General features: G+C 73.6%; 43 protein-coding genes and 1 tRNA gene (2 of these 44 running past the window's edge). 33 read left to right on the top strand and 11 right to left on the bottom strand.

From position 1 onward, the window contains the following. The 5 genes in view from ACA511_RS26345 to ACA511_RS26325 are tightly spaced (each overlapping or abutting the next) and all read left to right on the top strand, a layout consistent with a single transcriptional unit that may run on beyond the window. Window positions 1-755: the 3' portion of a carbohydrate ABC transporter permease gene (locus ACA511_RS26345; protein WP_375027284.1), read on the top strand. 175 nt of this gene lie to the left of the window's left edge; 755 of the gene's 930 nt are visible here — the last part of the coding sequence; its start codon lies beyond the left edge, outside the window; the stop codon is at window positions 753-755. Next, window positions 752-1,579 carry a carbohydrate ABC transporter permease gene (locus tag ACA511_RS26340; RefSeq protein ID WP_375027283.1) on the top strand — a complete coding sequence of 276 codons (828 nt, stop codon included), beginning with the start codon at window positions 752-754 and terminating at the stop codon, window positions 1,577-1,579. Before ACA511_RS26345 ends, ACA511_RS26340 begins: the two co-directional genes overlap by 4 nt. After that, a complete protein-coding gene (locus ACA511_RS26335) occupies window positions 1,579-2,694 on the top strand; it encodes an ABC transporter ATP-binding protein (RefSeq protein ID WP_375027282.1) in 1,116 nt (371 codons plus the stop codon). Before ACA511_RS26340 ends, ACA511_RS26335 begins: the two co-directional genes overlap by 1 nt. Beyond that, window positions 2,691-3,887: a CehA/McbA family metallohydrolase gene (locus tag ACA511_RS26330; protein WP_375027281.1), complete on the top strand. Its 1,197-nt coding sequence runs from the start codon at window positions 2,691-2,693 to the stop codon at window positions 3,885-3,887. Before ACA511_RS26335 ends, ACA511_RS26330 begins: the two co-directional genes overlap by 4 nt. Then, window positions 3,878-6,607 (top strand): alpha-mannosidase, encoded by a 2,730-nt coding sequence (locus ACA511_RS26325; protein WP_375027280.1) that lies wholly within the window; start codon window positions 3,878-3,880, stop codon window positions 6,605-6,607. The genes ACA511_RS26330 and ACA511_RS26325 overlap by 10 nt, the downstream gene beginning before the upstream one ends. A gap of 29 nt (window positions 6,608-6,636) precedes the next feature. Here ACA511_RS26325 and ppgK read toward each other — a convergent pair whose 3' ends face one another. Together ppgK and ACA511_RS26315 are read right to left on the bottom strand one after the other, a co-directional pair. Continuing rightward, window positions 6,637-7,479, bottom strand: a complete 843-nt coding sequence (gene ppgK, locus ACA511_RS26320; RefSeq protein WP_375027279.1) for a polyphosphate--glucose phosphotransferase — start codon at window positions 7,477-7,479, stop codon at window positions 6,637-6,639. Window positions 7,480-7,508: 29 nt separating this feature from the next. Continuing rightward, complete coding sequence (locus ACA511_RS26315) at window positions 7,509-7,829, bottom strand: DMT family transporter (protein WP_375027278.1); 321 nt, start codon at window positions 7,827-7,829, stop codon at window positions 7,509-7,511. A gap of 101 nt (window positions 7,830-7,930) precedes the next feature. Here ACA511_RS26315 and ACA511_RS26310 point away from each other — a divergent pair, with 101 nt between their 5' ends. Continuing rightward, entirely contained in the window at window positions 7,931-8,551 is a 621-nt protein-coding gene (locus ACA511_RS26310) for a TetR/AcrR family transcriptional regulator (protein ID WP_375027277.1), read from the top strand. Window positions 8,552-8,621: 70 nt separating this feature from the next. After that, a complete protein-coding gene (gene sthA / locus ACA511_RS26305; RefSeq protein ID WP_375027276.1) occupies window positions 8,622-10,025 on the top strand; it encodes a Si-specific NAD(P)(+) transhydrogenase in 1,404 nt (467 codons plus the stop codon). On the opposite strand, the gene ACA511_RS26300 is transcribed toward sthA, so the two are convergent. Continuing rightward, window positions 10,022-10,435: an SsgA family sporulation/cell division regulator gene (locus ACA511_RS26300; RefSeq protein WP_067640416.1), complete on the bottom strand. Its 414-nt coding sequence runs from the start codon at window positions 10,433-10,435 to the stop codon at window positions 10,022-10,024. The genes sthA and ACA511_RS26300 overlap by 4 nt on opposite strands. Before the next feature lie 284 nt (window positions 10,436-10,719). Here ACA511_RS26300 and ACA511_RS26295 point away from each other — a divergent pair, with 284 nt between their 5' ends. The 3 genes from ACA511_RS26295 (at window position 10,720) to ACA511_RS26285 (ending at window position 12,290) form a co-directional block, all read left to right on the top strand. Continuing rightward, a complete protein-coding gene (locus ACA511_RS26295; protein ID WP_375027495.1) occupies window positions 10,720-11,142 on the top strand; it encodes a TIGR02611 family protein in 423 nt (140 codons plus the stop codon). 26 nt (window positions 11,143-11,168) lie between these two features. Continuing rightward, a complete protein-coding gene (locus ACA511_RS26290; protein ID WP_375027275.1) occupies window positions 11,169-12,155 on the top strand; it encodes an ABC transporter permease in 987 nt (328 codons plus the stop codon). A 60-nt stretch (window positions 12,156-12,215) separates the two neighbouring features. Beyond that, window positions 12,216-12,290, top strand: a tRNA-Val gene (locus tag ACA511_RS26285). A gap of 454 nt (window positions 12,291-12,744) precedes the next feature. On the opposite strand, the gene ACA511_RS26280 is transcribed toward ACA511_RS26285, so the two are convergent. Beyond that, on the bottom strand, window positions 12,745-13,188 hold the full coding sequence (locus ACA511_RS26280; protein ID WP_375027274.1) for an ATP-binding protein: 444 nt from the start codon (window positions 13,186-13,188) through the stop codon (window positions 12,745-12,747). 419 nt (window positions 13,189-13,607) lie between these two features. On the opposite strand from ACA511_RS26280, the gene ACA511_RS26275 reads away from it, so the two are divergent. The 4 genes from ACA511_RS26275 (at window position 13,608) to ACA511_RS26260 (ending at window position 16,273) form a co-directional block, all read left to right on the top strand. Next, window positions 13,608-14,498, top strand: a complete 891-nt coding sequence (locus tag ACA511_RS26275; RefSeq protein ID WP_375027273.1) for a helix-turn-helix domain-containing protein — start codon at window positions 13,608-13,610, stop codon at window positions 14,496-14,498. Between the two features lie 24 nt (window positions 14,499-14,522). Further along, window positions 14,523-14,744, top strand: coding sequence for a DUF397 domain-containing protein (locus ACA511_RS26270; protein WP_375027272.1), 222 nt, complete (start codon window positions 14,523-14,525; stop codon window positions 14,742-14,744). Between the two features lie 151 nt (window positions 14,745-14,895). Continuing rightward, window positions 14,896-15,768 carry a hypothetical protein gene (locus tag ACA511_RS26265; protein WP_375027271.1) on the top strand — a complete coding sequence of 291 codons (873 nt, stop codon included), beginning with the start codon at window positions 14,896-14,898 and terminating at the stop codon, window positions 15,766-15,768. Beyond that, window positions 15,761-16,273, top strand: coding sequence for an SLATT domain-containing protein (locus tag ACA511_RS26260; protein ID WP_375027270.1), 513 nt, complete (start codon window positions 15,761-15,763; stop codon window positions 16,271-16,273). Before ACA511_RS26265 ends, ACA511_RS26260 begins: the two co-directional genes overlap by 8 nt. A gap of 40 nt (window positions 16,274-16,313) precedes the next feature. On the opposite strand, the gene ACA511_RS26255 is transcribed toward ACA511_RS26260, so the two are convergent. The 4 genes from ACA511_RS26255 to ACA511_RS26240 all read right to left on the bottom strand — a co-directional run bounded on the left by ACA511_RS26255 (window position 16,314) and on the right by ACA511_RS26240 (window position 18,624). Further along, on the bottom strand, window positions 16,314-17,228 hold the full coding sequence (locus ACA511_RS26255) for a restriction endonuclease (RefSeq protein ID WP_375027269.1): 915 nt from the start codon (window positions 17,226-17,228) through the stop codon (window positions 16,314-16,316). Window positions 17,229-17,320: 92 nt separating this feature from the next. Then, window positions 17,321-17,674, bottom strand: coding sequence for a helix-turn-helix domain-containing protein (locus tag ACA511_RS26250; protein WP_375027268.1), 354 nt, complete (start codon window positions 17,672-17,674; stop codon window positions 17,321-17,323). Between the two features lie 65 nt (window positions 17,675-17,739). Next, on the bottom strand, window positions 17,740-17,922 hold the full coding sequence (locus tag ACA511_RS26245) for a hypothetical protein (RefSeq protein ID WP_375027267.1): 183 nt from the start codon (window positions 17,920-17,922) through the stop codon (window positions 17,740-17,742). Between the two features lie 324 nt (window positions 17,923-18,246). Further along, window positions 18,247-18,624, bottom strand: a complete 378-nt coding sequence (locus ACA511_RS26240; RefSeq protein ID WP_375027266.1) for a VOC family protein — start codon at window positions 18,622-18,624, stop codon at window positions 18,247-18,249. A 130-nt stretch (window positions 18,625-18,754) separates the two neighbouring features. On the opposite strand from ACA511_RS26240, the gene ACA511_RS26235 reads away from it, so the two are divergent. The 15 genes from ACA511_RS26235 to ACA511_RS26165 all read left to right on the top strand — a co-directional run bounded on the left by ACA511_RS26235 (window position 18,755) and on the right by ACA511_RS26165 (window position 46,382). Beyond that, window positions 18,755-20,062 carry an MFS transporter gene (locus ACA511_RS26235; protein WP_375027265.1) on the top strand — a complete coding sequence of 436 codons (1,308 nt, stop codon included), beginning with the start codon at window positions 18,755-18,757 and terminating at the stop codon, window positions 20,060-20,062. Window positions 20,063-20,111: 49 nt separating this feature from the next. Next, on the top strand, window positions 20,112-20,879 hold the full coding sequence (locus ACA511_RS26230; protein ID WP_375027264.1) for a thioesterase II family protein: 768 nt from the start codon (window positions 20,112-20,114) through the stop codon (window positions 20,877-20,879). Next, window positions 20,872-24,324, top strand: coding sequence for an amino acid adenylation domain-containing protein (locus ACA511_RS26225; protein WP_375027263.1), 3,453 nt, complete (start codon window positions 20,872-20,874; stop codon window positions 24,322-24,324). Before ACA511_RS26230 ends, ACA511_RS26225 begins: the two co-directional genes overlap by 8 nt. Beyond that, a complete protein-coding gene (locus ACA511_RS26220) occupies window positions 24,321-28,898 on the top strand; it encodes an amino acid adenylation domain-containing protein (protein WP_375027262.1) in 4,578 nt (1,525 codons plus the stop codon). The genes ACA511_RS26225 and ACA511_RS26220 overlap by 4 nt, the downstream gene beginning before the upstream one ends. Continuing rightward, entirely contained in the window at window positions 28,895-34,183 is a 5,289-nt protein-coding gene (locus ACA511_RS26215; protein WP_375027261.1) for an amino acid adenylation domain-containing protein, read from the top strand. Before ACA511_RS26220 ends, ACA511_RS26215 begins: the two co-directional genes overlap by 4 nt. A gap of 101 nt (window positions 34,184-34,284) precedes the next feature. Beyond that, a complete protein-coding gene (locus tag ACA511_RS26210) occupies window positions 34,285-36,849 on the top strand; it encodes a penicillin acylase family protein (protein ID WP_375027260.1) in 2,565 nt (854 codons plus the stop codon). A gap of 1 nt (window position 36,850) precedes the next feature. After that, a complete protein-coding gene (locus ACA511_RS26205) occupies window positions 36,851-37,384 on the top strand; it encodes a hypothetical protein (protein ID WP_375027259.1) in 534 nt (177 codons plus the stop codon). 25 nt (window positions 37,385-37,409) lie between these two features. Next, entirely contained in the window at window positions 37,410-37,610 is a 201-nt protein-coding gene (locus tag ACA511_RS26200) for an MbtH family protein (protein ID WP_375027258.1), read from the top strand. A 58-nt stretch (window positions 37,611-37,668) separates the two neighbouring features. Beyond that, on the top strand, window positions 37,669-38,964 hold the full coding sequence (locus ACA511_RS26195) for a cation:proton antiporter (protein WP_375027257.1): 1,296 nt from the start codon (window positions 37,669-37,671) through the stop codon (window positions 38,962-38,964). A 15-nt stretch (window positions 38,965-38,979) separates the two neighbouring features. Next, on the top strand, window positions 38,980-40,824 hold the full coding sequence (locus ACA511_RS26190; protein ID WP_375027256.1) for an amino acid adenylation domain-containing protein: 1,845 nt from the start codon (window positions 38,980-38,982) through the stop codon (window positions 40,822-40,824). 67 nt (window positions 40,825-40,891) lie between these two features. Further along, window positions 40,892-41,848 carry a chlorinating enzyme gene (locus ACA511_RS26185; RefSeq protein ID WP_375027255.1) on the top strand — a complete coding sequence of 319 codons (957 nt, stop codon included), beginning with the start codon at window positions 40,892-40,894 and terminating at the stop codon, window positions 41,846-41,848. A gap of 2 nt (window positions 41,849-41,850) precedes the next feature. Next, window positions 41,851-43,005, top strand: coding sequence for an alpha/beta fold hydrolase (locus tag ACA511_RS26180; protein WP_375027254.1), 1,155 nt, complete (start codon window positions 41,851-41,853; stop codon window positions 43,003-43,005). Continuing rightward, window positions 43,002-44,435, top strand: a complete 1,434-nt coding sequence (locus tag ACA511_RS26175) for an FkbM family methyltransferase (RefSeq protein WP_375027253.1) — start codon at window positions 43,002-43,004, stop codon at window positions 44,433-44,435. Before ACA511_RS26180 ends, ACA511_RS26175 begins: the two co-directional genes overlap by 4 nt. Beyond that, window positions 44,432-45,178: a thioesterase II family protein gene (locus tag ACA511_RS26170; protein WP_375027252.1), complete on the top strand. Its 747-nt coding sequence runs from the start codon at window positions 44,432-44,434 to the stop codon at window positions 45,176-45,178. The genes ACA511_RS26175 and ACA511_RS26170 overlap by 4 nt, the downstream gene beginning before the upstream one ends. A gap of 25 nt (window positions 45,179-45,203) precedes the next feature. Beyond that, entirely contained in the window at window positions 45,204-46,382 is a 1,179-nt protein-coding gene (locus ACA511_RS26165; protein WP_375027251.1) for an acyl-CoA dehydrogenase family protein, read from the top strand. Here ACA511_RS26165 and ACA511_RS26160 read toward each other — a convergent pair. Both ACA511_RS26160 and ACA511_RS26155 read right to left on the bottom strand, forming a co-directional pair. Beyond that, window positions 46,379-48,826, bottom strand: coding sequence for an AAA family ATPase (locus tag ACA511_RS26160; protein WP_375027250.1), 2,448 nt, complete (start codon window positions 48,824-48,826; stop codon window positions 46,379-46,381). The two genes, ACA511_RS26165 and ACA511_RS26160, sit on opposite strands and share 4 nt — an antisense overlap. 305 nt (window positions 48,827-49,131) lie before the next feature. Further along, on the bottom strand, window positions 49,132-52,200 hold the full coding sequence (locus ACA511_RS26155) for an amino acid adenylation domain-containing protein (RefSeq protein ID WP_375027249.1): 3,069 nt from the start codon (window positions 52,198-52,200) through the stop codon (window positions 49,132-49,134). Between the two features lie 206 nt (window positions 52,201-52,406). Between ACA511_RS26155 and ACA511_RS26150 the strand changes: the two genes are divergently transcribed. From ACA511_RS26150 to ACA511_RS26135, 4 genes are read left to right on the top strand one after another with little or no spacing between them, the layout of a single operon-like run. After that, complete coding sequence (locus ACA511_RS26150) at window positions 52,407-53,810, top strand: condensation domain-containing protein (RefSeq protein WP_375027248.1); 1,404 nt, start codon at window positions 52,407-52,409, stop codon at window positions 53,808-53,810. After that, window positions 53,807-54,832: a 3-oxoacyl-[acyl-carrier-protein] synthase III C-terminal domain-containing protein gene (locus ACA511_RS26145; protein WP_375027247.1), complete on the top strand. Its 1,026-nt coding sequence runs from the start codon at window positions 53,807-53,809 to the stop codon at window positions 54,830-54,832. The genes ACA511_RS26150 and ACA511_RS26145 overlap by 4 nt, the downstream gene beginning before the upstream one ends. An 8-nt stretch (window positions 54,833-54,840) precedes the next feature. Beyond that, the gene (locus ACA511_RS26140; RefSeq protein WP_375027246.1) at window positions 54,841-56,730 is read left to right on the top strand and encodes an HAD-IIIC family phosphatase; all 1,890 of its coding nucleotides are present in this window, start codon (window positions 54,841-54,843) and stop codon (window positions 56,728-56,730) included. After that, the gene (locus ACA511_RS26135) at window positions 56,727-57,002 is read left to right on the top strand and encodes an acyl carrier protein (RefSeq protein WP_375027245.1); all 276 of its coding nucleotides are present in this window, start codon (window positions 56,727-56,729) and stop codon (window positions 57,000-57,002) included. The genes ACA511_RS26140 and ACA511_RS26135 overlap by 4 nt, the downstream gene beginning before the upstream one ends. A 98-nt stretch (window positions 57,003-57,100) precedes the next feature. Here ACA511_RS26135 and ACA511_RS26130 read toward each other — a convergent pair whose 3' ends face one another. Next, window positions 57,101-57,671, bottom strand: the 3' portion of a protein-coding gene (locus ACA511_RS26130) for a BtrH N-terminal domain-containing protein (RefSeq protein WP_375027244.1). The gene runs 461 nt beyond the window's last position; the window shows 571 of its 1,032 coding nt (coding positions 462-1,032); its start codon lies beyond the right edge, outside the window; it ends in the stop codon at window positions 57,101-57,103.

The raw sequence follows: 57,671 nt of genomic DNA, 5'->3' as shown, positions 1-57,671 counted from the left end.
GCCTCACCGGCGTCGCGGCGAGCGAGCCGCGGTTCGTCGGCGCGGACAACTACCGGGACGTGCTCGGCGACGGGGACTTCCACCGGTCGCTGTGGCTGACGCTGCAGTTCGTCGCCGGGTCGGCGGTGATCGGGCAGACCGTCCTCGGGTTCGCGATCGCGTGGGTGATGCGCGACCGCTCCGGGCCGGTGCGGCGCCTGGTCGAGGGCCTGGTCCTGCTCGCGTGGATCCTGCCGTCGTCGGTCATCGCGTTCCTGTGGATCGCGCTGCTCGACCGCGACGGCGGCACCCTCAACGCGCTGCTCGGCACCCCCGGCACGGCCTGGCTGCTCGACCATCCGATGGCCTGCGTCATCGTGTTCAACGTCTGGCGCGGCACGGCGTTCTCGATGATGCTCTACGGAGCCGCGCTCGGGAACGTTCCACCGTCGCACCTGGAGACGGCCCGGCTCGCCGGCGCCTCGACCCGGCAGACGCTGCGGGACGCGGTGTTCCCGCGCATCCGCGGCCACGTCCTGACCAGCCTGCTGCTGATCAGCCTGTGGACGTTCAACGACTTCACGCCGTTCCTGATCACGGCGGGCGGCCCGGACGGACGCTCGGAGATCATGTCGGTCTACGTGTACCGGACGGCGCTCGGCGACGGCCGGCTCGGCTTCGGCGCCGCCGTCTCGCTGCTCATGATCCTGATCAACCTGGTGATCGCCCTGGTGTACCTGCGCGCCCTGCGGGCCCGGAAGGAGGCGGCCGCGTGAACGAGACCGTCCGCGAGGTGCTGCGCAGGCTCGGCCTGGCCGTGTTCGTCTCGGCCGTCCTCGGCTTCTTCGCGCTGCCGCTGCTCTGGCTGGCGTTCGCGCCGTTCGACGCGAATCCGGGCATCGCGGCGTCCCTGCCGGAGTTCACGCTGCGCAACTTCGAGATCCTGCTGGACAACCCGTACGCGCTGGCGTCGCTGCGCAACTCGGCTCTGCTCGCCGCGGGGACGGCCGCGCTCGTCGTCACGTCGGCGGCGCTGGCGGCGTACGCGCTGAGCCGCGTCCGGGTGCCCGGACGGGACGCGCTGCTGTACGTCCTGCTCCTGCTGTCGTCCATCATCACCGGGACGGCGGCGATGGTGCCGGTCTTCCTGCTGGCGTTCAACCTGCACCTGATCGACTCGCGGCTCGGGGTGGTCCTGGTGCTGACCGGCGGGCTGCTGCCGGCGGCGATCTTCCTGCTGAAGGACTTCACCGACGCGACGCCCACGTCCTACGAGGAGGCCGCGCGCGTGTTCGGCGCGTCGCCGCCGCAGATCCTGCGGCACGTGGTCGTCCCGGTGATCCGGCCCGGCCTCGCCACGGTCGCGGTGTGGACGGTCGCGCAGGTCTGGGGCGACTTCCTGATGCCGTTCCTGCTGCTCCGCGACCCGGACAAGGCCCCCGCCTCGGTGATCATGTACACGTTCTACACCGAGGGCGGCCAGCCCGACCTGCCCCTGATCTCCACGTTCTCGCTGCTGTACTCCCTGCCGGTCGTCGTCATGTACCTGTTCGTGAGCCGCCGGTACGGCTTCCGCTTCCACGGAGGGATCAAGCGCTGATGGCGGCCATCACCATTCGGGAGCTGACGAAGGTCTATCCGGGCGGCGTGCGGGCCCTGGACGCGCTCGACGTCGACGTCGCGGACGGCGAGTTCTTCGCGCTGCTCGGCCCGTCCGGCTGCGGGAAGACGACGCTGCTGCGCACCGTCGCGGGCCTGGAGACGGCGACGGGCGGGACGGTCCGCCTCGGCGACACCGACGTGACGCGGCTGCCGCCGGGGCGCCGCGGCGTCGGCATGGTGTTCCAGGACTACGCGCTCTTCCCGCACATGACCGTCCTGGACAACATCGCCTACCCGCTGCGGATCAAGAAGCGGAGCCGCGCGTCCCGGCACGGGCGCGCCGCGGAGGCCGGGAGCTACCTGGGCCTGGACGGCCTGGAGCGGCGGCGTCCGGGGGAGCTGTCGGGCGGTCAGCAGCAGCGGGTCGCGCTGGCCCGCGCGCTGGTCGCCGAGCCGCGGATCTTCCTGCTGGACGAGCCGCTGTCCAACCTCGACGCCCGGCTCCGCCTGGAGGCCCGCACGTTCCTGAAGCGGCTGCAGAAGGAACTCGCCGTCACCACCGTGTTCGTCACGCACGACCAGGCGGAGGCGCTCGCGCTCGCCGACCGGATCGCCGTCATGGAGAACGGGCGGATCAGGCAGCTCGGGACGCCCGTGGAGGTGTTCCGGCGCCCCGCCAACCTGTTCGTCGCGTCGTTCATCGGCTCCACGCCCATGAACCTCCTGCCCGGACGCGTCCGGGACGGCGCCGTCGCGGTGGCCGGCGCCGTCCTGCCGGTTCCCGGCGGACTGCGCGTCGCGGACGGGGAGCCGGTCGTGTGCGGGGTACGACCGGAGTACCTGGACTACGGCGACGGCCCGCTGGACGGGGCGTTCGGCGGCCGGGTCTCCGTGGTCGAGCATCTCGGCGGGAGCTCGCTGGTGACGCTCGACGTCGCGGGGGAGCCGCTGCACGTCGTGGTGGGCGAGGGCCGGGAACCCGAGCCGGGGGACCGGGGCTGGGCCCTGCCGCGTCCCGGACGCGTCCTGCTGTACCGCGACGGGGAACTGGTGACGGAGGACGGCCGGCCGACGGCCCCGCAGGCCGAGGCCGAGGACGGAGGGCGCGGATGACGGCGCACCGGGGGCGGTGGAGCCTGGAGGACCGCTTGGAGCAGGGGCTCCGCGAACTGCCCTTCGACGTCCCGCCGGGTACGGCGTCGGTCATGGTCGAGCTCTCCTACGAGGGAGGCGTCATCGACCTGGGCTGCCATGGAGCAGACGGGTTCCGCGGCTGGTCGGGCGGGGCGCGCGGCCAGTACACGGTGAGCGCCGACTGGGCGACCCCCGGGTACCTGCCAGGGGAACTTGAACCGGGCACATGGCACGTCTGGCTCGGGCTCCACCGGATACCGCCGGACGGTGTCCCGTACGAGGTCACGGTGACCACATCGACGTCGACCCCGCCCCGACCGGACGAGACCCTGCCTCCACGGCCGGAACGTCCACCACGCCGGGAACTGCCCGCCCCGGCAGGGATGCGTTGGCTCGCCGGTGACCTGCACTCCCACACCGTCCACAGCGACGGGGCGCTCACCGTCCACGAACTGGCGTGCCTCGCCGCGTCCCAGGGCCTGGACTACCTCGCGGTGACCGACCACAACACCGTCAGCCACCACCCCGGACTGGCCGCCGCCGGGGCGCGCGCCGGCGTCCTGCTGCTGCCCGGCCAGGAGGTCACCACCGACCTCGGGCACGCGAACGTGCTCGGTGACACCGGCTGGGTCGACTTCCGGCGGCCGAGCGCCGACTGGGCCGCGTTCGCCGCCGCGCGCGGCGGGCTCATGTCGATCAACCATCCGCTGAGCGGCGACTGCGCCTGGCGCCGCCCGCTGCCCGCCGGCGCCCGTCCGGCGTTCGCCGAGATCTGGCATTCGTCCTGGTGGGACCGGCGCTGGGGCGCGCCGCTCGCCTGGGCGGACGTGTGGCGCCCCGGCGGCGTCGTCCCGCTCGGGGGCAGCGACTTCCACGACCCGGCCCAGCACAAGTCCCTCGGCGAGCCCGTCACCTGGGTCCTCGCCGAGGACGGGGACGTGCTCGGCGGCCTGCTGGCCGGGCGGACGGCCGTGTCCGCCGGGCGGGACGCCCCCGTCCTGCTCCGCGTCGAGGACGGGCTGATCGCGCTCGGCGCCGCCGGGACCGTGCTGGTCCGGCCGGACGGGAGCCGCGCGGCCGTCCGCGGCGACCGCGTCCGGATACCGGCGGACCGCCTGGGAACGCACCGACTGGAAACCCACGAGAACGAGGTGATCGCACTGTGCGGGTAGCGGGCTCGGAGATCGTCGTCGTCCCCCACACCCACTGGGACCGCGAGTGGTACCTGCCGTTCCAGCGCTTCCGGCTGCGGCTGGTGTCGCTGCTCGACGGCGTCATCGACCGGATGGAGGCCGACCCGCGCTGGCACTTCACGCTGGACGGGCAGATGGCGGCCGTCGACGACTACCTGGAGATCCGTCCCGAGCGGCGCGACCGGCTGGCCGCGCTCGTCCGGGAGGGACGGCTCGCCGTCGGGCCCTGGCAGATCCTCCACGACGAGTTCCTGTGCTCGGGGGAGAACATCGTCCGGAACCTGGAGCTCGGGACGCGGCGCGCGGAGGAGCTGGGCGCCGCGATGATGGTCGGCTACCTGCCCGACCAGTTCGGGCACTGCGCGCAGACGCCGCAGATCCTGAAGCTGGCGGGGATCGAGCACGCCTGCGTGTGGCGCGGCGTCCCGGACCGGGTGCGGGCCGCCGCGTTCGCCTGGGAGGCGCCGGACGGGACGGCCGTCCGCACCCAGTACCTCCCCGAGGGCGGCTACGGCAACGCCGCGTCGATGTTCGAGGAGTTCGAGGAGTTCGGCGAGTTCGAGGACGGCGCGTCGCCGCTGCCCGGCCGCGCCGCCGGGTTCGCCGAGGCGATGGGCCGCTGGTACCCGCGCGGCGGCCCGCTGCTCGCCATGTACGGCGCCGACCACACCGCGCCCGCCGCCGACCTCGCCGACCGGATCGCCGCCGCCGGGCCCGGCATGCGGCTGGACACCCTCGCCGGCTACTTCGCGGAGCGGGCGCCGTCCGTCGACGGGCTGCCGCGCGTGCGCGGCGAGCTGCGGTCGCACGCCCGCGCCAACATCCTGCCCGGGGTGATCTCCGCCCGCGTCCGGCTCAAGCAGCTGATGGGACGCGCCGAGCGGCGCGTCGAGCGGTACGCCGAGCCGCTGACGGCGCTCTGGTACACGGGCGACGCGCAGCGGTTCCTCGACCTGGCGTGGCGCCGGCTCATCGAGGCGAGCTGCCACGACTCGGTGACCGGCTGCGGCTGCGACGAGACCGCCGAGCAGGTCGCGGCGCACATGGCCGAGGCGGAGCAGCTGGGACGCGCCGTCTGCGACCTCGTCACCGCCGAGCTGGCCGCGTCCGTGCCGCTCGGCTCGCACCTGGTGTTCAACCCGTCCCCCGTCCCGCGCACGGGCCTGGTCACGCTCGACGTCCCGTGCGAGGGGGAGCCGGGGCTGGTCACGGGGGAGGGGCGGCCGGTGCCCGTGCAGACGCTCGACATCGCGCCGACCGTGCTGGACGACGCCGTCCATCCCGCGTCCGAGCTGCCCGTCCTGCTGGAGCGCGTGTACGGGCGCGTGCTGTTCGGGCAGGAGATCCGCGACTGGTCGGTCTCCCGGGAGGAGCGCACGCTCACCTTCCGCGTGACGGCCCGCGCCGGCGTCCCGTTCGACATCGGCGACGTGCGGGAGGCGCTGCGGGACGCGGAGGGCGAGTGGCGCGTCCGCATTCTGGCCGACCCGCGCCGCACGGTCGCCGCGCTCGTCGACATGCCGCCGCTGGGGCTGGCCGCCGTGCGGCCCGCGCCCGCCTCGCGGGCGGCGGAAGGCCCGGTGGCGCTGGAGGGGAACAGTCTCGACAACGGGCTGCTGCGCGCCGAGGTGCACGCCGACGGCACGCTCGGCCTGCGCACCCCGTCCGGCCGGGTCGTGGAGGGGGTCGGGCGCATCGTGGACGGCGGCGACCTGGGCGACTCCTACAACTACGCGCCGCCCGCCCGCGACCGCGTCGTCGGCGACCCGCTGAGTGTGGACGTGCGACCCGTGGCGGACGGGCCGCTCGTCGCCGCGGTCGACATCGTCCGGACCTACCGGTGGCCGGCCTCGGGCGACGCGCCGTCCGGCGCGCGCTCCGCCGCCGAGGAGGACGTGACCGTCACCACCCGCGCCGAACTGCGCGCCGGCGAGCCGTTCCTGCGGCTGCGCGTCGCCTTCGACAACCGCTGCGACGACCACCGGGTCCGGCTGCACCTCTCCCTGCCGCGCCAGGCGGACTCGTCCTTCGCCGAGGGCCAGTTCGCGATCACCGAGCGTGGGCTCGCCGCCGAGGGCGGCTTCGGGGAGCGCCCCGTGCCGACCTTTCCCGCGTCCGGGTTCGTCGCGGCGGGCGGCCTCGCCGTCCTGCTGGAGCACGTCACCGAGTACGAGGTCACCGGCGGCGGACGCGAGATGGCCCTCACCCTGCTGCGCGCGGTCGGCTACCTGTCCCGGGACCGCAACGCCTACCGGGACCAGCCCGCCGGACCGCAGCTCCCGACCCCGGGCGCGCAGTGCCGCGGCGAGCGGACGGCCGACATGGCCGTCATGCCCTACGACGGCGAACGGCCCGGAGCCGAGGTGCTCGTGGCCGCCGAGGCGTACCGGCACGACCTGCTCGCCGCCGCCGGGTACGGGCACGCGTCCGCGCCGCTCCCGCCGTCCAGGGAGGGCCTCGCGATCACCGGGGACGGCGTGGTCATGACCTCGCTCCGCGCCCGCGACGGCTGGACCGAGGCCCGGATGGCCGCCCAGTGCGCCGAGCCGGCCACGGCCGTCCTGCGCGGGGACTTCACCGAGGCCGTCCGCGTCGACCTGCGCGGACGCCCCGGCATCCCGCTCGACGTGCACGACGGGACGGCCGCGCTGGCGCTGCGCCCCTGGGAGATCGCGACCGTCCGGCTCCGCGGAGGCTGACGGGCGGGGCGGCCGGCGGGCGGCCTGGGTCAGCGGGCGGCCTCGGCGGTGCCGGGCTCGCGCTGCTGCCCGCCGGTCGCCCCGGACGCGCGGACCTCGGGCGCCGCCGGCCGGGCGGTCTCCGCCGGATGCGCGGCGGCCGCCGCCATGGCCGCGCCCACGATGCCCGCGTTGTTCACCAGCCGCGCCGGGACGATCTCCGCCCGCACGCCCTCGATCAGCGGCAGGAAGTGCTCGGACTTCCGGCTCACCCCGCCGCCCACGATGATCAGCGACGGGGAGATCAGCGCCTCCAGGTGCGCCATGTACTCGCTGAGCCGCCGCGCCCACTTCGCCCAGCCGAGGTCGTGCTCGGTGCGCGCCTTCGCGGACGCGCGCAGCTCGGCGTCCTTCCCGCCGATCTGGATGTGCCCGAACTCGGTGTTCGGGACGAGGACGCCGTCGGTGAACAGCGCGCTGCCGATGCCCGTCCCCAGCGTGAGCAGGACGACGGTGCCGGGCCGGTCGCGTCCGGCCCCGAGCCGCATCTCCGCGATCCCGGCCGCGTCCGCGTCGTTGAGCAGCGTGACCGGCCGGCCGGTCACGTCCGCGAACAGGGCCGCGGCGTCCACCCCGAGCCAGTGCCTGGACACGTTCGCCGCCGACATCGCCACGCCGTCGATCACCACGCCGGGGTAGGTGACGCCGACCGGCCCGTCCCAGCCGAAATGGTCCACGATCTCGGCGATGACCTTCGCGACCGCCTTGGGCTTGGCGGGGCGCGGCGTGTCGATCCGGAACCGCTCCCGCGCGAACGCGCCGCCGGACAGGTCGACCGGCGCCCCCTTGATCCCCGAACCGCCGATGTCGATGCCCAGCATCTCCCGTGCCATGCCCTCACTCTGCCCGATCTCCGCCGGGACTAAGAATTCTCCGCGAACTGCAGGCCGACCACGCCGATGACGATGAGCGCGAGGAACGCCACCCGGGCCGGCGACGCGCTCTCGCCGAACGCGACCATGCCGACCAGCGCCACGCCGACCGCGCCGAGGCCGGTGAAGACCGCGTAGGCGGTGCCGACCGGCAGGGTCCGCAGCGACAGCGACAGGACGACGACGCTGAGCAGCGCGACCGTGAGGCCGATGGCGGTCGGCCACGGTTTCGCGAGGCCGTCCGACTCCTTGAGCGCCGTCGCCCACACCAGCTCCATCAGCGACGCGATCAGCAGGAAGACCCAGGCCACGACGCACCCCCCTTAACCGGAAAATTCTCCGCTTGACGTTAACCGGAGAACCTTCCGGATACAACCCGGATGTGCAGCCCGCTCCGGTAGCCTGCCGGAACGTGATCCCCGGGACGGAGGCGCGCATGCGGGAACTGCCGGTCGCGGGCCGCCCGCCCGCCGAACGCGCGGACGCCGCCCGCAACCGCCGCCGCATCCTGCGCGCCGCCGCCGAGGTGATCGCCGCCCGGGGGCCCGCGGCGGTCTCCATGGACGAGGTGGCCCGCGCCGCCGGCGTCGGCGTCGGCACCGTCTACCGGCGGTTCGGCGACCGCGCCCGGCTCGTCTACGCGGTGATCGACGACCGCGAGCGCGACTTCCAGGACGCGTTCATCCACGGCCCGCCGCCCCTCGGCCCCGGCGCGTCCCCGCGCGAGCGCCTCCGCGCGTTCCTGCACGCCCTCGCCGACCGCACCGAGGCGCAGGCCGAACTGCTGCTCGCCGCCGAGTCCGACCCGCCGGGCGCCCGCTTCCGGGACGGCTCGTACGCGCTCTACCACCTGCACCTGGCCATGCTCCTCGGCCGGATCCGCCCCGGCGCCGACACCGCCTACCTCGCCGACGCGCTCCTCGCCCCGCTGGCCGCCAACCTCTTCCTCTACCAGCGCCGCACCCGCGGCATGCCGCTCGACCGCGTCAAGGCGGGCCTGGACGCCCTGATCGAGGGCCTGCCGGCGTCCTGAACCGGACGGATCATGATCCGTCCGGCGAAAGCCTTTATCGGCACGCGGGCGTGCCGTCAGACTGGGGGGCGTGAACGACTTCGATCTCCTCGTGCTCGGATCCGGGCCCGGCGGGCAGCGCGCGGCCATCGCCGCCGCCAAGCTCGGCCGCAAGGTCGGCATCGTCGACCGCCGCGACATGATCGGCGGTGTCTGCATCAACACCGGGACGATCCCGTCCAAGACGATGCGCGAGGCGGTGCTGTACCTGACCGGCCTCAACCAGCGCGAGCTGTACGGGCAGAGCTACCGGGTCAAGGACGACATCACCGTCGCCGACCTCGGGATACGCACCCAGCACGTCATCGGCCGGGAGACCGACGTCATCCGCAGCCAGCTCGCCCGCAACCACGTCACCGTGATGGCGGGCATGGGACGGTTCCTGGAGCCCAACACGATCGGCATCGCCGGCGCCGGCGACCGCGAGCAGAAGGTCACCGCCGACCGGATCGTGATCGCGACCGGCACGCGCCCGGCCCGTCCCGGCACCGTCGACTTCGACGACCGGACGATCATCGACTCCGACGGCATCATCAACATGGACCGCATCCCGGAGACCATGGTCGTCGTCGGCGCCGGGGTCATCGGCATCGAGTACGCCTCGATGTTCGCCGCGCTCGGCACCAAGGTCACCGTCGTCGAACGCCGCGAGCGCATGCTCGACTTCTGCGACCTGGAGATCGTCGAGGCGCTGAAGTACCACCTGCGCGACCTCGCCGTGACGTTCCGGTTCCGGGAGTCGGTCGCGTCCGTCGAGCGGATGCCGGACGGGGCGATCACCGTCCTGGAGAGCGGCAAGCGCATCCCCGCCGACACCGTCATGTACTCGGCCGGGCGGCACGGCATGACCGGCGACCTCTGCCTGGACGCCGCCGGCCTCGCCGCCGACTCCCGCGGCCGGATCAAGGTCGACGACGACTACCGCACCGAGGTCCCGCACATCTACGCGGTCGGGGACGTGATCGGCTTCCCGTCACTCGCCGCCACCTCCATGGAGCAGGGCCGCCTCGCCGCCCACCACGCGTGCGGCGAGCCCGTCTCGGAGATCCACGAGACGCAGCCCATCGGCATCTACACGATTCCCGAGATCAGCTTCGTGGGCCGCACCGAGGACGCCCTGACCGAGGCCAAGGTTCCGTTCGAGGTGGGCGTCTCCCGCTACCGCGAGCTGGCCCGCGGCCAGATCATCGGGGACTCCTACGGAATGCTGAAACTGCTCGTCTCGCCGGACGACCGGCGGCTCCTCGGCGTCCACGTGTTCGGCACCGGGGCCACGGAGCTCGTCCACATCGGCCAGACGGTCATGGGCTGCGGCGGCACCGTCGACTACCTGGTCAACGCCGTGTTCAACTACCCGACGCTCGCCGAGTCCTACAAGGTGGCCGCGCTGGACGCGACGAACAAGATGCGCCACATAGCCCGTCTCTCCGGCTAGGACGGCCAGAGCAGGTTCTCCAGCTCCGCGTCGATGTCGATGAACTCGGTCTCCTCCCCGGCGGGGACCGCCTGGTAGGTCCGGTGCAGGAAGTCGGCCAGCGGCGACAGCGGCACCTCGAACAGCGCGTCCCCGAACGGGGACGACAGCGCGATGTTGAGCGAGCCGTCGTCGTCGGCGGGCCAGACCTCGACGTCCCCGTCCCCGACCCTGCGCACGATGCCGACCGTGAGGAGCTCCCGAGCGAAGATCCACTCCACCGGTTCGTCGTCGCCCACGTAGAAGGCCATCCGGATCGCGTACGGATCGTCGGCCGCGTACTCGAGCCCGGCGAGCAGGGGGACGGTCGTGCGGTCGGGGACGACGAGACGAAGGCCCAGCTGTGCTGAGACGGTGGTACTGCTGTTCATGGCCATTCCCTCTTACGTCGGTCCCGCTGGCTCGCGGGGTGCTCCGGTGGGGTGGTTCTCCCACTCACGGACATCCCCGCGATCTATGACGCCTAACTGCCTGATCTCGGCCGAACATTCCGGCGTCCCCGGCCTTTGTGATCCATCTCACGATGGCAAAACCTGCGTCTGACCTGCGCAAAAGCGGATCTTGTGGACGCCCCGGCGCCCACAATGCGGGACGTACCGCGCACTCCTCGGGGTCCCCGCACCATCGTCGCCTGGCTTAAGGTAAATCCGTGGCAATGAATGAGGAAAAGGTCGCCCCGTCCCCGGAGGAACCCGGACCGTTCCACCGCTTCCGCGACCGGGTACGGCGCAACCCGCTGCTGAACACCGCCTGGCGCGCCGCCGTCTTCGCCGTCGGCGCGACCGTCCTCATCGGCGGACTGATCATGATGGTCACCCCGGGCCCCGGCCTCGTCGGCATCGTCGTCGGCCTCGCGATCCTCGCCACGGAGTTCGCCTGGGCCCAGCGCGCCCTCCACCGCGCCAAGAGCGCCGCGGACCGCGCCAAGGAGAAGGCCTTCGACCCCCGCAAACGCCGCCGCAACGCCGTCCTCGGCACCCTGGCCGCCGTCGTCCTGGCCGCCGCCGTGGCCGCCTACCTGGTCTTCTACGGCCTCACGCTGCCCTGGGACATCGAAGACCCCACCTTCTGGACCTGATCCACCCGCTCACATAGCGTTACCATGTGAACCGCATAAGTGAACGGGTGGCCGATATCCGCGCCTCCCCGTACCTCCCGGCCGTCGTCCTGCTGCTGATCCTCTCCACCGCCGCGGGCCTGTTCGCCGGCTCCTACTGCTTCGCCATGGCCAACCCGGCCCCGCGCTACCTCCCCGTCGCCATGACCGGCCAGGGCGACTCCGCCGCCTTCGTCCAGGCCCTGGACGAGCACCTGGACTCCTCCCTCCGCGTCCGCCACTACCCGACCTACGCCAAGGCCGACGACGCCATCGACGAGCAGCGCGTCTTCGCGATCATCACCCTCGGCGGAGGCCGGGCGACCTTCGACACCAGCCCCGCGTCCGGCGCCTCCGTGGCCCGCCTCCTCGCCGCCGCGGCCCCGGCCGCCGGCCGGTCGGCCGGAGTCCCCGTCACCGTCCGCGACATCAGGCCCCTGCAGCCCACCGACCCGCAGGGCCTCGCGATCTTCTACATCTCGCTGGCCGCCGTCATCATCGGCTTCGTCGGCGCAATCCACCTCAACGTGCACGCGAAAGGACTGAACCCCGTCGAGCGGATCGTCTTCACCGCCGCCTACGCCGTCCTCGGCGGCTTCACCATCTGCTCCGTCGTCGACCCCCTGCTGGGCGTCCTCGACCTCCCCTTCGCGGAGTCCTGGGCCATCTCCTCGCTCACCATGTTCACCACCGGCATCGTCTTCACGATGTTCAACGCCCTCATCGGCCGCTGGGCCATGATCCCCACCTGGGGCCTCATGGTCGTGATCGGCAACCCGTCCTCCGGCGGCGCCGTCTCCTGGCCGCTCCTCCCGTCCCCCCTCGGCCTCGTCGGCCGCTGGCTCCCGCCCGGCGCCTCCGTGGAGGCCCAGCACACCGCCATCTACTTCCGCGACCACCAGCACGCCCAGCCCTTCGTCACCCTGGCCGTCTGGGCCCTGGTCTGCACGGCCGTCTACCTCGTCTGGCGACACCGCCACCCGTCGGCCGCCTGACCGCAACGGACGCGCGACCACCCCCCGACATACGCTAGAGTTTCCGACGTCAGAACACCCGGGCGATTAGCTCAGTGGGAGAGCGCTTCGTTCACACCGAAGAGGCCACTGGTTCGAACCCAGTATCGCCCACCATGACCGTCTTACTTGCACCGCGACCAAGATCGCGGCCAAGTCGGACGATCAAGGAATCAAGATCACTAGGGCCGGACCCCTTCGGGAGTTCGGCCCTAGTGATGTCTGGAGCTGTTTCGTCTCCGCCCTGCTTGACGACGTGAACTTGCGCTTGGTCGCGGTAGGCCTCATAAAGCCGGTAGAGCACATCGGATGGCTCGCGGCAAACCCCTTGTGATGCAAGCACTCCGGCAAGACGTTGACGGCCAGGCTGACCCCAGGCCTCGCATCCTGAAGCCGGGCGATCTCCCGGCAAGCAATCAGCCGCATCATGCGGTCATGCTCCTGGAGTTGGGCGCGGGATAAGCAGCCCAGCATGCTCGAATTGGCGGCGAGGGCTTCAAGCCGCAACTGCCCGGCCGGGCCAAGGATCGGCATAAGGGCGACTTCGGGAGGTGGACGCCCTTGCGACGGCTCACCGTGAGGCGTGAGCACCCACGGCCCCTTCCGCCGGACGCACCGCCAGTTCGGCCCACACCACCTTGCCGCCGTCCGATGGGTAGTAACCCCACCGCGAGGCGCATGCCGCCACCAGCATGAGGCCCCGTCCGCCGAGCGCGTCGAGACTGGGAACCTGCGGCACGGGCGGGTTGGGGTTGGCGTCCCAGACCTCGATGTAGGCCACCGGCAGCGATGAGCGGAAGCGCACCCGCACCCCGGCACCTTTCATCCGAAGGCCGTTCGTGACGAGTTCACTGGCCACCAGTTCCCCGGTCTCTATGACTCCCTCCGGCAGCCCCCAATGGCGGTACCACTCCCGGAGAAACCGCCGGGCCAGCGGTACGGACGACGAGTCCTTAACCAGCGCCGTCTCAAAGGACTGCTGTGCGCTAGGTGGCGAGAAGACTGACATGACCATGCTCGAACCTCGGTGTGGTGGTTGGAGGCAGGACCGGCGCCGGAGCTCCCGGCTCGTGGAGGCGCGCGCCCCTGGGGGTGGGCGGCGAAGCCTCACCACGGCGCCGGTCCTGCGTCTGGGGTGCGACTGACGAAGCTCCCCTCTGCCCATCACTGGCCGCGCGCTCGGCCAGTCCAACGGTTGCGAAACCGTCGGACCGCCACGTGTTGGCTGGCTTGCGCATGCGGGGAGATCAGCCGCCTTCTGGTTTGACCTGGTACGGCGTTGCGTTGTGTCACCGAACAAACCACCGCCGTGCGATGCGTAGGCGTATGATGCGTCGCGGTACGGTCCCCAGAATGACCCCGACCGATGATCCATGCAAGATACGTCCACGTATCATTCCAAGATCTTTTGGAGAATGACCGAATTGGGCAGGAATGCCCACCCAGAAAGGCGAGGCAATGGCCGGTACTCCGAACCCCACCGTCAAACGCAAGCGTCTCGGCATCGAGCTGCGCCGCCTGCGCGAAGAGGTGGGCTTGACCTGTGAACAGGTCGGCGATCGCCTGGGCTACTCCGGTACTCGCATCAGCCGCATCGAGACCGGCAAGATTTCGGCCAAGCCCGGCGACGTCCACGAGCTCCTGGAGGTTTACGGCGTCACCGGGCCGGCCGCGGATGCCCTCGTGCAGCTGGCCCGCGACGCCCGCAAGAAGGGCTGGTGGCACACCTACGGCATGAACCTGCCCGAGTGGTTCTCCGCCTACGTGGGCTTTGAAGCCGAAGCCGTCACCTTCCGCGACTTCCAACCGCTCTACATCCCCGGCCTGCTCCAGACCGAGGACTACGCTCGCGCCGTCCTCCAGGTCGCCCCGGTACCGGGCACGCCCGAGGAGATTGATCGCCAAGTGGCTGTGCGCATGGAGCGACAGACCATCCTCGGGCGCGACAACCCGCCGGAGCTATGGTTCGCCATCTCGGAGACCGCCCTGCGGGTCCGCGTCGGAAGTCCCCAGGTCATGCGCACCCAGCTTGAACACTTGGCCCAGCTCGCCGAGCGCGCCAACATCACCATCCAGATCCTGCCGTTCGCCACGGCCGCGCACGTCAATCCCATCACCGGCTTCCGCATCCTCGGGTTCCCCGACCCCAAGGACCCAACCGTGGTGTACGTGGAGCACCTCACCGGCGCCCTGTTCCTGGAGCGCGAGGACGAAATCCGCCGTTATACAGTGGTCTTTGACCATCTTCGGGCGGAAGCGCTCGGCAAGAGCGCTTCCGTGGAGCTCATCCGCCGCATCGCCGACGAGATGGGCGCAAGCCTGTAGCACATGGAGAGAAGGAGGTGCGGGATGACACACCAGAGGCACCTCGTAGACCTGTCCCGCGCCCGGTGGCACAAGAGCACTCACAGCAACGGCGGCGAAGGCGGCTGCGTTGAGGTCGCCGACAACCTGCCGGGCGTCGTAGCCGTACGGGACTCCAAGGACCCGGACGGACCGGTGCTGACGTTCGTGCCGGCCGAGTGGCGGAGCTTCGTTGAGAGTGTGCAGGAAGAGCAGTTCGGGCTGTAGTCCGGTTCTATACGCCTCGTACCGGAATACCTCGGTTTGGCCTTTATTTCCCTCGGCTCGCTGGCTTGGCTTACGTAGGCTGGTCGGCCACGGAGGCGCTAAGCTGCATGCCAACCTGTCGGGCTCCCACCATTTACTTAAAGGGTCGAAAGTGGCAACGACGATCAATGGTGGGTTCACTACCCTCACATCCTGGCTCATCCCGACCACCGCCCAAAAAGACGCGCTGTCGACTCACCGCAACACCGTGAAGGCCAAACTCAACAGCGCGCTGGCCGTGACCAACTTCTTTGGGACCGGCTCTTCCAGTAACGGCACCGACGTGAGAAGCCGCAGCGACGTGGACTTCTTTGCCGGCATCCCGTCTCAAAACCAACGCGATAGCTCCGACCGCATGCTGGTCGTCGTCAAGGAAGTCCTGCAACAGCGCTTCTCCAGTACGAACATCTTCGTCCGGAGCCCCGCCGTAGTCTGCGCCTTCGGCACCGATGCCTCCGAAAAGCTTGAGGTAGTCCCGGCCTACTACACGGGGCAAAGCTCTGACGGCTTTAACATCTACAAGATCCCCAACGGCAGCGGCGGCTGGATGAGGTCCAGCCCCAAGGTCCACAACTCCTACGTCACCGAAGTCAACGACGACCTGAGTAAGAAGGTCAAGCCGCTCATCCGGCTCATGAAGGCGATTAAGTACTACAACAACATTCCCATCTCGTCCTTCTACCTTGAGCTTCGCGTCACCAAGTGGATATCAGAAGATACTTCTGTCCACTATGCCTATGATGTCCACGCCATGCTCAAGAATCTCGTTGACTGTGAGCTTGCGCAGATGGTAGACCCCAAGGGTATTTCGGGCTATGTCGCCGCTGCGAGCACCGAGACCTACCGCCAGGACGCCTTGTCCAAGCTCACCACAGCCCGGAACCGGTCCGCCTGGGCCCGCCACTATGAAGGCGAAGATAAGATCGAGAAGGCCTTCGAGTACTGGGACAAGGTATTTAACGGTGGGTTCCCAGCGTATGGATGAAGCCGACAACAAGCGCCTCCTGGCTGAAGGCCGACGAGTCGAGGAGTCGGCTAAATACAGCGCGCAAAACCAGTTTGAACAGGCCAAGATCTGGCGCGGGCTAAACTACATTATTGGCGTGCCCGCCACCGGTCTCGCGGCGGTAGCGGGTGCGGTAGCTCTTATGACGGCGGTTGGCCGCATCTGGGCGGCACTGGCGGCGTTGACTGCGGCCAGCCTCAGCGCCGTGTTGACACTGCTGAACTTGTCCCGCCGGACCGATGAGGCTCACACGTCCGCCAACGCTTACCTAGCCGTCCAGCAGGATGCCCGCGTATTCTGCGAGATTGACCTGCACAAGTTTGAATATGATGAAGCCCGGCAGGCGCTCAGCCAACTGATTGCCCGGCTTCAAGAGGTCCACAAATCTGCTCCGCTTGTCTCAAAACGAGCCTACCGGCGCGGCAAGAAGAGTGTTGGGACTGGTGGCCAAACCTACGAGGTCGACAGGCAAGCCGGTTCCTGACCAACCCGGTATTAGCTTCCTCGTCAGTTGACAGCCCGCATTAGTCGAGCAGTCGGTATGCCCCGATGAATACCTCCCCAGTACGCGCTGCGTGTTGCCGCTTGCGGCGTAACAACTCAGGCAATTCGATGCGTCCATCCATGACGGCGTTCAAGTCGGCCCCATCCATCAGGATCATCGTTGGTCGACCGCGCGAGTGAACCTCAATAGCGCTATCCTGAAAGCCGTTCATAGAAATAAACAGGCCCAAGGTATTGTCGAGTTTTCGGCTAACCTTGCCTCCGAACGAATCTAGGTCGGCTACCGGCGTTCTCTCGTCCTTCCATTTCGCCTCCAAGAGGAACTCTCCTTCGAAGGTGAATGCCCCGTCGATCTGTTCGCCGACGATACGGAAGGGGGCCTTCGCATCAATATCGTAGAGCGCAAATAGGCCGTTGAGAAACTTTTCCAGCGCATAGCCGCGTGGCTGCGGTGGCATAGCGACGATCTCATGGAAGAGCTTCTTAAGTTCTTCAAGTTTCTCGCTCATCGCTCGCTGCATCTCGGCCTCGATGCGGGTAGCCTCACGTCTCCGTTCCGCTTCCTGCTCCTCGCTGCGCAGGCGGCGGTATGGCTCGACCTGGCTCCTCAGGGTGTCGAGTGCCTCCACGGCATTTCGGTACTTACTTTCTCCGTCGTCCAGCCTCTTGAGATGCCGAGGATCAGTGATGTCTGCTGTTGCCAGGATAAGAGTTAGCAGCTCATCGAAATAGCGATGTTGGTTCGCGGCCAAGCTGTCCACCAGCTGCGCAACGATCGGGCGCTTATAGTTTGTCCAATCCAATTGCGCGACGAGCTCACCACGACCAAGGCACGAGGTAAGGAATGCGCGAAGATCGCTCTTGTACCAATAGGCAAGAGTTAGTGCTTCTTTGAGCGGATGAAGAATGGCCGGACTGACACGCTTGGTACTCATAGCGGTCATTATACGCAATCAGGACATTACTGTCGCTCGAATCACGTGTGGTCTGGCTTGACCACCTCGGGACAGGGCTACCGGGTCCGGCTTCAACGTCGATCACAGCGGCGAGCGCTCCGTTCGCGCAAGATGCGCTTGACGCTGCCGCGACTGATGCCGTACTCCGCCGCCAACCTCGCGGCTGGCTCGCCCCCGTCCCTGTAGCGCCTGATCAACTGGATGATGTCTCCTTCGGTGAGCCGGTCGCAAACACGAACCCGAGTCGGTCTAGCGTCCGGGTTGGGTTGATTCTGAACGCTGAAGCCAGCCCCGACCGGATCTTGCAGGCTCTTCCTTAGGATTGGGGCGGAGTGTTCAAGATCAATAGGATGCCTGTCCGGTTGGAGTAGTACCGGACAAGGCCCACCCCGCTCATGCAGGTCAGCGAAGGTCTCGGAGATCACACTCCGGGACCTTTTCGACGTTGAAGGTCCTCGGGGAGCCAAACGGGGGGCCACCACTCCCAGACTTACTCGGACTCCGCGGGACGGCCCTGGCCGAAGACCGCGTTCATGGTCTCGGCGCCTCGGGTGATGACCGGCCGAAGCTGATGCCCGTACACCTTCTCGGTCACCGCCGTCCCGGCGTGGCCCACGAGATCGGCGATCGTCTCAAGAGGGACGCCGCTGTCGCTCATGATCGAGACGGGCACTCCAGCATCGTCCTGACCGCCGACACCTACACCAGCGTGCTCCCCGAGCTCGCGCGCACCGCCGCCGAAATGACCGCGGCGCATGTGCTGCGGGCGGGGTGGCGGGTGCCCGGGGTGAGACGGCGCCGAAGAGCCCCGGCGGTCAAGTGACGTCCCGCCGCGCCCGCGGGCGGCAGGTCCGTTGCGACGCCGGCTGCGTGATCAAGAGCGTTCGCTCCGCGTCCTGTGTCGTCCTGCCGCGAAAGGGCTGACTGAACTTCAGACCACGTCCGGCGTCGAGGAAGGGACGCCCGGATCGGGACGTGGCCGCCCGGGACGGGCGTGTCAGGGGGTGGTGGGGAGTGCGCGCAGTACGCAGAACTCGTTGTCCTCGGGGTCGGCTAGGACGACCCAGGTCACCTCGGACGACTGTCCGACGTCCACCCGGCGGGCACCGAGCGTGATGAGGCGCTTGACCTCCTGTTCCTGGTCGTCGGGACGCAGGTCCAGGTGGAGGCGGTTCTTGCCGGGGGTCGGGTCGGGCACCCGCAGGAACACCAGGTCGGCGGCGACGCCGTCTTCGGGGCTGCCCGCCGGGGGCTCCAGGACGATCTCCTCGTCCGTTTCGTGGGTGCGCCGCCAGCCGAGCGCCTCCTGCCAGAAGCCGGCCACCGCGCGGGGGTCCCGGCAGTCGATGTCGAAGGACTGGATCCGCAGAGTCATGGTCCAACCCTGCCATGGTCGCGCGTCATCGGGAGTTCTCCCGACTGGCCGCGCCCGCGCGGGCGGCCGAGCATGAGCCCGACCCGCGCCCGCGCCAGGTGTGCGCGGGGACGATAGGGGAGGGCGCCTCATGCTGGGCCGACCGGCGCGGTCCGAGGGCACGCGGTCCGAGGACGAGCGCGACTTCCTCCGGCTGTGGGCGAGCGACGCGGTGTCGCAGATCGGCTCGCAGATCACGCTCTTCGCGCTGCCGTTCACCGCGGTGGCCGTCCTGCACGCCTCCGGGGACCAGGTCGGTGTGCTCCAGGCGCTGTACACCCTGCCGTTCCTGCTGGTGCCGCTGCCCGCGGGGCTGTGGCTGGACAACCGGTCCCTGCGGCCGGTGCTGATCGCGATGAACCTGGTGTGCGCGGTCCTGGTGACGTCGGTGCCGGTGGCCGCCGCCGCCGGGGCGCTCGGGCTCGCGCAGCTCTACGTGATCGCCGTCCTGGGCGGCGCCGCCACGGTGACCTCGGACATCGCGAAGCTGGCGCTGCTGCCGAGACTGGTCCCCACGGACCGGCTGGCCTCGGCGAACAGCAGGCTCAACGCCAACCTCGCGGTCGGGAGCACGTCGGGGCCGGGGATCGCCGGCTGGCTGTCGGCCCTGGTGGGCGCGCCGAACGCGCTGATCGCGGACGGCCTCTCCTACCTGTTCAGCGCGGGCACGCTGTCGCGGATGCGCTACCGGGACGAGACCCGTCCCGAGCGGGGCGAGGAGGGGCGGAACCTGCGCGCCGAGGTGACGGCCGGGCTCCGGGTGGTGTTCGGGTACGCGCCGCTGCGGAACATCGCGGTCCACGCGGCCCTGTTCAACGCGTGCGCCCAGTTCGTGAACGTCGCCCTGGTGGTTCTTCTCGTGCGCGACCGAGGGTACGGGGGCGGCGCCTACGGTCTGGTGCTGGTGTGCGGCGGGATCGGCGGCGTCACCGGCACGGTGTCGGCCCCGCTGCTCATCCGCCTGCTCGGGCCCGGGTCAACGATCTTCATGGTGGTCACGGCCGGGGTGAACGCCTTCTGGATCCTGCCGGCCGCGGGCGGTTCGCGGGCCGCGGTGGTGGCGCTGTGCGCGGCGGGGCTGTTCATCGGGTCGGCGAGCGCCGGGGTCGGCAGCGTGGTGAGCGCCACGCTGCGGCACCTGGTCAGCCCGCCGGACCTGCACGCCAGGGTGAACGCCGCCTACCGGCTCATCACGTTCGGCGCCGTCCCGGTGGGCGCGCTGATCGGCGGTCTCCTGGTGGAACGGATCGGGGCGCACGCGACGCTGTGGGCGGTTCCGCCCATGATGCTGGTCTCCGCCCTTCCGCTCGCGCTGCGGCCCGTCCGGTCGCTGCGCGGCGTGACGCGGCCGGACGCGGAGGACGACGTCCCGACCGCGGCCCGAGAGGGCGCCGGGTAGGGGAATGTCCCGACTGTTCGGCACCGGTACTCGCGGTGACTCTGGGCTCATGAACGCGTTGCGGCTGTGGTCCGGGGGCGATGAGGTGCGGATGTGGCTGCTCTGCCTTCCGCCGGGAGGCGGGGCGGCGCGGCAGTTCCGGAGCTGGCGGGACCGCCTGCCTCCGGCGCTCGGCGTGGCGGCTGCGGAGTACCCCGGGCACGGTTCCCGGTCGGACGAGCCGCCGGCCTCCAGCGCCGGAGCGCTGGTCGGAGAGCTGGCCCGCGACATCGTCCCGCTGCTCGGCCGTCCGGTGGTCCTGTTCGGCCACAGCATGGGGGCGATCCTCGCGCTGGACCTGGCCCGCGCCCTGCGCGCCGAACGGGGCTGGCGGTCGGCGGCGCTGGTCGCGGCGGCGAGCGAGCCGCCGGACCGTCCGCTCGTCCCGGCCGGAGCCGCCGCGTCGGACGAGGAGCTGACCGCGCTGCTGCGCGCCTGGGGCGGCACCTCGGACGAACTGCTCGCCGACGGCGGGTACCTCGCCGAGACCCTCCCGGTGATCCGTGCCGACCTGGCGCTGATGGCGGGCCGCGCGCACGGTGACGAACCCCCGCTGGACTGCCCCGTCCACACCTATCTCGGGGAGGGGGACGCGTCGGTCGACGCGGCGGAGGCGCGGGAGGGGTGGGCGCGGCAGACCCGGGCCGGTCACACCGCCCGCGCTTTCCCGGGCGGGCATTTCTTCTTCCGGGAATCGGCCGACCGGGTGCTCGCCGCCCTGGTCGACGACGCCAACGCCGCGGTCGGCGGCCGACTGCAAGGAGTGACGCATGGTTGACGCCGGCACGCCCCAGGACGATTCGGCCGGCCGCGCCGGCGCGCTCTCGGCGGAGCGCCGCGCCCTGCTGACGATGGAGCTGGCCCGGCGGCGGACCGCCGCGAGCCGGCCCGTGCGGCAGCCGCGCACGGGCGAGAACCCGCGCTTCCCGCTCTCCTACGCGCAGGAGCGGCTGTGGTTCCTCGACAAGGCCGATCCGGGTTCGACCGCCTACGTCATGCCGGGGGGGCTGCGCCTGCGCGGACCCCTGGACGAGCGGGCGCTCCGGCGGGCGCTCGACGAGATCGTCCGCAGGCACGAGGCGCTGCGCACCACCTTTCCGTCCGAGGGCGGACGGCCCGAGCAGCTCATCGGCGAGGCCCGCCCGGTTCCGCTGCCCGTCACGGATCTGAGCGCGGAGCCGGAGGCCGCCCGGGAGGCCGCAGTCGCCGACGCGTGCCGCGGCGAGGCCGCCGCCCCCTTCGACCTCGGCTCCGACCTCCTGCTGCGCGCCCGGCTGCTGAGGCTGGCCGCCGACCACCACGTCCTGGTGCTGAGCCTGCACCACATCGCCGCCGACGGCTGGTCGCTGGGCGTCCTCATGCACGAGGTGGGGGTCCTCTACGACGCGTTCCGGCGCGGCGAGCCCTCACCGCTGCCGGAGCTGGAGGTGCAGTACGCCGACTACGCGGTGTGGCAGCGGGCCTGGCTGGCGGACGGGCCCCTGGACGCGCAGCTCGAGTACTGGCGCGGGCGCCTTGCGGGCGCTCCGGTGCTCGAGCTCCCCGTGGACTTCCCGCTCATCGGCGAGCGGACGTGGCTGGGCGCGTCGGTTCCGCTCACCGTGCCGGGGCGGCTCTGGAAGGAGGTGACGGCGCTCGCCGACGCGTCCGCCGCGACCCCCTACATGGTCCTGATGACCGCTTTCACCGTGGTGCTGTCCCGGTGGAGCGGGCAGCGGGACGTGGTGGTCGGCTCTCCGCTCGCGGGACGCGGACATCCCGAGCTGGAGCCGCTGGTGGGGTTCTTCGTCAACACGCTGGCGATGCGGGTGGACACCTCGGGCGCCCCGACGTTCGCGGAGCTCCTGGACCGGGTCCGGGAGTCCTGCACCGCCGCGTACGGGAATCAGGACGTGCCGTTCGAGAAGCTCGTCCAGGCGCTGCGTCCCGAGCGGTCCCAGGGCCTGGTGCCGCTGGTGCGGGTGATGCTCGCCCTCCGCGACGTCCCGGTCGGCGAACTCGAGCTCGCCGGGCTGGAGGTGGCGGAGCTGGACCTGGCGCTGGGCGGCCGGTCCAGCAAGTTCGACCTGGTCCTGGACCTGGTCCCGGACCGGGACGGGGGCCTGCGCGGCCGGGTCGAGTTCAGCACCGACCTGTTCGAGGACGCCACCGCCGAACGCGTCGGCGAGGCGTGGCTGCGGGTGCTGGCGGCGGCCGTGGAGGACCCGGATCTGCCGGCGGACCGGCTGCCGCTGATGTCCGGGGCCGAACGCGACCGCATCCTGGACGAGCTGTCGGGCGACGGCGACGCGTCCGCCGCGGACACGTCGGGGTGCCTGCACCGCCTGATCGACCGGCAGGCCGAGCGGACCCCCGGCCGCGACGCGGTCGCCTGCGGGGCGACGACCTTCAGCTACCGCGAGCTGATCGAGCGGGCGAACCGGCTGGCGCACCGGCTGCGGCGGCTGGGCGCCGGACCCGAGCGGCTCGTCGGCGTCTGCCTGCCCAAGTCGGCGGACATGGTGGTCGCGCTGCTGGCGATCCTCAAGGCGGGCGCCGGCTACCTGCCGCTCGACCCGGAGTACCCCCGCGGCCGCGTCGAGATGATGGTCCGCGACTCCGAGGTGCCGGTGGTCGTCACCGACCGGGCCATCGCCGGCCGCGGTCTGTTCACCCCGTCCGGCGAGGACGAGGACGGGGACGAGGCCGGGCGGCCCCGGCTCGTGGTGGTCGACGACCCCGGCGACGACCCCGGCGACGACCCCGGCGGACAGCCGGACGGGCCGCCGCCGGACCTCGCCACCGAACGCACCCTCGCCTACGTGATCTACACCTCGGGCTCGACCGGCGTTCCGAAGGGATCGGCCAACGAGCACGGCGGCGTCGCCAACACGCTGTCCGGGCTGAACGAGTCGCTGGGCCTGGACGAGTCGGACCGGATGCTGGCGATCTCCTCGCTCAACTACGACATGTCCGTGTACGAGATATTCGGGCCGCTGCTGACGGGCGCGTGCGTGGTCGTCCCGGACGACATCGAGGTCAACGACCCCGAGCTGCTGCGGCGCCTGATGATCGACGCCCGGGTGACGGCGTGGAGTTCGGCGCCCGCGCTGCTGGAGCTCCTGGTCGGCCACGCCGCCGGGCACGGCGGCCTGCCGGGCGCCGCGCTGCGGCTGGCCGTGCTCGGCGGAGACCGGCCGTCCCCGACGCTGGCCGACCGGCTGGAGGAGCTCGTCGCGGGGGTGCGGCTGTTCAACCTGGCCGGGATGACCGAGACCTCGTACTGCACGCTCTACCACCTGATCCGGCGCCCCGAGCCGATACCGGGAAGCATCCCGTGGGGCCGGCCGCTGCCCAATCAGCGCGTGTACGTGCTGGACGGCCACGGCGAGCCGGTACCGGTCGGGGTGCGCGGCGAGCTGCACGTCGGCGGCGCGGCCGTGCGCCGGGGGTACTGGCGGCGGCCGGAGCTGACCGCGCAGCGGTTCGTCCCCGACCCGTTCGGGGCGGTCCCCGGCGGGCGCCTCTACCGCACCGGCGACGCGGCGCGGTGGCGCTCGAGCGGAGACCTGGAGTTCCACGGCCGCCTCGACCACCAGGTGAAGCTGCGCGGGCTGCGGATCGAGCCGGGGGAGATCGAGGCGTCGCTGGCCGCCCACGACCAGGTCGACCGGTGCGTGGTGCTGATGCGGGCGACGGGACGGGACCAGCGCCTGGTCGCCTACCTGACCACCACCGGGCCGCTGCCGCCGAGCACCGGAGAGCTGCGCCGGTTCCTGCTGGACCGGCTTCCCGACCACATGGTGCCGTCGGCGTTCGTGCTGATGGACCGGTTCCCGCTGCTTCCCAGCGGGAAGCTCGACCGGTCCGCGCTGCCGGAGCCCGCCGCCGTCCGTCCCGATCTCGCCGACGCCTACCGCGAGCCGGACGACCCGCTCGAACGGGTGCTGGCCGGCATGTGGTCGGAGGTGCTGGAGATCGACCGGGTCGGGGCGACCGACGACTTCTTCGAGCTGGGCGGCCATTCGCTGCTGGTGACCCAGGTGGTCTCGCGGATCCGGGACCTGTTCCGGGTGGACTTCCCCCTCCGGGCCTTCATGGCGGCGGGCACCTTGCGGGCCCTGGCGGTCCAGCTCCGCGCCACGGCGGCCGGCGCGGGCGTGGACGCCGACCGTACGGCCGAGCTGATGCTCCAGGTGAGCGCCATGGACGACGACCAGGTCGGCAGGCGGTTGAGCGAATGAACATGCGGATGTCGGCCGACCGGCGCCGGTTGCTGGACCGGCTTCTGGACGAGCAGGCCCCCCGGGCCGCGTCGGCGGTCCCGCTGCCGGGCTCGGCGGACGCCTCCCACGCGGAGCTGTCCTCGGCGCAGCAGCGGATCTGGTTCTTCGACCGGGTGCGGCCCGGCTCGCCCCTCTACACCATCACGGGGATCGCGCGGCTGCGCGGGACGCTGGACACCGGCGTGCTGCGGCGGGCCCTGGACGAGGTGGTCCGCAGGCACGAGGTGCTGCGCACCACCTTCCACGGCGAGGACGAGCCGTGGGCGCGGGTCGGTGACGCGGCGCCCGTCGAGATGGCCGTGACGGACCTGTCGCACCTGTCCGGGGCGGGCCGCGACGGCGCGGTGCGGGAGCGGCTGGACGAGGAGTCGCGGCGCCCGTTCGACCTGTCGCGCGACCAGATGCTGCGGGCGGCGCTGCTGCGGCTGGCGCCGGACGAGCACATGCTGCAGCTGTCGATGCACCACATCGCCGCCGACGGCTGGTCGCTGGGCGTGCTGATAACCGAGCTCGGCGCGCTCTACACGGCGTACCTCCAGGGGCGGCGCTCACCGCTGCCCGAGTTGGCGGTGCAGCATTCGGACTACGCGGTGTGGCAGCGGGAGCGGCTGGGGGAGGCCGCGCACGCCGGACTCCTCGGCAACTGGACCGAGCGGCTCGCGGGGGCCGCCCCGCTCGACCTGGTGACCGACCGGCCCCGCCGGGAGGCCGAGTCCTTCGCCGGCGGCTGGGCGCACCTGACCTTGCCGCCCGAGCTGGTCGGGGCGGTCAAGCGGCTCGCCGACCGGGAGCGGGCGACGCCCTACATGGTTCTGACGGCGGCGTTCGCCGCGCTGCTGTCGCGGTGGAGCGGGTCGGCCGACGACGTCCTGGTGGGCTGCGCGGTCGCCGGCCGCAACCGCGTCGAGATCGAGCCGCTCATCGGCTTCTTCGTCAACACCCTGCCGCTGCGCCTGGACCTGGGCGGCGACCCGTCGTTCCGGACGCTGGTGGGACGGGCCAGGGACGCCTGCATGGACGGCTACGCCTGGCAGGACGTGCCGTTCGAGCAGATCGTGGAGGCCCTCCAGCCCGAACGTGATCCCGGCGCGCGGGTGCCGCTCGTCCGGCACATGCTGGTGCTGCACAACAGCCCCCGCCCCCGCCTGGAGCTGCCCGGCCTGGAAGTGACCGTGCTGCCGCTGCAGACCGGCACGGCCAAGTTCGAGCTCCAGCTGGAACTCGCGCCGACCCGGGACGGCGCGCTGGCGGGCTGGATCGAGTACTCGCGGGAGCTGTTCGACGAGTCCGCCGTCCAGCGGATGGCCGACGCCCTGCCCGCCCTCCTCACGGACGGCGCGGACCGGCCGGACGCCCCGGTCGGCGAGTTGCGGATCCTGTCCCGCGCCGACCGGGCCACCGTGGTGGACGACTGGAGCGGGGCCCGGTCCGGCGCCGCCGGCGAAGGCTGCCTGCACCGGTTGTTCGAACGGTCGGCGGACCGCCGGCCGGGCGCGCCCGCCGTCGTCCACGGCGGCGCCGAGCTGAGCTACCGGGACCTGGAGCGCGCGGCGAACCGCCTGGCCAGCCGGCTGCGCGCGCTGGGCGTGGGCCCCGAGGACGTCGTGGGGATCTGCGTGCCGCGTTCGGCGGGCGCCATCGTCGCCATGCTCGCGACGCTCAAGGCGGGGGCCGCCTACCTCCCGCTGGACGCCGGCCATCCGCCGGAGCGGCTGGCCCGGCTGGCGGCGGACGCCTCGGTGGGGCTCGTGCTCACCGCGTCCCCGGACACGGCCCCCGACCTGCCGTCGGTGACCACCCTGAGCCTGGACGACCCGTCGGTCCGCGATGCCCCCGACGACCGGCCGGACGTGCCGGTCCTGCCGGGCAACGCCGCGTACGTCCTGTACACCTCGGGGTCGACCGGGCGCCCCAAGGCCGCCGTCAACGAGCACGCGGCCGTCGCCAACCGGATCTCGTGGATGCAGGACGCCTACCGGCTGGAGCCGGACGAGGCGGTCCTGCACAAGACGCCCCTCGGGTTCGACGTCGCGGGGTGGGAGTGGCTGTGGCCGCTGGCGGTGGGCGCGCGGATCGTGGTGGCGGACGGCGACGGCCGCCGCGATCCCGGCGCCATCGCAGGGCTGATCCGCGAGCACGGCGTGACGACCTGCCACTTCGTGCCGTCGATGCTGCGCGTCTTCCTGAACGATCCGTCCGCCCCCGGTTGCGAGGGGGTGCTGCGGCGGGTGGTGTGCAGCGGCGAGGAGCTGCCGCCCGATCTCGCGGACCTGGCCCGCGAGGTCCTGCCCGGGGCCCGGCTCCACAACCTGTACGGGCCGACCGAAGCGGCGATCGACGTCACCGCGTGGACGGTGCCGGACGGCGTCCGGGCCGGTGCGGCCGCACGGCTGCCGATCGGCGCGCCGATCGCCGGCGCCCGCCTGTACGTGCTGGACGGGCGGATGCGCCCCGTGCCGCCGGGCGTGCCGGGGGAGCTGCACATCGGCGGGACGCCGGTGTGCCGCGGCTACCTGGGCGGGCCGGGGCTCACCGCCGAACGGTTCGTCCCCGATCCGTTCGTCCCCGGGCGGCGGCTCTACCGCACGGGGGACCGGGCCCGGTGGCTGCCCGACGGCACGCTGGACTTCCTCGGCCGGCTCGACCACCAGGTCAAGATCCGCGGGCAGCGCATCGAGCCGGGCGAGGTGGAGGCGGCGCTGGCCGCGCATCCCGCCGTGCAGCGGGCCGCCGCGATGCCGTACCGGGACGGGGCGGGCGACGTCCAGCTCGCCGCCTACGTCAGCGTCAGGGAGGGCGCCGGGGCGCCGTCCGGCCGGGCGGAGGACGGACCGGCCGTGGACCGCTGGCGGACCGTCTTCGACGAGACCTACCGTGACGCGGCCCCGGCGGATCCCACGTTCGACACCGCGGGCTGGGTCGACTCCGGCACGGGCGAGCCCATCCCCGAGCACCAGATGCGGGAGTGGGTCGAGGAGACCGTCGACAGGATCGCCGCGCTGGGGCCGTCACGGGTGCTGGAGATCGGGTGCGGCACCGGCCTGCTGCTGTTCCCGCTGGCCCGGCGCTGCGCGTCCTACCGCGGCACCGACATCTCCGCCGAGGCGGTCACCCGGCTGAAGGCGCGGGTGGAGGGGCTGGACGGGGCCGAGGTGGAGCTGGAGCGGCGGCCCGCCGACGACTTCTCCGGCTGGCCCGCCGGGAGCTTCGACACGGTCGTCGTCAACTCGGTCGCGCAGTACTTCCCGGACGTCGGCTACCTCGTGCGGGTGCTGCGGGGCGCCCTCTCGGTGCTGCGCCCCGGCGGGCACCTGTTCGTGGGGGACGTCCGCAACCTGCTGCTCCTGGAGGAGCTGCACTGCTCGATCCTGCTGGACCGGCTGCCGCCCGACACCCCCCTGGACACCCTGCGGCGGCTGACCGCGCAGCAGGTCGCCCGCGAGGAGGAACTGGTCGTGCACCCCGCGCTGTTCGGGGCGGTCGCGGGGACGGACGCGGTCACGGTCCTGGCGAAGTCCTCGCCCTACCGCAACGAGCTGACCCGCTTCCGGTACGACGTCGTCATCACGGCACCGGGACCGGACGGGACCGCCGGGCCGGGGACGGGCGAGCCCCCCGGGCCGGGGACGGACGCCGCCCCCGCGCCGCCCGGAGACGCGTGGACGCCGTGGCCGGGCCCCGCCGCGGCGCCGTCCGACGGAGGGCGGGCGTCGCCGGGCTGGCTCGGGGTGCCCGACATCAGGCTGCGGGAGAGCCTTCTCGCGGTCCGGCTGATGCGCTCCGGCGCCGCGGACACGATCGGGGCCCTGCGGCGTGCGATCGGCGAGGCCGAGCCGGGCCCGGCGGCGGACCCGGCCGCCCTGGCCGAGACGGGCCGGGACGCCGGGTACCGGATGCTGCCGCGCCTGACGGCCGAGCCGGGCGTCCTGGACCTGGAGTTCCGTTCGCCCGGCCGCCCGCTGCCCGCGCCGGCCGCCTTCCCGCGTCCCGCCGGTGACGGCTGGGAGGCGTTCGCCAACGATCCTCGGCGGGCCGCGCGGTCGCGGGAGGTCGTGTCGGCGCTGCGCCACCACCTGGGCCGCACGCTGCCCGACTACATGGTGCCCGCCTCGCTGATGGTGCTCGCCGACTGGCCGCTCGGGCGCACCGGCAAGCTCGACCGGTCGGCGCTTCCGCCGCCGGACGGGCTGCGCCCGGCCCTGGCCACCGGCTACGTCGCCCCGCGCACCGACACCGAACGCGCCGTGGCGCGCGTCTGGCGCGAGGTCCTGAACCTCGACCGGATCGGCGTCCACGACGACTTCTTCGCGCTCGGCGGCCACTCGCTGCTGGCCGTCCAGCTCGTGGGCCGGCTCCGCGTCCTGCTCGGCCGCGACGTCCCGGTCGGCGGCCTGCTGCGCGCGCCGACGATCGCCGCGGTGGCCGAGGACCTGGACGGGCGCCCGGACGAGCCGGACCGGGACCGGGCGGAGTCCGCCCCGATCCCCCGGATCGAACGGCGGCGGATCGGACCGGGGGAGGACGGCCGATGAACGGACGGCAGAACGCCTCCAGCTTCGTCGAGACGCTGCGACGGAGGGCCGCGGAGACGCCGGAGCGCCCCGCGCTGGAGTTCGCGCTGAACGAGGGCGAGTACCTGACGCTGGACCACGCCGAGCTCGACCGCCGCGCGCGGGCGGTGGCCGCGCTCGTCCAAGAACGCGGGACCGAGGGCGGCCGGGTGCTGCTCCTGCACCAGCCGGGCCCGGACTACGTCACGGCCTTCTTCGGCTGCCTCTACGCCGGCGCCGTCGCGGTCCCCGTCTACCCGCCGGTCGGCGCGCGCGGCCTCCAGCGAGTGCGGGCCGTCGCCGACGACTCCGGCGCGGAGCTGGCGCTGCTCGACACGGCGACGCTCACCGACCTCGCGGACACCGGGCCGGGGATCGCCCCGCCGCTGGTGACGACCGACGACCTGGACCGCTCGGCCGCCGCGGACTGGCGGGAACGCGAGCCCCGGCCGGGGGACCTGGCGTTCCTCCAGTACACCTCGGGCTCGACCGGCACCCCCAAGGGCGTCATGGTCAGCCACGGGAACCTCGTGCACAACTCGGCGGTCATCGCCCGCGCCCTGGACCTGGACGCGGGCAGCCGCGGCGTGAGCTGGCTGCCGCCGTACCACGACATGGGGCTGATCGGCGGCATCCTCCAGCCACTGCACAGCGGGTTCCCCTGCACGCTGCTGTCGCCGCTCACGTTCATGTACCGGCCGTCGCGGTGGCTCCGCGAACTCGGCCGCACCCGCGCGACGATCACCGCCGCCCCCGACTTCGCCTACGTGGAGGCGGTCCGGCGCACCAGGCCGGAGGAGCGGGACGCCCTCGACCTGTCGGCGCTGCGGCACGCCCTGGTCGGCGCCGAGCCGGTGCGGACGGCGACGCTGGACGCCTTCGCCGGGTACTTCCGCGGCGCCGGGTTCCGCCGGTCGGCGTTCTACCCCTGCTACGGGCTGGCCGAGGCCACGCTCTTCGTCTCCGGCGGGGCGAGCCCCGAGGCCGAACCGGGCTCGGTCCAGGTGCGGCGGCCCGAGCTGGACGCGGGCCGGGCCGTCGCGGCCGGCCCGGGGGAGCGGGCGCGGGAGCTGACCGGCTGCGGATGGGCGCACGACGAGGACCTGATGCTCGTCGTCGATCCCGATTCGGGACGGCCGCTGCCGCCGGACGAGGTCGGCGAGCTCTGGGTCGCGGGACCGACCGTGGGACTCGGCTACTGGCGGCGCCCCGAGGAGACGCGCCGCGCGTTCGGAGCCGAGGCCGAGGGCCATCCGGGGCGGGCCTTCCTGCGCACCGGCGACCTGGGGTTCCGGCACGGCGGGGAGCTGTACGTCACGGGCCGGATCAAGGACCTGATGATCGTCCGCGGCCGGAACCACGACCCCGCGGACCTGGAGCAGACGGCCGAGGCGGCCCACCCGCTGCTGCAGCCGGGCCGGGGCGCCGCGTTCGCGGTGGACGACGGCGGCGGGGAGCGGGTCGTCCTCGTCCACGAGGTCCGCCGGAAGTTCAAGCCCGCGGACACGCCCGCGGTGGCGGACGCGGTGCGCGAGGCGGTGGCCGCTGAGCACGGCCTGGCCCCGCACGAGATCGTCCTGGTCAAGCTCGGCTCCATTCCCCGGACCAGCAGCGGGAAGGTCCGGCGGACCGAGTGCCGGACGCGCTGGCTGGCCGGGGACCTCGCCTCCGTGGCTCCGGCGCCGTCCGGGGCCGCGCCCGCGCCCATGGCCGGCGAGGTGGCCGCGCTGATCGCCGCGGCGCTGGAGACGGAACCGGCGGCGCTGATCGCGGACGTGCCGCTCGTGTCGCAGGGCTTGGACTCCCTCCGCGCGACGCGGCTCATCGCCGACCTGGAAGAGGCCCGCGGCGTCAGCGTGCCGATCGCCCGGCTGCTGGACGGCCTGACGCCGCTGGAGCTGGCCGGCCTCCGGCCCGAACCGGCCCCGCCCGAACCGGCCCCGCCCGAACAGGGTCCGTCCGCCAGGGGCCTGCCCGCCGGGGCGGCGCCCGCGCAGGAACGGATGTGGCTGCTCGACCAGATGGGCGCGGCGGGGGCGTACCACATCGCGGGCGGGCTGAGGCTGACCGGCCGGCTCGACGTCGCGCTGCTGGAGGAGTGCGTGACCCGGCTGATCGCCGACACCCCGGCGCTGCGGTCGGTGTTCGCCGCCGGGGACGACGGGCTGCCGCGGCTGTCGGTGCGCCCGCCGGCGCCCTACCCGCTGCCGGTGGTCGAGCCGCCGGGACCGCCTGCCGAGCGGGAGGCCCGTGCCCGGGAGGCGCTGCGGGAGCTGGCGGCCGAACCCTTCGACCTCGGGTCCGGTCCCCTCGTCCGGCTGCGGCTGTTCGGCACGGCCCCGGACGAGTGGCTGCTGGGGCTCGCCGCGCATCACATCATCGTGGACGGCTGGTCGCTCGGGCTGCTCCTCAGCCGGCTCGGCGACACCTACCGGCGCGCCGCCGAGGGCGGCGCCCCGGACCCCGCGCCCTGGTCCCCGGACCCGGGGCCCGCCCCGGGCGCGGCCTTCGACGACGCCGACGCCGCGTTCTGGCGCGAGCAGCTCGGCGACGCCCGGCCCGTCGACCTCCCGCCGGACCGCCCGGTCCCGGCGCTGCCGACCTGGCGCGGCGGGTCGGTGCCGATCCGGATCCCGGCGGACCTCGTGGAGCGGCTGCGCGCGGCCTCGGCCGAGCGTGCCGCCACCCCCTTCATGGGGCTGATGACCGCGGTCGGAATCCTGCTCGGCCGGTGGAGCGGCCAGGACGACATGGTCGTCGGCACCGCCGTGTCGGGACGCGACCGCCCCGGCGCCGCGGCGGTCGTCGGGCTGCTCGCCGACACCGTCCCGATCCGCGTCGACCTGCGCCCGCCGCCCGGCGCGGCCGCCGTCGGCTTCGCCTCGGCGCTCGACCGGGTGCGCGCCCGCTGCCTGGCGGCCTACGGCCGCCCCGGCCGGCCGTTCGACGAGATCGTCCGGGCGGTCGGCGGGCGTCCCGACGGCAGCCGCGCGCCCCTCGTGCGGGTCCTGCTGGCGCTCCAGAACCTCCCGATCGGCCCGTGGGAGGCCGCGGGCGTGCGGGCCGAGCCGTTCGAGCTGCCCGCGCCCGGCGCGCAGTTCGAGCTGTCGCTGCACCTGGGCGCCGCGCCCGACGGCTCGCTGACCGGCCACGCCGTGTACGCGGCGGACCTGTTCGACGAGGCGACCGTCCGGAGCCTCCTCGACGGCCTGCCGACCCTGCTCGGCGCCGCGCTGGACCGTCCCGCCGCCCCGGTCCGCGACCTGCCGCTGCTCTCGGGCGGCGAGGCGGACCGGCTGGCGCACACCGTCGCGGACGGCGGTCCCCCCGTTCTGGCGGACGGCCTGGTCCACGGGCTCATCGCGCGGGCCGCCGCCGCCCGCCCCGGCACGACCGCCGTGGCCTGGGACGGCGGCGCGCTCGACTACCGCGCGCTCGACGCGCGCGCACGGACGCTCGCGGGCCGCCTCACCGCTCTCGGGGTCGTCCCGGACCAGCCCGTCGCGGTGTGCCTGCCGCGCTCGCCCGAGCTGGTCGTGGCGGTCTGCGGGGTGCTGGCGGCGGGCGGCGCCTACCTGCCGCTGGACCCGTCGCACCCGCCCCCCAGGCTCGCCCGGCAGCTGACCGGGGCGGGAGCACGCGTGCTGATCGGCTCCGCGGAGACGGCGCGGACGGTGCTGTCGGGTCTGTCCGGTGAATCCCCGGCCCCGGTGGTCCTGGCGGTGCCGTCCGCGGCCGGCGGCGCCGATGCGCCGACCCCCGACCCGGGCGTCCTGCCGGGGCATCTCGCCAACGTCCTGCACACCTCGGGCTCGACGGGCGTCCCGAAGGCGGTGATGACCTCGCACGCCGCGCTGGCCAACCGGCTGGCCTGGATGCAGCGGCAGTACGGGCTGGAACCGGGCGAGGCCGTCCTGCACAAGACGCCGGTGAGCTTCGACGTGGCGGGCTGGGAGCTGCTGTGGCCGCTGGTGGCGGGCGGCACGGTGGTGCTGGCCCGGCCGGAGGGGCACCGCGACCCCTACTACCTCGCCGACCTGATCGTCCGCCACGGGATCTCCACCTGCCATTTCGTGCCGTCGATGCTGCACGCGTTCCTGGAGGAACCCGAGGTCGAGAGGTGTGCGCGGGTACTGCGGCGGGTGGTGTGCAGCGGTGAGGAACTACCGCCGGCTCTTGCCGCGAGGTTCGGGGAACTGCTGCCCGGCGTCGAGCTGCACAACCTCTACGGGCCGACCGAGGCGGCGATCGACGTCACGGCCCAGCCGGTCGGGGAGGCGCAGATCCGCGGGACGCGGATACCGATCGGCCGGCCGATCGCGGGCGCCAGGCTGTACGTGCTGGACGCGGCGGGCCGGATCGCGCCGCCGCTGGCCGCCGGGGAACTGCACATCGGCGGGCTCGCCGCGGCGCGCGGCTACCTCGGCCGCCCGGCCCTGACCGCCGAGCGGTTCGTCCCCGACCCGTTCACGCCCGGCGCGCGCCTCTACCGGACGGGGGACCGCGCCCGGTACCTCCCCGGCGGGAGCCTGGAGTACCTGGGGCGCGCCGACCGGCAGCTCAAGATCCGCGGGCAGCGGGTGGAGCCGGCCGAGATCGAGACGGCGCTGAACCGGCACCCCTCGGTCGAGATCTCCGTCGTGGAGGCGCGCCCCGCCCCCCAGGGCGGGCTGCGGCTGGTGGCGTGGGCGGTGGCGGCCGGCCCGGTCCCGCCGGACCCCGGCGCGCTGCGGGACTTCCTGCGGGAGCGGCTCCCCGCGGGGATGGTGCCGGACGTGATCAGCCCGCTGGACGCGCTGCCGGTGGGCCCGCACGGCAAGCTGGACCGCGCCGCGCTGCCCGATCCGGGGCCGGGCGCCGGGACGCACCGTCCCGCCGCGGTGTCGCGGACGGCGCCGCGCGACGCGGTCGAACGGCGGCTGGCGGCGATCTGGAGCGAGGTGCTCGGGATCGCCGACCCGTCGGTCGCCGACGACTTCTTCCTGCTCGGCGGGCACTCGCTGCTGGCGACCCGGGCCATGGTGCGGGTCCGCGCGGCGTTCGGCGTGGAGATCCCGGTCGGGGAGCTGCTCGGCGGCGCGCCGCTGACCATCGAGCGCCTGGCCGGGCTGGTGCAGTCGCGCCAGCTCGCCCAGGCGGGCGGTGCGGAGGTCGACGCGGTACTGGAGTGGATGTCCGGCCTGTCCGACCAGGAGGTCGAGGCCCTGCTCGCCGGAGACCGGCAAGGCCCTGACTCTGCGGGCTCGTCCGAGGGCGGGCCGTCTTGAGCGGTGTGCGGGACTCTCCTGACTCACGATCCCGGACGACCGGTGCCAGGCTGCGGAACAGATCGTCCACCCGCGCACGACGGCATCGGACAAGGAGCACCATGGCCGCTTGGGCCCGCCGGATCGCGAACCTGTCGGGCGCCGTCGTCACCGCGCTGGCGGTCGTCCTGGTGCTCGGGGCGGGCTACGGCCCGGTCCCGGCGCTGGGCCGGGCCCTCGTCCCCGGCGGGGGCGTGTGGGCGTCCGCCGCCGCGGACCCCGCCACCCGGGACGAGACCCTGCGGCTCCCCGGGCTGAGCCGCCCGGCGAAGGTGTCGTTCACCGCCGAAGGGCTGGCCTCGATCGACGCGGCGACCGACGCCGACCTGTTCCTCGTCCAGGGGTACGTCACGGCGCGCTTCCGGCTCGTCCAGATGGACCTGGAGCGCCGCGCCGGCCGGGGGCGCCTGGCGGAGCTGAACGGCGCCGCCGCGCTCGACACCGACAGGCTCGAACTGCGGCTCGGCCTGCTGCGCAGCGCGGAGGCCGAGTGGGCGGCGACCCGCCGCGACGGCGCGGCGGGCCGGGCGCTGCTCTCCTACGCCCGGGGCGTGAACGCCTGGCTGGAGCGGCTGGAGCGGACCGGGCAGTGGCCGGTGATCTACGGGCTGACCGGGGTGCGCCCGGCGCGCTGGACGCCGGTGGACAGCCTGGTGGTGCAGAAGATCTTCAACCAGCAGATGGACTTCAGCACCTCGCCGCTCACCTACGAGTTGCTGCGCGGGTCGCTGGGCGAGGACCTGACGATGCGGTGGTTCCCGGAACGGGCCGTCACGCGCTCGCAGCCGTTCGCGCCCGGCCCGTACCGCGCCCTGCCGCCCGAGCCGATGCCCTCGCCGAACTTCAACGCCGCGCGGCCCGAGGGGGCGCCGGCGGCCCCCGCCCCCGCACCCGTGCCCGCCGCCCCCGCGGCCTCGTCCGCGCCCGCGGCGGCGGCGATCCTGAAGGACCTGCGCGGAATCCCGTTCGGGGGGAGCCAGCAGCGGTTCAACAGCAACGCGTGGGCCGTCAACGGTCCGGCGGCGGGCGGCGGCCGCAGCATGCTGGCGGGCGACCCGCACACCGCGCTGACCCTGCCCTCGTCCTGGTTCGAGGTGTCCCTGCGCTCGCCCGGGTACCGGGTGTCGGGCGGGACCCTGCCGGGCCTGCCCGCCGTCGTCCTGGGACGCAACGAGCACATCTCCTGGTCGCTCACCAACGCCTCGAACCAGGCGACGTTCTTCTACAAGGAGCAGACCTCGCCCGCCCGTCCCGGCTCCTACTACTGGAGGGGCGCCTGGCGGCGGATGGAGACGGACCGCCACACCATCCCCGTGCGCGGGTCGGGGTCCGTCCGGCTGGACGTCGACCGGACCGTGCACGGCCCGGTCATGACCCTGAAGGGGCAGACCGTGTCGGTCACCTGGATGGGCAACTACCGGTCCGACGACCTGACCGCGATCCTCGGGGTCAACCGGGCGCGCGACCACGCCGGGTTCCGCGCCGCGCTGAAGAGCTGGCGGGCCCCGGCGATGAACTTCGTCTACGCCGATGACCAGGGCACGATCGCGGCGCTCAGCCCCGGCTACTACCCGCAGTTCCCCGAGGGGACCCGGCCGTGGTTCCCGATGTCGGGCACCGGCTCCGAGGAGATCACCGGGACCGTCCCGATCGACGCGGTGCCGCAGGTCGTCGACCCGAAGGGCCATGTGATCGCCTCGACCAACCAGCGGCCGGTGGGCGACGACTACCCGTACTACATCGGGACCTCGGCGAACTTCGACCCCGGGCACCGGCAGGCGGTCATCCTGGACTCCCTGCGCCGGCACCCGGCCACGACCGCGGCCGACTCCGCCGTCCTCCAGAACGATGTGACCGACGGGCTCGCCGGGCAACTGGTCCCCGCGCTGCTGAAGGCGCTGGACGGCGCCTCGCTGAACGACCGGGAGCGGGCCGCGAGCCGGCTGCTGGCCGGGTGGGACCGCTCGATGGACGCGGGCTCGGCCGCCGCCTCGATCTGGTGGACGTTCTTCGACACCTACCTCCCCGCCGTCTTCGAGCCGTGGTGGGACGCCAAGAAGGTCCCGGTGCACGACGACGAGTTCGGGCTGAACCTCGAACACCTCCAGATCCCGCTGCGCGAGGCGCTCCAGAAATGGACCCTGGACGATCCGGGCAACGCGGCCTTCACCCCGCCGGGCGGCGCGCGGCGCGACGCGCCGCAGGTGATGCGGGAGTCGTTCACCAGGGCGGTCGCCGAGCTGGCCGGAAAGCTGGGGCCCGCCCCGTCGGCCTGGACGTGGGGCAGGCTGCACGGCAGGGAGATCCCCTCCATTACGGGGGCGGCCGGGCTCGGCTACGGCCCCTACCCGGACGGGGGCGACCCGTGGACGGTGAACGCCGCGGGCGGCGGCATGTCCTCCGACTTCGGCCCGAGCCGGCGCATGATCACCCGCTGGGGCGGGGCGTCCGGCACGGTCGCGATGGCGATCTACCCCGGCGGGCAGAGCGAGGATCCGCTGTCGCCGTGGTACCGGAACCTGATCCCCGCGTGGCGGGCCCAGCGCTACCTGCCGATGGGCCCGGTGGGCGACGCGCAGGCCGGTGCGCCGGGCGGCGCCACATGGACCATGCGGCCGGGAGCGTGAGATGAGCGTCGAACCGGTTTCCGAGCCCGTGTCGCGGAGCGCGGTGCGTCCCGAGCCGAGGCGCGCGCCGCGAGTGGGCGCGGCGTCCGCGGCCGGTGCGGTGGGAGCCGTCGCGGTGGCCGCCGGAGCCTGGTTCGAGCAGTGGTACCTGCCGCTGGTGGCGGGCGTCGTCGTGGGCTCCCTGGCGGGACGGTACCGGGCCGGTCTCGTCCGGACCGCCGGGTGGTCGGTCCTGCTGGGGCCGGTGGCATGGGCGGCGGTGCTCGTCCTGCGGTTCCTGCGCGGTGACGCGCTCGGCGCGACGGGCCGGACGGTGTCGGCGCTGGCAGGGCTGCCGGGGATCGCGGTGGTCCCGCTGGCGGTCGCCCTGCTCGTCGCCCTCCTCCAGGCGCTGGCCGGGGTGTGGCTCGGCCACGCCGCGTCCGGCGTCCTGCGGCACGCCCGGAAGAGCGGGGAACGCGGACACCCCGAGCCGGGGCACCGGCGGCGAAGGCCCGGACGGCCGGGACGCGGGGAGACGGAAGACCGATCGTGATGTGTCCAGAGGGAGAGACGAGCGCATGACCGACGTGGCACCCGAGCTTCATCTCGTCGTCGTCAACGACGAGGAGCAGTACTCGATCTGGCCGGACGGCAGGGCGGTTCCGGCGGGCTGGCGCGCTCTGCACGGGCCCGCGGGCAAGGACGAGTGCCTCGCCTACATCGAGACGCACTGGACCGACATGAGGCCGCTGAGCCTCAGGCGGGCCATGGGCGCCTGAACGGCCGCCCGGCAGTGGCACCGCCCGTTCGCCCCCGCTCGGTGAGTGGAGTCCCCTGATGAGCCTTGACGAGATCGCCGCGCACGTCGTCGGCGTGGTCGCCGTGATCATGCTGGTGTCCTCGGCGCTGAACGCGATCGCCCGGCGGTTCGGCCAGCCCGCGGTCATCGGGCAGCTCCTGACCGGGATCCTGCTCGGCCCGGTGTTCCTGGGCCGGCTGCCCTTCGACCTGGCCGACCAGCTGTTCCCGAAGACGATCCTGTCCTACCTCGCGGTCCTGGCCCAGGTCGCCGTCGTGATCTTCATGTTCGTGGTCGGCTACGAGATGGACTTCCGGCTGCTGCGCGGGCAGGGCCGGGCCGTGCCGGCGGTGGTGCTCGGGTGCCTGCTGGTCCCGATGGCGCTGGGCGCGGGCGCGGTGCTGGCGGTCCCGTCGATGTTCCGCGACGTCGGCGAGCCGAACGTGGACAGCCGCTCGTTCGTGCTGTTCGTGGCGGTGTCGGTCTCGGTGACGGCGCTGCCGGTGCTGGCCGCGATCGTCCGCGAGCGCGGCATCGCGGGCACCGCCCCCGGGCAGTTGGCGGTGACGGCGGCCGGGGTCATGGATCTGCTGGTCTGGGTGGTGCTGGCGGCGGCGGTGGCGGACGCGACGCGCGCGGCGGACCGTCCGCTGTGGACGACGGTGGTGCTGGCCGCGCTCCTGATCGCCGGGGGGTTCCTGGTGGTGCGGCCCGTGCTGCGCTGGTGGGTCGAGCGGACGGGCTCGCGCTTCCTGGACCAGCTCCCGATCGCGGTGGTGCTGATGATGGGTTGCGCCTGGGCGACCGCGTCGCTGGGCCTGCACACCGTGTTCGGCGGGTTCCTGGCGGGGCTGGTCATGCCGCGTCCGGGCGGGTCGCCGGACGCCGACGTGCTGCGGTCCATGGACGGCACGGCACGGGTGCTGCTGCCGCTGTTCTTCGTGGTGACGGGGCTGTCGCTGGACATCGGCGCGCTGGGCGCGGGCGACCTGGCGCTGTTCGCGCTGATCCTGCTGATCGCCGTCGCGGGCAAGGCCGGCCCCGCCTACCTCGCGTCCCGGCTGGCCCGGTTCCCGCCGAGGCAGGCCGCGACCGTCGCGGCGCTGCTGAACACGCGGGGGCTGACCGAGCTCATCGCCCTCAACGTGGGCCTGACGGCCGGGATCATCCACCAGCGGCTCTTCGTCATCCTCGTCCTCATGGCCCTGATCACCACGGCCATGAGCGGGCCGCTGCTGTCGTGGATCGGCGACGGGCCGCGCCGGGCGGAGCCCGGCGACCCCGCGCACCTCGGAAGACTCGAAGACCTGGATCACGCGGATGGATCGATCTGACCACAGGGAGGGCAGATGAGCCGAGCAGGGCGCACGCTCACGGAATCGTTTCAGGAGGTGGCCGGGCGGTTCCCGGACCGGATCGCGGTCACGGCGCCGGGCGGGGATCTCACCTACCGGCAGCTGGACGAGCGGGCCGGGGCGCTGGCGGACGAGCTGGTCCGCGCCGGGGTGGGACGGGGCGCGGTGGTGGGCCTGGTCGTCCCGCGGAGCGCGGAGCTGATCGTGGGGATGCTGGGCATCTTGAAGGCGGGCGCCGCCTACCTGCCGATCGATCCGGAGTATCCGGCGGCGCGGGTGGCGTGGACGATCCGCGACAGCGGCTCGCCGGCGGTGGTGTCGACGGCGGCGACGGCCGGCGCCCTGTCGGGCCTGGAGGGCGACCCGGGCGTGCACGTCGTCGAGATGGAGCGCGTCGATCCCGGCAGCCTCCCCGGCGCCGGACCCCGGTCCGCTGACCTCCCCGCAGCGGACGGCGGTGACGTGGCGTACGTCATCTACACCTCCGGCACTACCGGCGACCCCAAGGGCGTCCAGGTGGAGCACCGCAACGTGATGCGCCTGTTCGAGGTGACGCGCGCCCGGTTCGGGTTCGGCGAGGACGACGTGTGGTCGGTGTTCCACTCGGCGGCGTTCGACTTCTCGGTATGGGAGATCTGGGGGGCGCTGCTGTTCGGCGGGCGCCTGGTGATCGTCCCCCGCGAGACGGCGGTGTCGCCGGAGGCGTTCCACGGCCTCCTGGCGGAGCAGGAGGTGACCGTCCTCAACCAGACGCCGTCGGCGTTCCGGCGGCTGATGGCGGTGGACGCGCGGGCCGGGCGGGAGCTGGCCGCGCTGCGGCTGGTGGTGTTCGGCGGCGAGGCGCTCGATCCGGCGACGCTGCGGCTGTGGATCGAGCGGCACGGCGACCGGCGGCCGCGGCTGGTCAACATGTACGGGATCACCGAGGCGACCGTGCACGCCTCCTACCGGCCGGTGGACCGCGCGGACCTGGACCACTCCGGGCCGAGCCCGATCGGGGAGCCGCTGCCCGACCTGGAGTTCCACGTCCTGGACGCGGCGGGCCGGCGGGTCGCCCCGGGTGAGGCGGGCGAGCTGCACATCGAGGGGCCGGGGGTCGCGCGCGGCTACCTGGGCCGCCCGGAGCCGGACGCCGAGCGATTCGCCGAGCGCGTCGACTCCGGCGGCGTGCGGCGCCGGCGGCTGCGCACCGGCGACCGAGTGGTGGCGCTGCGCGGCGGTGGGTACGGCCATCTGGGCCGGGTGGACGACCAGCTCAAGATCCGGGGGTACCGGGTCGAGCCGCGCGAGATCGAGGCGGTGCTGACCCGCCACCCGCGGGTGGCGCAGGCCGTGGTGGTGCCGCACGACTACGGTGACGACGACGTCCGGCTGATCGCCCACGTCCAGTCGCCGGCGAACGAGACGGCGCTGTCGGCCGAGCTGGCCGGGCTGGCGGCCGAGGCGCTGCCCCCGCACATGCGGCCCTCCCGCTACTTCGTGCTGGAGGCGCTGCCCCTCACCCTCAACGGCAAGGTGGACAAGGCCCGGCTGACCGCCCCGGAGCCGCCGGCGCCCTCGCCGTCGACCGCCGCGCGTCCCGGCGACGGCGGCCCGTCCAGCGCCGAGGACCGGATCGTGGAGATCTGGCGGTCGATCCTGGGCGTGCAGGACGTGGCGCGCGACCTGGACTTCTTCGCGCAGGGCGGTACCTCGCTGTCGCTGCTGCGGATGTTCGAGCGGGTGAACGAGGCGTTCAACTCCGATCTGGAGATCACCGTCCTGCTGGACGGCGCGACGGTGCGCGCGCTCACCCCGCACGTCGAGGCCGTGCTGTCCGAGTCGTCACCCCCCGCCTGACCCCTGCCCTGCCCAGCCACGACGCGATACCCGCGACACCGCGACACCCGCGACATGAGGAGACACCATGACCGTGCAGTCGACCGGCTTCTCGCTCAGCCAGGAGCAGCTCGCCGCCTTCCACCGCGACGGCTACGCGGGCCCGTTCACGCTGTACCCGCCGGAGGAGATCGAGCGGGCCTGGGGGCGGACCCGGCTCGAACTGCTGGACCGGGGCGCGGCCGTCTACACCGACGAGGCCGCGGTGTCGGGGGCGACCAACATCGCCAACTACGACCGGCACCTGGACCACCCGTTCCTGGCCGGGCACATCACCCGTCCGGAGATCACCGAGCGGGTCGCGTCCGTGCTGGGCCCGGACGTGCTGTGCTGGCGGACGGAGTTCTTCCCCAAGTACCCCGGGGACGAGGGCACCGATTGGCACCAGGCCGACACCTTCGCCAACGCCTCGGGCACCCCGCAGATCCAGTGGCCCGGCGGCTCGGACTTCGGCGGCACGATCACCGTCTGGTGCGCGTTCAGCGACGCCACCGCCGACATGGGATGCCTCCAGTTCATCCCCGGCTCGCATCGCACCATGCACTACGACGAGACCAAGCGGATGCACTACGCCCCGGAGGTCAACAACTCGCTGGACAAGAAGGGGGTGCGCCGCGGGTTCTTCGGCTACGACTACCGGGAGCTCCAGATCGACGCTGACTGGGAGCCGGACGAGTCCCAGGCGGTGTCGATGGAGATGCGGCGCGGGCAGTTCATCATGTTCTGGTCGACGCTCATGCACGCCTCGCATCCGCACGCGGGCACGAGCAGGCAGATGCGGATGGGGTTCGCGGCGCGCTATGTGCCTACGTCCGTCGAGATCTACCCGGGCACCTCGGTCATCGAGGAGTACGGGGGGGCGGTGAGCCTGGACCGCTACGGCGCGGTGCTGGTGAGCGGGACCGACGAGTACGGGCACAACCGGCTGGCCGAGCGGACGACCCGCGGCGTGCCGTTCGCGCGCCGGCCCCGCCCGGAAGCCTGACCGTGGAGCGGGACGAGATCCCCGGCGCGAGCGGGACGGCGCGGGGCGGGCTGGCGGGGGCGCTGATCGACGTGGACTCCCTCGTCCGCGCCGTGCCGGAGCGCCTCCGGGTGTTCCCCTCCGGAGGCGCCCGCGCCGGCGCGCTCCGGACGCGGCTGGCCGCGTTGACCGGCCGGCTGGGGCTCCCGGAGATCGACGTGGTGGACGGGCCGGACGGGCTGTGGTCGGTGGAGCTGGCGCTCAGCCGCCGCCTGGCGGCAGCCGGCCCCGAGCCCGCCCCGGTGCCGGCGGCGCGGGCGGAGCTCTCCCGCGGGCCGGTGATGATCCCGGCGTCCGACGGGAGCCCGCTGCGGTGCTGGGAGGCGGGCCCGCGGGACGCCCCGGCCGTCGCCCTGGTGACGGCGTGCGGCATGCCGGTCGGTCTGGCGGCCCGTTGGATGCGGGCGCTGTCGGGTGACTTCCGGGTGGTGACCTGGGAGAGCCGCGGACTGTTCGCGGAGCCCGGCGGGCGGGGACCGGCCGCCCTCGGCGGTCACGACCTGGCCGCCCAGGCGGGCGATCTCGCGGCGGTCCTCGACGGGTTCGGCATCCGCCGCGCCCACGCCATGGGGCTGTGCGGCGGCGCCGTGGTGGCGCTGGCCGCCGCGTCGGGCGGCGACCGGGTGACATCGCTGAGCCTGTGGCACGGCGACTACGAGCTCGGCGGCGCGGTGCCCAAGACCGACCACCAGCGGGACGTGAAGTCGCTGCTGACGATGGCGGCGCGGAGCGTGCGGAAGGCCGCGGGCCTGCACCGCCTGATGCGGCGTCCGGCGGCGCTGGACGCCATGCGCGCCGATATCGCGCACCACCTCATCTACCCGTACGCCACCCCCGAGCTGCTGCACCGGTACGGCCTCCTCAACGGAGCGATCATGTCCGCCGACTCGCGCCCGTTCCTGTCGGCCGGCCAGCCGGTGCTGGTGGTGACCAGCGGAGACGACACGACCGCGCACCCGGCCGGTTCGGAGTACGTCGCGGCGCGGCTGCCGCGCGCGACGCTGGCCGTCCGGCCGCACGGCGACCACCTCACCGCGTTCGACGCGGGCCCGGAGCTGGTCGCGCTCGCCGGGAAGTTCCTGCACGACGTCACCGCATCCGAGCGGAGGGGCGCATGACCGATCCGAACGGCGGCGCGCCGCCCGAGGCCCTGGCCGCCGCGCTGTGCGAGCATCCGGCGGTGGCCGCGGCCGAGGTGACGGCGGGGGAGGCCGGCCGGGCGCTGGTCGCCCGGCTCGTCCCCGATCCCGTCCACGCCGCGATGCTGAGCGCCTCGGCCGAGGTCGAGGCCGCGGGCCGGCTCGGGCCGCTCGGCTGGCACGAACCGGCCGGGGACCTGCGGGTCGCCGGGCTGAACCGGACCGAGAGCGACTTCCTCTACCGGGAGATCTTCGAGGACAACGCCTACTTCCGGAACGGCATCGCCCTCCCGCCGGGGGCGGTGGTCGTGGACGTCGGGGCCAACATCGGCATGTTCACGCTGTGCGCGGCGCGGCACAGCCCCGGCGTGCGCGTCGTCGCCGTCGAGCCGGTCGCCGAGCTGGCGGAGGCGATGGCGATCAACGCGGAGCTGCACGGCGTGGACGTCACGGTCCTGAACGTCGGCGTCGGCCGCGGCGAGGCCGAGGCCGACTTCACCTTCTATCCGAACAACAGCGTGATGTCGGGCGGGTTCGCCGACGCCGACGAGGATCTGGCGGTGCTGCGCGGCTACCTGCTGGCGGGCGACGGCGCCGAGGGCGGCGCCCAGCTCGACCGGCTGGCGGCCGGCCGGCTGGCCGCCGAGCGACGGCGCGTCCCGGTCACGACGCTGTCGCTGATCGCCGCCGAGCAGGGCCTGTCCCGCATCGACCTGCTCAAGATCGACGTGGAGAAGGCCGAGGAGGAGGTCCTCGGCGGCATCGACGCGGGGCTGTGGGCCCGGATCGACCGGATCGTGGTGGAGGTCCACGACGTCGGCGGACGGCTGGCGTCGGTGCTGGCGACGCTGCGGGCGCACGGGTTCGCGGTCACCGACGAGAAGGATCCGCGGCTGGCCGGGACGCCCTGCGTCAACGTCTTCGCGCACCGGCCCGGCCGCACCGCGGTTCCCGGACCTCGGTCCGCGTCCGCGCCGCCGGGCCGCGGCCCGGCGCTGCGGCGGCTGGAGTCGGAGCTCCGCGATCTGCTGGCGGAGCGGTTCCCCGAGTCCGCTGCGCCCCGGTCGTTCACCGTCGTGGCCGCCCTGGACGGCACCGGCACCGGCACCGGCACCGGCGTTCCGGACGTCCGGCAGGGCGGGCCCATCGCGTCCACCGAGCGCACCGAGGTGCTCGCGGACATCTGGTCGGGGCTGTTCGGCGCCGACGCCGTCCGGCCGGACGCGGACTTCTTCGAGCTCGGCGGCGACTCGCTGACCGCCGTCCGTCTGCTGGCGCGGCTGGAGGAGCGGCTCGGCGAGGACGCCCTCGCCCCGGACGCGATCTTCACGGAGAGCACGTTCGGGGCGCTGGCCGCCGCCGTCGACGCGTCCGCGCCGCCCGCGGCGACCGGGAACGGGCTCGGATGAGCGCGCGCGACCGGTGGTTCCACCGGCCCGTCCCGCGGCCGGACGCCAGGGTCCGGCTGGTGTGCGTGCCCTACGCCGGCGCGGGCGCGGCGGCCTTCAACGGGTGGCCCGCGCTGCTGGCCGATGACGTGGAGCTCGTCGGCGTCCGGCTGCCCGGCCGCGAGAACCGCCTGGCCGAGCGTCCGCTGTCGGACTGGCCGTCGCTGGTCGCGGAGTTCACCGGGATGCTGATGGAGCGCGTCCGGTCCCCGTATGTGCTGTTCGGGCACAGCATGGGCGCGATGCTCGCCTACGAGGCGGCGGTGTCGGGCCTGGACCGCCGGCCCGACCGGGTCGTGGTCTCGGCGTGCCGCCCGCCCGGTGCGCCGCGCATGTCGGCCGCGATCCACGACCTGCCCGGCCCGGGATTCGCCGAGGGGCTGGCGCGCCTGGGCGGGATGCCCCCGCAGATCCTGGCGAGCCGCGACCTGATGGCGATGCTGGAGCCCGTGCTCCGCGCCGACATCCGGCTGGCGGAGACCTGGCGCGAGGACGCGGCGGGCCGGGAACCCGAGCCGGTCCCGGTGCCGGTGACGGCCCTGTGGGGGTCGGACGACGAGGTCGCGCCCCGGGACACGGTCGCGGCCTGGAAGGCGCTGGCGCCCGGCGGCTTCACCGGCCACCAGGTGCCCGGCGGGCACTTCTTCCTCGACGGTTCGGCCGCCGCCGTCATCGAGCTGCTCGATCGTGAGCTGCGCCCGTGAGCGGGCCGGCGGGAAGGGCCCGACTGTGCGTTCTCCCTACTTCACCGAGGCCCACGAGGAATTCCGCACGCGGGTCCGCGCGGCGCTGGCCGAGGCGGTCGCCCCGAACGTCGACGCGTGGGAGGCCGGGGACGGGGTGCCGCGCGAGGCGTGGCGGGAGCTCGGGGCACGCGGCCTGCTCGGCGTCGCGCTCCCCCGGCGGGCGGGCGGTGGCGAGCACGACCTGCTGACCTCGGTGGTCTTCCTGGAGGAGCTCGGCCGCGTCGGCGCCGGCGGCGTCCGCGCCGCGATCTCCGTCCACACCCATATGGCCACGCACTATCTGGCCATGGACGGCGATCCGGTGCTGGACGCCGAGTGCCTCGCCCCGGCCGTCCGCGGTGAGCGGGTCGCCGCGCTGGCGATCACCGAGCCGGGGGCCGGAGCGGACCTCTCCGGTCTCGCGGTGACGGCGGAGCCGGACGGCGGCCATTACGTGGTGAACGGCGTGAAGTCGATGGTCAGCAACGGCACCGTCGCGGACTTCCACGTCGCGGCCGTCCGCACCGCACCCGACCGGGGATCGGGCCCGCACGGGACGACCGGCCTGTCCCTGCTGGTGATCGACGCGGATCTGCCCGGAGTCGGGGTCGAGCCGGTCAGAACGCTGGGCTGGCGCGCCGCCGGCGCCGCCACGGTGACCTACGACCGTGTGCGGGTGCCCGCGAGCCGCCTGATCGGACGCGTCGACAGCGGCTTCTACCGGCTGATGCGCGGCCTGGTGCTCGAACGGCTGGTCGCGGCGGCGCTGGCGCTGGGCGGGATGGAGGAGTGCCTTGAGGACCTGCGGCGCTTCCTGGTGGAGCGCCAGGTCTCCGGGCGCCCGCCGGCGCGGCTCCAGGCGCCGGCCCACCGCGTCGCCGACCTGGCGACGGAACTCGCGGCGGCGCGGCAGCTCGTCCACCACTCGGCCTGGCTGCACCAGGAAGGGGAGCTCCCCGGGACCGAGAGCTCGATGGCCAAGCTGTACACGACCGAACTGGCGTGCCGACTCGTCGAGACGAGCCTCCAGTTGCGGGGGTCGGCGGGCTACCTGGAGTCGTCCCCGGCGGCGCGGGCGCATCGGGACGCCCGCGCGGCCACGATCGCGGCCGGGCCCAGCGAGGTGATGCGCGATCTCATCGGCCGCGCGGTGCTGCGTCCCCCGCCGGGCCCGGCCCGCTAGGTCGCCTGCTCCGGAACGGGCGCCACGGTGCCCGACCTGCCCACGATCGCGGCGAGCTGGGCGCGGGAGCACAGCGTGAGCTTCTTGAAGATGCGCGCGAGGTAGGTCTCGACGGTCTTCGGGCTGAGGCCGAGGACCCGCGCGATCTGCTGGTTGGTGCGGCCGTCGCTGACCAGCACCGCGATCTCCCGTTCGCGTCCGCTCAGCCGGTTCAGCTCGGTCATGATCTCCGGAAGCGGCACGATCCCGGCCTCGTCCGCCGCGGGACCGGTGCCGGTCTCCTGGGGAGGGGGCGCGGACGGATCGTCCGGGGAGTGCCCGAGCGCGGCGAGGCGGTCGATCCGCCGGCACAGCCCGAGGGCCTGCGCGAGCTGGGACTCGCTTCCGATGTGCCGCGCGACGCCCCGGGCGTGGTCGGCGCGGAGGCACGCCCCCTCGATGTCGCACAGGCGCAGCCGCACGTGCGCCAGCAGCGTGGCCAGCTGCGGCTCGATGTAGCGGTGCCGGTGCGCCGTGGCCAGCCTCAGCGCCCGCTCCAGGTGCGCGAGCGCCTCCTCGTCCAAGCCGGCCTCGGTCTCGGCGCGGCCGAGCCAGTAGAGGGCGTCGAGCAGGGGGAGAAGGGCTGTGTCGGGAAGGCCGTCGACCAGTTCGGCCGCCGCCCGGACGTGCCGGACGCGGTCGTCCGCCAGGTCCGTGCCGTCCCTCTGGTCTCCGTGTCCGAGGGCTCGCAGCGCCAGGAGCAGAGAGTGCAGGACGGGGTCGTCCGCGAGCCGGGCGTGGTCGACGCCGTCGGGCGCGCGGGGGGTGCGGCCGGTCTCGAACGAGGTGGCGAGCAGCGTCCCGGTCCACCGGGCCCGGTCGCGGACCGCTCCGGGGGGCAGGGCGGTGATGGCCTGCTCCAGCAGCGCGACGGCCTCGGCATGGCGGCCGAGCAGCCGGAGCACCTGCGCGTGCCAGATCCGCGGCTCGCCGGGCCCGCCGGAGGCCCGCGAGGCCGTGTGCTCGAAGATGGCGAGGCTCTCCTGGAGCCGCCCGGTGAGGGCCAGCGCGGTGGCGAGCAGAAGGCGCTGCTCGGCGGAGTCCGGGCGGCCGTCGTCGCCCCGCGGGCGCATCTCGAGCGCGGCCCGTGTCCAGGCCGCGGCCTGTTCCGGATCCTCCCAGAGGACGGCGCGGGCGGCCTCCGTGAGAATCCCCCCGCTCTCGGCGTCCTCACCGGTGACGACGCTGTGGCCGAGGTGGAGGGCGATCTGGGGCAGGGGCGCCTCCCGGTCGCGCAGGACCGCCGCGGCGCGGGTGTGGGCGCCGAGCCGCCAGGCGGCGCCGGCGGCCTCGTAGGCGGTCCTGCGCAGCAGCCGGTTGCGGAACCGGAAGGTGCGCTCGGTCTCGTCGAGGCGGAGGATGTCGTGCCTGACCAGCTCGTCGACGCTGGCGCGGACCTCCGCCTCGCCGACCTGGGCGACCGTTTCGAGCAGTTCGATGTCGAACGGCTCCCGCACCAGGGCGGCGGAGTGCGCGATGGTCCAGCCCAGCGGCGACAGGCCCCGGAACTCGCGCAGGGGGGACAGCCAGATCTCGGTGGCGGGCCGGGGGCCGCCCGCCGCCGGTTCCGGCGGCCCCTCTTCGAGCGCGGCGAGGGCCAGGAACAGGCCCGGACTCCCGCCGGCGGCCTCGCGCAGCGCGTGCAGCCGGTGGGGCTCCAGGTCGGGCAGCAGCGCGGTGATGGCGTCGTCGGAGAGCGGGGGCAGGTCGATGCGGGTCGACTGGCCGGTCGTCACGGCCCCGTCCAGGACCGCGTGGAGGCTCTCGCCGGTCTGCCGGGGGCGGCGGGCGGCGACCAGGAGCACCCGTTCGGCCGGCGGATGGCGCAGGAGGTAGGCCACCAGCGCGATCGACGCCTCGTCGGCCCAGTGCAGGTCGTCGGCGATCAGCAGCAGCCGGTTGGCGGCGCCGAGGTTGTCCAGCAGGGCGCGGATGGCGTGGAAGACATGGTGCATCTCCGAGGGGTTCTCGGGGAGCGCCAGGTCGGGGGCGTGCCGGGTCAGCGTGGGGAAGATGCCCGCCAGCCAGGACACGTGATGCGGGGGGAAGCCGTCCAGGAGCGCCTCGCCGCCCGGCGCGAGCAGGTCGTGGAGGGCGTCGGTGAACACCCCGAACGGGAGGGTCGCGGGCAGCGGGCCGGCCGCTCCCGGCGCGACCGTCCAGCCCCGTTCGCGGGCGAGGTCGCCGAGTTCCTCCAGGAGGCGGGACTTGCCGATCCACGGGTCGCCGCTGATCTCGACGAGGCGGACGCTGGGATCGGGGGTGTCGAGGATCCGGGCCAAGGCGGCCAGCTCGCGTCCGCGGCCGGACGTTCCGCCGGGCCGCCCGGTGGGGGGAGGGGCGCCTCCGGAGGCCCTGCGGGCGGAAGTGTCTGCGTTTCGCTCGGCGTTCTCAACGGTCAGCAAGTGCGCGCATACCTTTCGTCGTCTGGGCGGATCTGTCTGGACCCTTGCCGTTTCGATATAAATGCGACTTACTAGAACAAAAGGGATTATGAGACACGCCGAATCGGATAATCCTCGAAAACCTCCTTGGTTTTCCGGTGAGAGGCCATCGCACGGCTAGTTGATCATGCGTTTTCGCCATCCTCATTGTGAGGTTCCACCACTCGTCGGTTGGAGAAATGGCATGATTCTCCGGATTCAGCCGCTCCGGCCGGTGTTCGCGCTGGCTCGCCGCGCACGGCGGCGCGCCGCGTCCGGGGCGCCGCTCACGGGAGGCCCGCCGGCACGGCGGCGGCCACGGCCGCGCAGATGTCCTTGAGCCCCGGCGCCGTGTACAGCGCCGGAACGGCCAGCTCGACGGCGAAGACCTCGCGGAACCTCGCGACGAGCCGGACCATGAGGGCCGAGTCTCCGCCGAGCCGGAGGAAGTCGTCGTTCATCCCGACGCGGGCGATGCCCAGCAGTTCGGCGCAGATCGCGCACACGGTGCGTTCCACAGCGGTGGCCGGGTCCACGGACTCCGCGTCGCGCGCGCCGCCCCCGCGCCCCCGGGCCAGGGCCAGCCGGTCGACCTTGCCGTTGGCGGTGAGCGGGAGCCGGTCCAGCGCCGTGATGGAGGCGGGGACCATCGACGAGGGCAGCTTGCGCGCGAGATGGGCGCGCAGCTCGTCCGGCGGCGGGGCCGCGCGGCCCCCGGGTGCGACGATGTGCGCGCGCAGGACGGGCAGGTCGGGGACGGTGCGGTCGGCCACGACGGCTGCGGCCCGCACGCCGGGGTGCTCGACGAGGACCGACTCGATCTCGCCGAGCTCGATCCGGACCCCCTGGATCTTCACCTGGAAGTCCTCCCGGCCGAGGATGTCGAGGTCGCCGCCCGGCGTGTGCCGGCCGATGTCACCGGAGGCGTAGACGCGCTCGCCCAGCCCGGGGACGGTGCGGAACCGCTCGCGGGTCCGCGTCTCGTCGCGCCAGTAGCCGAGGGCCAGCCCCGTCTCGCTCGCGATGTGGATCTCCCCGGGCACCCAGTCGGGACGGGGCCGGTCCCGCTCGTCCAGGATGTGGTAGCGCTGGTTGGCCATGGGGCGGCCGAGGGGGATGCCGGTCCACGCCGGGTCCACGTCCCCGATCGGATAGATCACCGACAGGACGCAGTTCTCGGCCGGGCCGCCCGAGTTGAACACCCGCGCGGCGGGGTTGAGCGCGCGGATCCGGTCGGGCAGCGTGAGCGGCAGCCGGTCCCCGGCCATGACCACGTTGCGCAGCCGTGCGATCCGCGCCGGGTCGCCGCCGAGTTCCAGATGCGTGACCAGCATCTCCACCAGCGCGGGGACGGCCAGCAGGAAGGTGACCCCCCCGCGGTCCATGAGAGCGGACCAGTGGCCGGGGTCGGGACGGGGCGCCGGGTCGGGCACCACGACGGCGCCGCCCGCCGCGGTGATCCCGAAGGTGTCGTAGACCGACAGGTCGAAGTGGATCCCCGACAGGGCCAGGCACCGGTCGCCGGGGCCCAGGCCCAGCCGCCGGTTGAGGTCGTGGATCGTGTTGAGCGCCCCCCGGTGGTCGACCATGACGCCCTTGGGGACGCCGGTGGAGCCGGAGGTGTAGACGACGTAGGCGAGGTCGGTCTGCCGTTGCGCGGGCTTCTGCGGCGTGTCGTCCAGCCCGTCGAAATCGCGGTCGACGCGCAGCCGCCGGACCCCGTCCGGCCAGGTCAGCGCGGCGTCGATCCGGCTCTGGGTCAGCACGGTCCCGACGTCTCCGTCGCCGAGCAGCAGGGCGAGCCGCTCGGCGGGCACGGCCGGGTCGATCGGCACGTAGGCGGCGCCGGACGCCAGGACTCCGTGGAGCGCGACGATCTGCTCCCAGCCCTTGTCCATGACGACCGCGACGAGCCGGCCCGGCCGGGCGCCGAGCTCGCGCAGGCGGCGGCCGACCTGGTTCGTGCGGCGGTCCAGTTCCCGGTAGGTCAGGACCCGCCCGGAGGTGATGACGGCCGGGTCGCCGGGACGCAGCCGGGCGTGCGCGCCGACCGGGGTGTGCAGCAGCCCCCCGGGCACGGGGCGTTCGGTGGCGTTGATCGCGGCGCGGCGGGCGGACTGCTCGGCGGGCACGAGCGGGATGTGCTCCATCGTCCACTCCGGGCCGTCCCCGGCGAGCCGGTCGAGCAGCCGCCGGTAGGCGCCGAACATCGCCTCGACCATGCCGGGCGGGTAGAGGTCCTCGCGCCACTCCCAGGCCGACTCGATCGCGCCGTCGCCGTCCCGCCACACCTGGACGCCGAGCCGGACGCGGCTGTCCGGCGACAGTGCCGCGACCGGGCGGCCGAGGCCCCGGGGGAGCGGGCGGTCGAGCAGGTCGGTGAAGGCCACCGGGAAGACGAGCCCGCCGCCGCGCCCGCGGTTGAGTTCGCGCAGGACCCGGACCCCGCTGAAGTGCCGGTGCTCGAAGTCGGCGGACGCCCGCGCCGCCATCGTGCGGGCGCGCTCCTCGAACGTCCCGTCCGGCGCGTCGATCGCGAGGAGCGCGGGCACGGCGCCGCCGCCGTCGTGGTGCGAGTGGGCGAGGGTGAACCGTCCGGTCCTGCTCCAGGTGCGGAGCACCTCGGCGAAGGCGGCGACGGGGACGTGCCGCGCCGGGACGTCCCGTCCGCCCGCCGCGCCGGCGAGCCGGGGCCAGGCGCCGGGAGTGCGGTGGGACAGGCGGCGCAGCCGTGCCGGCTCGTCCGGGCCCCGGGTGCCGGCGGCCGGGAGGTCGGGCGGCGGCGGCAACTCCGCGGCCCGTGCCAGCCAGTACCGGCGGGACGCCTCGCGGTCCGCGTCCGTGGCCTCGGGCGGGCGCGGGACGGGCGGGGCCGGGCCGCCGGATGCGCCGTGGAGGGCGGCCAGGTCCGGCAGCAGGACGTGCGCCAGCGTCCACGGGTCGGCCGCGAGGCGGTCGATGGCGAGGTGCAGCCGGGCGCGGTCGCCCGGCAGCAGCGTCACCAGGGCCTCGGCGCCCTCGGGGGTGTGCCGGGACCGCCGCTCGCGCTGGGCCAGCGCCTCGTTCTCCGCGGCGCTCGGCTCCAGCGCCCGCAGATCCAGGACGCCGACGTCCCCGGGCGGCGTCTCGCGCACCTCGGTCCGGCCGTCGGGGCGGACGGCGGTGCGCAGTGCCCCGTGCCGCTCGATCAGCCGCCGCCACGCGCTCCGGAAGCGCTCGACGTCGAAGGGGGCGAACTCCCACTCCAGGTAGTGGTGGGCGCCGACGCCTCCGGGCCCGGCGATCTCACGCGCCAGCCAGCAGGAGAGCGTGTCGTCGGGGTGGGCGGGGGGTGCGGTGGAGGTGCGGTCGGACATGCTGGCCTCGCCTCACGGTGTCTCCGGTCGACGATCGGGATCCTTTCGATGATCGGCTCGGGACCGCCGCCCCGACGAGTCGGGGGAATGCCGACCCGACGGGCGTCCGGCGGTGTCAGGAGAGTCCCCGACTGTGCGTTCCGCGCCGCTCGATCAATGTTGGTCTGGCCGCCTTCATTCGGAGCAGAGTGCGAGGAACCACCTGGATGTCCCGAGATCTGTACGTTCAGCGCGCCTCTCCCGGTCAGGAATGGATGTGGTTGATCCACCAGATGCGCAAGGGGCCGTCGCCGTACCACATCGGCGGGGCGGTGCGCATCCGCGGCCCGGTCGACCTCGCCGTGCTCGGCCGGTGCCTGGAGCTGCTGGTCGCGCGGCACGAGGCGCTGCGCACGGTCTTCCGGTTCGAGGAGTCCGGCGAGTTGAGCCAGGTGATCCGAGAGCCGGGCCCCGTCCCGCTGGACTCCCTGGACCCACCGGACGCCCCCGGCGCCCCGGACTCGCCCGACTCGGCGACCGCCTGGGCACTGGACCGGTTCCGGGAGTTCAGCGCACGGCCGTTCGACCTGGCGGAGGGGCCGCTGCTGCGCGCCGGGGTGGCCCGGATCGCCCCGGGCGATCACCTGCTCGGCCTGGTGTTCCACCACATCGTCAGCGACGGCTGGTCGATGGACGTCGTGACCGCGGAACTGGTGGAGATGTACCGGCGGCTGGTCGCCGGTGACGACCCGGACCTGCCCGAACCGGCCTTGCAGTACGCGGACTTCTCCGCCTGGTACCGGGACCGGCTGGCGTCGGGCCGGGCCGAGGAGCACCTGGAGTTCTGGCGGCGCAACCTGGAGGGCGCCTCCCCGGTGCGCCTCCCCGCCGACCAGGCGGATCCCTCCGAACCCGCCGGCTCCGGCCCGCCCGGCGCGGACGGGGAGGCGACGCATCCGGTGCGGCTCGGCCCGGCCCGGACGGCGGCGCTGGCCGAGACGGCGCGGGCCGAGGGCGTGACGCTGTTCATGCTGGTACTGAGCGCGTTCGCCGCGGTGCTGGCCCGCTGGAGCGGGCAGCGCGACTTCGTGCTGGCCACGCCCGTGGCGGGCCGTTCGCGGGCCGAGCTGGAGGGAACGGTCGGCTTCTTCGTCAACACGCTGCCGATCCGGGTGGACGCGTCCGGCGACCCGACGCTGCGGGAGTTGCTGCGCCGGGTCCGGCGGGCCTGCCTGGACGCCTACGACCACCAGGACGTGCCGTACGAGACGATCGTGCGGAAGGCGGCGTGGCGGCGGGACGGCGGGCAGTCGCGGCTGGGCCCGGTCATGTTCGCGCTGCGGAACCCGCCCGTCCCGCCCCGGGACGGGACGGGCGCCGTCACGATGGAGCTGATCGAGGTCCCTCCCTCGGCCGGTGAGATGGACGTGTTCGCCGAGCTCGTCGACCTCCCGGGCCGCGGCCTGCACGGCTACCTCGCGGGCGACCCGGCGCGCTTCCGCCCCGGGACGATGGCGCTGCTGGCCGACTCCTTCACCAGGGTGCTGACCGTCGCCGCGTCGGGCGGCGGCGTGGCGCTCTCGGAGCTGCCCGTGAAATGCCCCGTCCGGGAAGGGGTGGACGGACGTTGACGCCGCCGGTGGACTTCGGGGTGGCGGGCATCGCGGCGGAACTGGGTCTCGTCCGCGACGTCGCGGACGAGGCCGCCGGGTACGTGGACGACCCCGAACGGGTTCTGCGATGGGGGTATCGCGGTTTCCGCGAGGCGCCTGCCGGGACCACCCCGACCGACCTGGCGGAGGCCGCCGCCGTCCGGGCGCTGGAGGACGCCGGCTGCGGTGTGGACGACCTCGACCTGATCGTGCTCGCCGACTCCGACGTCCCCGGGTATCCGCACTGGGACGCGTCGGCGGCGCTGGCCAGGGCGCTCGGCGCGCGCGGCACGCCGACGCTGATGCTGTCGCAGGCGTGCGCGTCGGGCGTGACCGGCTTCGGCAACGTCGCGGGCGCCCTGGCGATCCAGCCGCACGCCGGGACGGTGCTGCTGGCGGCCGTCAACCAGGTGTCGGGCGCGCACCGCAACCGGATGCGCACCAGCACCTGCCTGGGCAGCGACGGCGCGGTGGCGGCGGTGCTGCGGCGGGGCCACGGGCGGCTGCGGTGGCTGTGCACCGAGCAGATCACCGAACCGGAGTTCTGCGACTTCTACCGCGCGGAGTACGGGGGCAGCCGCGCGCCGTTCCCGCCGCCGGGCCGCTCCAACACCGACGTCACGGTGACCGAACGCGTGCAGGAGCACTTCGACCGGGATCCGATCAAGCTGATGGGCTTCGTCGACCGGTTGTACGGGCGGGTCGCCGAGGTGATCGGCCGGGCCTGCCGGCGGGCGGGCACGGACCCGGCCCGGATCGCCCGGCTGATCTACATCAACGACAACCAGCAGTCGATGCGGGAGGTGGCCGCCGCGGTGGGGATCCCACCGGAACGCACCAACGCGGCGCTGGCCGCCGAGCTCGGCCACCTGGGCGCCGCCGATCACCTCGTCTGCCTGAAGGAGCATCTGGAGCGGGGCGAGCTGGCGGACGGGGATCTGGTGGCCCTCGCCGGCGTCTCCGCCGGGATGCACTGGTTCTGCACGCTGGTCACTGTGTGAGGAGTCTGGTGGGAGACCGAAGCGGGCGTCACGACGGCATCGCTAGCGCTGCCCGGCGGGGGGAGGCGCCGCGGCGCGCCGACCTGCTGAGCCTGGCCGCGGACGGCGGCGCCGCCGACTTCCTGCGGGCCGGTCTCGCCTTGGCGGGCCTGCGGCCGGACGCGGGCGGGGACCCGGACGCGGCCGGCGGCGGGGCGCGGCCGATCCGCGTCGGGATCCTCGGGACGGCGACGGTCGGGTCGCTGGAGCCGATCCTGCGGGCGGCGCTCTGCGCCGCGGACCTGTCCCCGGAGCTGGAGGCCGGCCCGTACCGCGGCCTCGAACGGGAGCTGGGCGTGCCGGGCTCGGCGTTCGCCGAGGCCGACCGGGATCTGCTGTGCTGCCTGCTCGACGCGGCGTTCTTCGTCCCGGCCGACTGGGACGCCGCCGACGCGGACGGCCTGGCCGCCGCGGTACGGGCCCGCGGCGAGGCGCTGCGCGAGTCGGCGGTCTCGGCGGCGTCCAGGACCACGGCGACGGTGGTGCTGCACACCGTCCCGCTGCCGGGCGAGTTGCGGGACTCCCTCATCGGGTGGCGGGCCCGGACCGCGCTGAGCCGCCACTGGCACCTGATGAACGCCTCGCTGCTGGAGCTCGCCGAGACCCACCGGGGCATCGAGACCGTCGATCTGGCCGGGCTGCTGGCCGAGAGCGCGGCGCCCGCCGTGGACGACCGGCTCCGCCGGTTCGCCGACATCCCCTACACCGACGAGGCCCTGCTCGTCCTGGCCCGGGAGGTCCGGCGGCTCGCGCAGGCGAAGCTGGGGACGTCCCGCAAGGTCCTCGCGCTCGATCTCGACGGCACGCTGTGGGGCGGGACGCTGGGGGAGGACGGCGCGGAGGGCGTGGAGGTCGGCGGGCTGTACCCCGGGAACTGCTACAAGGAGCTCCAGCGGGCGGTGCGGCGGCTGCGCGACCAGGGCGTCGTCCTGGTCCTGGCGAGCAAGAACGACGCGGAGGCGGCCGAGGCGGCGCTGGCCGCGCATCCCGAGGTGCTGCTGCGCCCGGAGGCGTTCTCGGTGCTGGCGGTGAACTGGTCGGCCAAGGCCGCGAACCTGCGCGCGGCGGCCGAGGAGCTGGGCCTGCCGCCGGGCTCGTTCGTGTTCATGGACGACTCGCCGTTCGAGCGGGGGCACGTCGCCGAGGAGCATCCGGAGATCGCGGTGGTCGCCGCGGACGGCGACCCGGCCTATCTGGTGCGGCGGCTGCTCGCCGGCGGCTGGTTCGACGTCCTGGAACTCACCGAGACCGACCGGCGGCGCCCGGACCTCTACCGGGCGCGGGCCGTGCGGAGCCGGTTCGCCGGCGAGTTCTCCTCGTCGCTGGAGTACCTGGAGGCGCTGGAGACCGTGGCGTCGATCGGGCCGGTGTCGCGGTTCGACACCGGCCGCGTCGCCCAGCTCGCGGCGCGCACCAACCAGTTCAACCTGACCGGGGTGCGGTTCGACGCGGCGCGGACGGCGGCGATGGCGGCGACGGACGATCACCTGGTCGTCGGGTGCCGGGTGTCGGACCGCTTCGGGGACGAGGAGCTGGTCGGCGCGGCCTGGGTGGACCGCGGCCCCGGCGGCTGGGAGGTGCGGAACCTGGCGATGAGCTGCCGGGTGCTGGGCCGCGGTGTCGAGCTGGCCCTGGTGGCGTGGCTCGCCCGCGCCGCGCGCGCGGCGGGCGCCGCCTTCCTGGACGGCCTCTACGTGCGCTCCCCGCGCAACGGCGTCGCGGCGGACCTGTGGACCAGGGCGGGGTTCGGCCTGGTGGACGAGCACGACGGCGGACGCCGCTTCCGCCTCGTCCTGGACGAGACCGCCGGCGACGCCGTTCCCCACTGGATCCGTGTCCGAGGAGGCGACCACGCATGACGAACCGTGCCGGAACAGGCCGGGCCGAGACGAATCAGAGCGGGCGCGCGGAGGAGGTCATCGGCGTCCTCTGCGACGTCCTGAACATGCCGCCGGGGGCGTTGGACGTGGAGTCGCTTCTCGGCGCGCAACAAGGGTGGGACAGCATGGGGACACTGCGGGCGGTGACGTGCCTGGAGACCGACCTGGGCGTCCGCCTGGACCTGCGGGCCGTGCACCGCGCCAGGACGGTCGGCGACCTCGTCGCGCTGGCCGAGGCCGCGCGCCCCTGACGCGAGCCCCTGACACGGACCCGTGGCGGGCACCCGCGGCGGTGCGCCGCACGCATGCGGACGGCCCGGGGCTCGCCCGGGCCGTCCGCATGCGGGGGTCAGCGGGACGCGGTCGCGACGCCGGCCCCCGCCAGAGCCGGCACGGCCTCGTCTATCGCTTCGAGGGCTCGCGCGTAGGCGTCGTTGAGACGGCGGGCGTGGCGGGCGAGATCGGCGGCGGCGGCGCGCGGGTCGGAGCGGCCGTGGGCGCTGTGGACGCGCACCGCGCTCCACAGGTGCGCGGCGTGCTCGGTGCGGCGACCCGCCTCCGTCAGCGCGGCCAGGCCCCAGCGGGTTCCGCGGTCGCGCAGCAGTTCGCCGTGCAGGGCCGTCTGGGCCTGGGGCCCCCAGCCGAAGGTGTACGCCTCGACGAGGCCGCGGCCGTCGCCGTGCCGGGCGCGATCGACGATCTCGTCGGTGAGGGTCCGCAGCCCGGCCAGGCCGGACCGGTCGTGCGGCGGGTCGGTGAAGCCGCGCAGGTTGGCGGTGAGGACGCCGGTGAGCCGGGCGGGGGTGAGCTCGGGGAAGGGCGTGTCGAGCCGCACGCTGATCCAGCGGTGCCGCTCGCGGCCGTCCTCCTTGCTGAAGAAGACGTTCTGCTCGTTGCTGTACGGCCCGACGCGCCAGGCG

Source organism: Actinomadura sp. GTD37 (genome assembly GCF_041951365.1).
GTDB lineage: Bacteria > Actinomycetota > Actinomycetes > Streptosporangiales > Streptosporangiaceae > Spirillospora.
The sequence above is the reverse complement of the archived record's forward strand: the minus strand, read 5'-3'. Positions and strand labels throughout refer to the sequence as shown.

Excerpts from the sequence above, each read along its gene's own strand:
- ACA511_RS26330 (WP_375027281.1), top strand. The coding sequence starts at position 2,691 with ATGACGGCGCACCGGGGGCGGTGGAGCCTGGAGGACCGCTTGGAGCAG.
- ACA511_RS26335 (WP_375027282.1), top strand. The coding sequence starts at position 1,579 with ATGGCGGCCATCACCATTCGGGAGCTGACGAAGGTCTATCCGGGCGGC.
- ACA511_RS26300 (WP_067640416.1), bottom strand. The coding sequence starts at position 10,435 with ATGAACAGCAGTACCACCGTCTCAGCACAGCTGGGCCTTCGTCTCGTC.
- ACA511_RS26260 (WP_375027270.1), top strand. The coding sequence starts at position 15,761 with ATGGATGAAGCCGACAACAAGCGCCTCCTGGCTGAAGGCCGACGAGTC.
- ACA511_RS26155 (WP_375027249.1), bottom strand. The coding sequence starts at position 52,200 with ATGTCCGACCGCACCTCCACCGCACCCCCCGCCCACCCCGACGACACG.
- ACA511_RS26230 (WP_375027264.1), top strand. The coding sequence starts at position 20,112 with ATGAACGCGTTGCGGCTGTGGTCCGGGGGCGATGAGGTGCGGATGTGG.
- ACA511_RS26280 (WP_375027274.1), bottom strand. The coding sequence starts at position 13,188 with ATGGTCATGTCAGTCTTCTCGCCACCTAGCGCACAGCAGTCCTTTGAG.
- ACA511_RS26150 (WP_375027248.1), top strand. The coding sequence starts at position 52,407 with ATGTCCCGAGATCTGTACGTTCAGCGCGCCTCTCCCGGTCAGGAATGG.
- ACA511_RS26205 (WP_375027259.1), top strand. The coding sequence starts at position 36,851 with ATGAGCGTCGAACCGGTTTCCGAGCCCGTGTCGCGGAGCGCGGTGCGT.
- ACA511_RS26135 (WP_375027245.1), top strand. The coding sequence starts at position 56,727 with ATGACGAACCGTGCCGGAACAGGCCGGGCCGAGACGAATCAGAGCGGG.
- ACA511_RS26240 (WP_375027266.1), bottom strand. The coding sequence starts at position 18,624 with ATGACTCTGCGGATCCAGTCCTTCGACATCGACTGCCGGGACCCCCGC.
- ACA511_RS26215 (WP_375027261.1), top strand. The coding sequence starts at position 28,895 with ATGAACGGACGGCAGAACGCCTCCAGCTTCGTCGAGACGCTGCGACGG.
- ACA511_RS26190 (WP_375027256.1), top strand. The coding sequence starts at position 38,980 with ATGAGCCGAGCAGGGCGCACGCTCACGGAATCGTTTCAGGAGGTGGCC.
- ACA511_RS26175 (WP_375027253.1), top strand. The coding sequence starts at position 43,002 with ATGACCGATCCGAACGGCGGCGCGCCGCCCGAGGCCCTGGCCGCCGCG.
- ACA511_RS26235 (WP_375027265.1), top strand. The coding sequence starts at position 18,755 with ATGCTGGGCCGACCGGCGCGGTCCGAGGGCACGCGGTCCGAGGACGAG.
- ACA511_RS26195 (WP_375027257.1), top strand. The coding sequence starts at position 37,669 with ATGAGCCTTGACGAGATCGCCGCGCACGTCGTCGGCGTGGTCGCCGTG.
- ACA511_RS26200 (WP_375027258.1), top strand. The coding sequence starts at position 37,410 with ATGACCGACGTGGCACCCGAGCTTCATCTCGTCGTCGTCAACGACGAG.
- ppgK (WP_375027279.1), bottom strand. The coding sequence starts at position 7,479 with ATGGCACGGGAGATGCTGGGCATCGACATCGGCGGTTCGGGGATCAAG.
- ACA511_RS26220 (WP_375027262.1), top strand. The coding sequence starts at position 24,321 with ATGAACATGCGGATGTCGGCCGACCGGCGCCGGTTGCTGGACCGGCTT.
- ACA511_RS26170 (WP_375027252.1), top strand. The coding sequence starts at position 44,432 with ATGAGCGCGCGCGACCGGTGGTTCCACCGGCCCGTCCCGCGGCCGGAC.
- ACA511_RS26210 (WP_375027260.1), top strand. The coding sequence starts at position 34,285 with ATGGCCGCTTGGGCCCGCCGGATCGCGAACCTGTCGGGCGCCGTCGTC.
- ACA511_RS26295 (WP_375027495.1), top strand. The coding sequence starts at position 10,720 with ATGAATGAGGAAAAGGTCGCCCCGTCCCCGGAGGAACCCGGACCGTTC.
- ACA511_RS26275 (WP_375027273.1), top strand. The coding sequence starts at position 13,608 with ATGCCCACCCAGAAAGGCGAGGCAATGGCCGGTACTCCGAACCCCACC.
- ACA511_RS26225 (WP_375027263.1), top strand. The coding sequence starts at position 20,872 with ATGGTTGACGCCGGCACGCCCCAGGACGATTCGGCCGGCCGCGCCGGC.
- ACA511_RS26255 (WP_375027269.1), bottom strand. The coding sequence starts at position 17,228 with ATGAGTACCAAGCGTGTCAGTCCGGCCATTCTTCATCCGCTCAAAGAA.
- ACA511_RS26270 (WP_375027272.1), top strand. The coding sequence starts at position 14,523 with ATGACACACCAGAGGCACCTCGTAGACCTGTCCCGCGCCCGGTGGCAC.
- ACA511_RS26185 (WP_375027255.1), top strand. The coding sequence starts at position 40,892 with ATGACCGTGCAGTCGACCGGCTTCTCGCTCAGCCAGGAGCAGCTCGCC.